The sequence below is a fragment of the Streptomyces sp. NPDC020845 genome, from assembly GCF_044334165.1.
GTDB lineage: Bacteria > Actinomycetota > Actinomycetes > Streptomycetales > Streptomycetaceae > Streptomyces.
In genome coordinates this window covers 1-54,837 of sequence record NZ_JBIRSJ010000030.1, presented here as the reverse complement: position 1 = coordinate 54,837, position 54,837 = coordinate 1, and the positions used below count along the sequence as shown (strand labels likewise).

The 54,837-nt window shown below is 69.8% G+C and carries 53 protein-coding genes and 2 pseudogenes (1 of these 55 only partly in view); 34 read left to right on the top strand and 21 right to left on the bottom strand.

Features of this window, described 5'->3' with window-relative positions:
• The 6 genes and pseudogenes from ACH4U7_RS49515 to ACH4U7_RS49490 all read left to right on the top strand — a co-directional run.
• Positions 1 to 952, top strand: the 3' portion of a protein-coding gene (locus ACH4U7_RS49515; RefSeq protein WP_398534333.1) for a glucose-1-phosphate thymidylyltransferase. It extends 116 nt beyond the left edge of the window; only the last 952 of its 1,068 coding nucleotides appear in the window; its start codon lies beyond the left edge, outside the window; the stop codon is at positions 950 to 952.
• The gene (rfbB, locus tag ACH4U7_RS49510) at positions 949 to 1,896 is read left to right on the top strand and encodes a dTDP-glucose 4,6-dehydratase (protein WP_398534332.1); all 948 of its coding nucleotides are present in this window, start codon (positions 949 to 951) and stop codon (positions 1,894 to 1,896) included. Before ACH4U7_RS49515 ends, rfbB begins: the two co-directional genes overlap by 4 nt.
• A 147-nt stretch (positions 1,897 to 2,043) precedes the next feature.
• Positions 2,044 to 2,208 (top strand): annotated as a pseudogene (locus ACH4U7_RS49505) (NDP-hexose 2,3-dehydratase family protein); the annotation flags it as partial.
• 75 nt (positions 2,209 to 2,283) lie between these two features.
• Positions 2,284 to 2,952: pseudogene (locus ACH4U7_RS49500) on the top strand (ISAzo13 family transposase); the annotation flags it as partial.
• A gap of 86 nt (positions 2,953 to 3,038) precedes the next feature.
• Positions 3,039 to 4,067, top strand: a complete 1,029-nt coding sequence (locus ACH4U7_RS49495) for an SDR family oxidoreductase (protein WP_398534331.1) — start codon at positions 3,039 to 3,041, stop codon at positions 4,065 to 4,067.
• Between the two features lie 10 nt (positions 4,068 to 4,077).
• Positions 4,078 to 4,893: a helix-turn-helix domain-containing protein gene (locus ACH4U7_RS49490; protein ID WP_398534330.1), complete on the top strand. Its 816-nt coding sequence runs from the start codon at positions 4,078 to 4,080 to the stop codon at positions 4,891 to 4,893.
• A 37-nt stretch (positions 4,894 to 4,930) separates the two neighbouring features.
• Here ACH4U7_RS49490 and ACH4U7_RS49485 read toward each other — a convergent pair whose 3' ends face one another.
• Positions 4,931 to 5,479 (bottom strand): hypothetical protein, encoded by a 549-nt coding sequence (locus ACH4U7_RS49485; protein WP_398534329.1) that lies wholly within the window; start codon positions 5,477 to 5,479, stop codon positions 4,931 to 4,933.
• 404 nt (positions 5,480 to 5,883) lie between these two features.
• On the opposite strand from ACH4U7_RS49485, the gene ACH4U7_RS49480 reads away from it, so the two are divergent.
• A complete protein-coding gene (locus ACH4U7_RS49480; protein ID WP_398534328.1) occupies positions 5,884 to 7,059 on the top strand; it encodes a macrolide family glycosyltransferase in 1,176 nt (391 codons plus the stop codon).
• A gap of 5 nt (positions 7,060 to 7,064) precedes the next feature.
• Here ACH4U7_RS49480 and ACH4U7_RS49475 read toward each other — a convergent pair whose 3' ends face one another.
• Entirely contained in the window at positions 7,065 to 7,700 is a 636-nt protein-coding gene (locus ACH4U7_RS49475; protein WP_398534370.1) for an ArsR/SmtB family transcription factor, read from the bottom strand.
• A gap of 66 nt (positions 7,701 to 7,766) precedes the next feature.
• Between ACH4U7_RS49475 and def the strand changes: the two genes are divergently transcribed.
• From def to ACH4U7_RS49460, 3 genes are all read left to right on the top strand, one after another.
• The gene (def, locus tag ACH4U7_RS49470; RefSeq protein WP_398534327.1) at positions 7,767 to 8,426 is read left to right on the top strand and encodes a peptide deformylase; all 660 of its coding nucleotides are present in this window, start codon (positions 7,767 to 7,769) and stop codon (positions 8,424 to 8,426) included.
• A 240-nt stretch (positions 8,427 to 8,666) separates the two neighbouring features.
• On the top strand, positions 8,667 to 10,079 hold the full coding sequence (locus tag ACH4U7_RS49465) for an aspartate aminotransferase family protein (protein ID WP_398534326.1): 1,413 nt from the start codon (positions 8,667 to 8,669) through the stop codon (positions 10,077 to 10,079).
• Positions 10,079 to 11,071, top strand: coding sequence for a 3-hydroxyacyl-CoA dehydrogenase NAD-binding domain-containing protein (locus ACH4U7_RS49460; protein WP_398534325.1), 993 nt, complete (start codon positions 10,079 to 10,081; stop codon positions 11,069 to 11,071). Before ACH4U7_RS49465 ends, ACH4U7_RS49460 begins: the two co-directional genes overlap by 1 nt.
• Before the next feature lie 29 nt (positions 11,072 to 11,100).
• Here the strand turns inward: ACH4U7_RS49460 and ACH4U7_RS49455 are convergent, their stop codons facing one another.
• The 7 genes from ACH4U7_RS49455 to ACH4U7_RS49425 all read right to left on the bottom strand — a co-directional run bounded on the left by ACH4U7_RS49455 (position 11,101) and on the right by ACH4U7_RS49425 (position 20,733).
• Positions 11,101 to 12,090 (bottom strand): dihydrodipicolinate reductase, encoded by a 990-nt coding sequence (locus ACH4U7_RS49455; protein ID WP_398534324.1) that lies wholly within the window; start codon positions 12,088 to 12,090, stop codon positions 11,101 to 11,103.
• Between the two features lie 166 nt (positions 12,091 to 12,256).
• The gene (locus ACH4U7_RS49450; protein WP_398534323.1) at positions 12,257 to 14,269 is read right to left on the bottom strand and encodes an FAD-dependent oxidoreductase; all 2,013 of its coding nucleotides are present in this window, start codon (positions 14,267 to 14,269) and stop codon (positions 12,257 to 12,259) included.
• A 53-nt stretch (positions 14,270 to 14,322) separates the two neighbouring features.
• Positions 14,323 to 15,834, bottom strand: coding sequence for an aminobutyraldehyde dehydrogenase (locus ACH4U7_RS49445; RefSeq protein WP_398534322.1), 1,512 nt, complete (start codon positions 15,832 to 15,834; stop codon positions 14,323 to 14,325).
• Positions 15,835 to 15,836: 2 nt separating this feature from the next.
• Entirely contained in the window at positions 15,837 to 16,913 is a 1,077-nt protein-coding gene (locus tag ACH4U7_RS49440) for an ornithine cyclodeaminase family protein (protein WP_398534321.1), read from the bottom strand.
• A gap of 3 nt (positions 16,914 to 16,916) precedes the next feature.
• Positions 16,917 to 17,816 (bottom strand): 4-hydroxy-tetrahydrodipicolinate synthase, encoded by a 900-nt coding sequence (dapA, locus tag ACH4U7_RS49435; protein WP_398534320.1) that lies wholly within the window; start codon positions 17,814 to 17,816, stop codon positions 16,917 to 16,919.
• 130 nt (positions 17,817 to 17,946) lie between these two features.
• Complete coding sequence (locus ACH4U7_RS49430) at positions 17,947 to 19,335, bottom strand: NAD(P)/FAD-dependent oxidoreductase (RefSeq protein WP_398534319.1); 1,389 nt, start codon at positions 19,333 to 19,335, stop codon at positions 17,947 to 17,949.
• 57 nt (positions 19,336 to 19,392) lie between these two features.
• On the bottom strand, positions 19,393 to 20,733 hold the full coding sequence (locus tag ACH4U7_RS49425) for an MFS transporter (protein ID WP_398534318.1): 1,341 nt from the start codon (positions 20,731 to 20,733) through the stop codon (positions 19,393 to 19,395).
• Between the two features lie 365 nt (positions 20,734 to 21,098).
• Here ACH4U7_RS49425 and ACH4U7_RS49420 point away from each other — a divergent pair, with 365 nt between their 5' ends.
• Positions 21,099 to 22,952: a helix-turn-helix domain-containing protein gene (locus ACH4U7_RS49420; RefSeq protein ID WP_398534317.1), complete on the top strand. Its 1,854-nt coding sequence runs from the start codon at positions 21,099 to 21,101 to the stop codon at positions 22,950 to 22,952.
• A gap of 88 nt (positions 22,953 to 23,040) precedes the next feature.
• Here ACH4U7_RS49420 and ACH4U7_RS49415 read toward each other — a convergent pair whose 3' ends face one another.
• Positions 23,041 to 23,706 carry a GntR family transcriptional regulator gene (locus ACH4U7_RS49415; protein ID WP_398534316.1) on the bottom strand — a complete coding sequence of 222 codons (666 nt, stop codon included), beginning with the start codon at positions 23,704 to 23,706 and terminating at the stop codon, positions 23,041 to 23,043.
• A 107-nt stretch (positions 23,707 to 23,813) separates the two neighbouring features.
• Between ACH4U7_RS49415 and glyA the strand changes: the two genes are divergently transcribed.
• Genes glyA through ACH4U7_RS49390 form a run of 5 tightly spaced genes read left to right on the top strand, consistent with a single transcriptional unit; the run spans position 23,814 to position 30,298 of the window.
• The gene (gene glyA / locus ACH4U7_RS49410) at positions 23,814 to 25,127 is read left to right on the top strand and encodes a serine hydroxymethyltransferase (RefSeq protein ID WP_398534315.1); all 1,314 of its coding nucleotides are present in this window, start codon (positions 23,814 to 23,816) and stop codon (positions 25,125 to 25,127) included.
• 55 nt (positions 25,128 to 25,182) lie between these two features.
• Positions 25,183 to 26,403, top strand: a complete 1,221-nt coding sequence (locus ACH4U7_RS49405) for a sarcosine oxidase subunit beta family protein (RefSeq protein ID WP_398534314.1) — start codon at positions 25,183 to 25,185, stop codon at positions 26,401 to 26,403.
• 55 nt (positions 26,404 to 26,458) lie between these two features.
• Entirely contained in the window at positions 26,459 to 26,755 is a 297-nt protein-coding gene (locus ACH4U7_RS49400; RefSeq protein ID WP_398534313.1) for a sarcosine oxidase subunit delta, read from the top strand.
• Positions 26,752 to 29,676, top strand: a complete 2,925-nt coding sequence (locus ACH4U7_RS49395) for a sarcosine oxidase subunit alpha family protein (RefSeq protein ID WP_398534312.1) — start codon at positions 26,752 to 26,754, stop codon at positions 29,674 to 29,676. The genes ACH4U7_RS49400 and ACH4U7_RS49395 overlap by 4 nt, the downstream gene beginning before the upstream one ends.
• A complete protein-coding gene (locus ACH4U7_RS49390; RefSeq protein WP_398534311.1) occupies positions 29,669 to 30,298 on the top strand; it encodes a sarcosine oxidase subunit gamma in 630 nt (209 codons plus the stop codon). The genes ACH4U7_RS49395 and ACH4U7_RS49390 overlap by 8 nt, the downstream gene beginning before the upstream one ends.
• Before the next feature lie 123 nt (positions 30,299 to 30,421).
• Here ACH4U7_RS49390 and ACH4U7_RS49385 read toward each other — a convergent pair whose 3' ends face one another.
• Entirely contained in the window at positions 30,422 to 30,787 is a 366-nt protein-coding gene (locus ACH4U7_RS49385) for a hypothetical protein (RefSeq protein WP_398534310.1), read from the bottom strand.
• A gap of 407 nt (positions 30,788 to 31,194) precedes the next feature.
• On the opposite strand from ACH4U7_RS49385, the gene ACH4U7_RS49380 reads away from it, so the two are divergent.
• Positions 31,195 to 32,220, top strand: a complete 1,026-nt coding sequence (locus ACH4U7_RS49380) for an alcohol dehydrogenase (protein ID WP_398534309.1) — start codon at positions 31,195 to 31,197, stop codon at positions 32,218 to 32,220.
• Between the two features lie 30 nt (positions 32,221 to 32,250).
• Here the strand turns inward: ACH4U7_RS49380 and ACH4U7_RS49375 are convergent, their stop codons facing one another.
• A complete protein-coding gene (locus tag ACH4U7_RS49375; protein WP_398534308.1) occupies positions 32,251 to 33,105 on the bottom strand; it encodes an arginase family protein in 855 nt (284 codons plus the stop codon).
• A 168-nt stretch (positions 33,106 to 33,273) separates the two neighbouring features.
• Here ACH4U7_RS49375 and ACH4U7_RS49370 point away from each other — a divergent pair, with 168 nt between their 5' ends.
• Positions 33,274 to 34,131, top strand: coding sequence for an aminoglycoside adenylyltransferase domain-containing protein (locus ACH4U7_RS49370; RefSeq protein WP_398534307.1), 858 nt, complete (start codon positions 33,274 to 33,276; stop codon positions 34,129 to 34,131).
• Between the two features lie 42 nt (positions 34,132 to 34,173).
• On the opposite strand, the gene ACH4U7_RS49365 is transcribed toward ACH4U7_RS49370, so the two are convergent.
• Entirely contained in the window at positions 34,174 to 35,319 is a 1,146-nt protein-coding gene (locus tag ACH4U7_RS49365) for an RNA polymerase sigma factor (RefSeq protein ID WP_398534306.1), read from the bottom strand.
• Positions 35,316 to 35,735, bottom strand: a complete 420-nt coding sequence (locus ACH4U7_RS49360; protein ID WP_089505971.1) for a YciI family protein — start codon at positions 35,733 to 35,735, stop codon at positions 35,316 to 35,318. Before ACH4U7_RS49360 ends, ACH4U7_RS49365 begins: the two co-directional genes overlap by 4 nt.
• A gap of 463 nt (positions 35,736 to 36,198) precedes the next feature.
• On the opposite strand from ACH4U7_RS49360, the gene ACH4U7_RS49355 reads away from it, so the two are divergent.
• The 5 genes from ACH4U7_RS49355 (at position 36,199) to ACH4U7_RS49335 (ending at position 39,856) form a co-directional block, all read left to right on the top strand.
• Complete coding sequence (locus ACH4U7_RS49355) at positions 36,199 to 36,486, top strand: hypothetical protein (protein WP_398534305.1); 288 nt, start codon at positions 36,199 to 36,201, stop codon at positions 36,484 to 36,486.
• Between the two features lie 172 nt (positions 36,487 to 36,658).
• Positions 36,659 to 37,885, top strand: coding sequence for an MFS transporter (locus tag ACH4U7_RS49350; protein ID WP_398534304.1), 1,227 nt, complete (start codon positions 36,659 to 36,661; stop codon positions 37,883 to 37,885).
• 112 nt (positions 37,886 to 37,997) lie between these two features.
• Positions 37,998 to 38,567 carry a PadR family transcriptional regulator gene (locus tag ACH4U7_RS49345; protein ID WP_398534303.1) on the top strand — a complete coding sequence of 190 codons (570 nt, stop codon included), beginning with the start codon at positions 37,998 to 38,000 and terminating at the stop codon, positions 38,565 to 38,567.
• Positions 38,554 to 39,384, top strand: coding sequence for an SGNH/GDSL hydrolase family protein (locus ACH4U7_RS49340; RefSeq protein WP_398534302.1), 831 nt, complete (start codon positions 38,554 to 38,556; stop codon positions 39,382 to 39,384). The genes ACH4U7_RS49345 and ACH4U7_RS49340 overlap by 14 nt, the downstream gene beginning before the upstream one ends.
• Positions 39,374 to 39,856 (top strand): hypothetical protein, encoded by a 483-nt coding sequence (locus ACH4U7_RS49335; protein WP_398534301.1) that lies wholly within the window; start codon positions 39,374 to 39,376, stop codon positions 39,854 to 39,856. The genes ACH4U7_RS49340 and ACH4U7_RS49335 overlap by 11 nt, the downstream gene beginning before the upstream one ends.
• A gap of 22 nt (positions 39,857 to 39,878) precedes the next feature.
• On the opposite strand, the gene ACH4U7_RS49330 is transcribed toward ACH4U7_RS49335, so the two are convergent.
• Both ACH4U7_RS49330 and ACH4U7_RS49325 read right to left on the bottom strand, forming a co-directional pair.
• Entirely contained in the window at positions 39,879 to 40,340 is a 462-nt protein-coding gene (locus ACH4U7_RS49330; RefSeq protein ID WP_398534300.1) for a VOC family protein, read from the bottom strand.
• The gene (locus ACH4U7_RS49325) at positions 40,337 to 40,471 is read right to left on the bottom strand and encodes a hypothetical protein (RefSeq protein WP_398534299.1); all 135 of its coding nucleotides are present in this window, start codon (positions 40,469 to 40,471) and stop codon (positions 40,337 to 40,339) included. Before ACH4U7_RS49325 ends, ACH4U7_RS49330 begins: the two co-directional genes overlap by 4 nt.
• Positions 40,472 to 40,531: 60 nt before the next feature.
• On the opposite strand from ACH4U7_RS49325, the gene ACH4U7_RS49320 reads away from it, so the two are divergent.
• Both ACH4U7_RS49320 and ACH4U7_RS49315 read left to right on the top strand, forming a co-directional pair.
• Positions 40,532 to 41,533, top strand: coding sequence for a helix-turn-helix transcriptional regulator (locus tag ACH4U7_RS49320; RefSeq protein ID WP_398534298.1), 1,002 nt, complete (start codon positions 40,532 to 40,534; stop codon positions 41,531 to 41,533).
• Between the two features lie 52 nt (positions 41,534 to 41,585).
• Positions 41,586 to 42,110 (top strand): GNAT family N-acetyltransferase, encoded by a 525-nt coding sequence (locus tag ACH4U7_RS49315; protein WP_398534297.1) that lies wholly within the window; start codon positions 41,586 to 41,588, stop codon positions 42,108 to 42,110.
• Positions 42,111 to 42,196: 86 nt separating this feature from the next.
• Here ACH4U7_RS49315 and ACH4U7_RS49310 read toward each other — a convergent pair whose 3' ends face one another.
• Entirely contained in the window at positions 42,197 to 42,601 is a 405-nt protein-coding gene (locus ACH4U7_RS49310) for an Imm7 family immunity protein (protein ID WP_398534296.1), read from the bottom strand.
• 107 nt (positions 42,602 to 42,708) lie between these two features.
• Here ACH4U7_RS49310 and ACH4U7_RS49305 point away from each other — a divergent pair, with 107 nt between their 5' ends.
• On the top strand, positions 42,709 to 43,353 hold the full coding sequence (locus ACH4U7_RS49305) for a dihydrofolate reductase family protein (protein ID WP_398534295.1): 645 nt from the start codon (positions 42,709 to 42,711) through the stop codon (positions 43,351 to 43,353).
• A 13-nt stretch (positions 43,354 to 43,366) separates the two neighbouring features.
• On the opposite strand, the gene ACH4U7_RS49300 is transcribed toward ACH4U7_RS49305, so the two are convergent.
• A complete protein-coding gene (locus ACH4U7_RS49300; protein ID WP_398534294.1) occupies positions 43,367 to 44,011 on the bottom strand; it encodes a TetR/AcrR family transcriptional regulator in 645 nt (214 codons plus the stop codon).
• Positions 44,012 to 44,097: 86 nt separating this feature from the next.
• On the opposite strand from ACH4U7_RS49300, the gene ACH4U7_RS49295 reads away from it, so the two are divergent.
• From ACH4U7_RS49295 to ACH4U7_RS49280, 4 genes are all read left to right on the top strand, one after another.
• Positions 44,098 to 44,763 carry an O-methyltransferase gene (locus tag ACH4U7_RS49295; RefSeq protein ID WP_398534293.1) on the top strand — a complete coding sequence of 222 codons (666 nt, stop codon included), beginning with the start codon at positions 44,098 to 44,100 and terminating at the stop codon, positions 44,761 to 44,763.
• A gap of 90 nt (positions 44,764 to 44,853) precedes the next feature.
• Positions 44,854 to 47,163, top strand: a complete 2,310-nt coding sequence (locus tag ACH4U7_RS49290; RefSeq protein WP_398534292.1) for a xanthine dehydrogenase family protein molybdopterin-binding subunit — start codon at positions 44,854 to 44,856, stop codon at positions 47,161 to 47,163.
• A complete protein-coding gene (locus tag ACH4U7_RS49285) occupies positions 47,160 to 48,062 on the top strand; it encodes an FAD binding domain-containing protein (RefSeq protein ID WP_398534291.1) in 903 nt (300 codons plus the stop codon). Before ACH4U7_RS49290 ends, ACH4U7_RS49285 begins: the two co-directional genes overlap by 4 nt.
• Positions 48,059 to 48,520: a (2Fe-2S)-binding protein gene (locus ACH4U7_RS49280; RefSeq protein ID WP_398534290.1), complete on the top strand. Its 462-nt coding sequence runs from the start codon at positions 48,059 to 48,061 to the stop codon at positions 48,518 to 48,520. Before ACH4U7_RS49285 ends, ACH4U7_RS49280 begins: the two co-directional genes overlap by 4 nt.
• Here the strand turns inward: ACH4U7_RS49280 and ACH4U7_RS49275 are convergent.
• From ACH4U7_RS49275 to ACH4U7_RS49265, 3 genes are read right to left on the bottom strand one after another with little or no spacing between them, the layout of a single operon-like run.
• The gene (locus tag ACH4U7_RS49275) at positions 48,501 to 49,676 is read right to left on the bottom strand and encodes an FAD-dependent monooxygenase (RefSeq protein WP_398534289.1); all 1,176 of its coding nucleotides are present in this window, start codon (positions 49,674 to 49,676) and stop codon (positions 48,501 to 48,503) included. The two genes, ACH4U7_RS49280 and ACH4U7_RS49275, sit on opposite strands and share 20 nt — an antisense overlap.
• A 12-nt stretch (positions 49,677 to 49,688) precedes the next feature.
• Positions 49,689 to 49,907 carry a hypothetical protein gene (locus tag ACH4U7_RS49270; RefSeq protein WP_398534288.1) on the bottom strand — a complete coding sequence of 73 codons (219 nt, stop codon included), beginning with the start codon at positions 49,905 to 49,907 and terminating at the stop codon, positions 49,689 to 49,691.
• A 19-nt stretch (positions 49,908 to 49,926) separates the two neighbouring features.
• Positions 49,927 to 50,457, bottom strand: a complete 531-nt coding sequence (locus ACH4U7_RS49265) for a hypothetical protein (protein WP_398534287.1) — start codon at positions 50,455 to 50,457, stop codon at positions 49,927 to 49,929.
• A gap of 255 nt (positions 50,458 to 50,712) precedes the next feature.
• Here ACH4U7_RS49265 and ACH4U7_RS49260 point away from each other — a divergent pair, with 255 nt between their 5' ends.
• The 4 genes from ACH4U7_RS49260 to ACH4U7_RS49245 all read left to right on the top strand — a co-directional run.
• Positions 50,713 to 51,618: a DMT family transporter gene (locus ACH4U7_RS49260; protein ID WP_398534286.1), complete on the top strand. Its 906-nt coding sequence runs from the start codon at positions 50,713 to 50,715 to the stop codon at positions 51,616 to 51,618.
• A gap of 211 nt (positions 51,619 to 51,829) precedes the next feature.
• Positions 51,830 to 52,156, top strand: a complete 327-nt coding sequence (locus tag ACH4U7_RS49255) for a DUF485 domain-containing protein (protein WP_398534285.1) — start codon at positions 51,830 to 51,832, stop codon at positions 52,154 to 52,156.
• Positions 52,153 to 53,733 carry a cation acetate symporter gene (locus ACH4U7_RS49250; RefSeq protein ID WP_398534284.1) on the top strand — a complete coding sequence of 527 codons (1,581 nt, stop codon included), beginning with the start codon at positions 52,153 to 52,155 and terminating at the stop codon, positions 53,731 to 53,733. The genes ACH4U7_RS49255 and ACH4U7_RS49250 overlap by 4 nt, the downstream gene beginning before the upstream one ends.
• 107 nt (positions 53,734 to 53,840) lie before the next feature.
• Positions 53,841 to 54,837, top strand: a 997-nt coding sequence (locus ACH4U7_RS49245) for a GAF domain-containing protein (protein WP_398534283.1), incomplete at its 3' end; no start/stop codon positions are given.

Sequence of the window (54,837 nt, the reverse complement as noted above, 5' to 3'; positions counted from 1 at the left end):
AGGAATAGCGGAGACCGGCATCGAGGACGTCGGCATCATCGTAGGAGAGACCGCCGACGAGATCCGCGACGCGGTCGGTGACGGCTCCCGGTTCGGTGTCGACGTCACCTACATTCCGCAGGAAAAGCCGCTCGGTCTCGCGCATGCCGTTTTGACGGCGCGCGACTGGCTCGGTGACGACGACTTCGTCATGTATCTCGGCGACAACTTCCTGCTCAGTGGGATCACCGAGCAGACCGAGTTGTTCCGCGCGACCCGACCGGATGCCCAGATCATGCTCACGCACGTATCCGACCCGACCGCGTTCGGTGTCGCCGATACGGACGCGGCCGGCCGGGTCATCGGCCTCGAGGAGAAACCGGAGTTTCCCAAGAGCGACCTGGCGCTCGTCGGCGTCTACTTCTTCACCCCCGCCGTGCATGAGGCAGTCGACAGCGTCCGGCCCTCCGCCCGTGGCGAGTTGGAGATCACCGACACCCTCCAGTGGCTCATCGACCAAGGGCGTCGAGTGGAATCGTCGATCGTCACCGACTACTGGAAGGACACCGGAAACGCCACCGACATGCTGGAGGTGAACCGTTCCGTTCTCGACCGCCTCGAACACCGCGTCGAGGGCGCGGTGGACGAGGAGAGTGAGCTGGTCGGCCGGGTGGTCGTGGAACCCGGCGCCTCCGTCGTACGGTCGCGGATCGTCGGCCCCGTGATCATCGGCAACGGTGCTCGCGTCGAGGGCTCGTATGTGGGGCCCTACACCTCGGTGGCCGACGACTGCTCGGTCGTCGACAGTGAAATCGAGTACTCCATCGTCCTCCCCAACGCGACCATCGCCGGAGTGGGACGCATCGAGGCCTCGGTCATCGGGCGCTCCGTGGAGGTGACCCCGGCGCCGCGCACCCCGCAAGCCCACCGCCTGATACTCGGCGATCACAGCAAGGTCCAGATACGCGCATGAAGATCCTCATCACCGGCGCCGCCGGGTTCATCGGCTCCCATCTGACCCGTGTGATCCTCGGACCCGAGCGGCCGCTGGGCGACGATGTCCAGGTCACCGTCCTGGACAAGCTCACCTACGCGGGCAGCCTCGACAACCTCGCCCCGGTGCGCGACGCCCCCGGCTTTGTCTTCGTCCAGGGCGACATCGCCGACCCGGCGCTCGTGGACAGGGTCGTGCCCGGGCACGACGCCATCGTCCACCTCGCCGCCGAGTCCCACGTGGACCGTTCGATCGACTCCGCGCAAGCCTTCGTGCACACCAATGTGGTGGGCACCGGCGTGTTGCTGGACGCCGCGCTGCGACACGAGATCTCTCGGTTCGTCCATGTGTCGACCGATGAGGTGTACGGGTCGGTCGAGTTCGGCTCCGCCACCGAGGAAGACCGCCTGCAACCCAGCTCGCCATACTCGGCCACCAAGGCCTCAAGTGACCTGCTGGCGCTCTCGTACCACCGGACACACGGGCTCGACGTCCGGGTGACGCGCTGCTCCAACAACTACGGCCCGTACCAGTTTCCCGAAAAGCTGATTCCGATCTTCGTCACCACCCTGCTCCGGGGCGGCAGCGTCCCCCTGTACGGGGACGGCGAGAACGTGCGGGACTGGCTGCACGTCGACGACCACTGCCGCGGTCTGCTCGCGGTGCTCACCGGAGGCAGGGCGGGCGAGGTCTACAACATCGGCGGTGGCACCGAGCTGTCCAACAAGGAACTCACCGCGCTCCTGCTGGACGCATGCGGCGTGGGCTGGGAGCGGGTCGACTGGGTCGAGGACCGCAAGGGACACGACCGGCGGTACTCGGTCGACTGGAACAAGATCCGACGCGAGCTCGGCTACCGGCCGGCGCGCGACTTCACGGCCGGCATCGCCGACACGGTGGCGTGGTACCGCGCGCGGCTGTGAGCCACGCGCGGTACGCCGGTCCCGTCGGCTGGTTCCACCAGCCGGTTCCGCCGATCGGGTTCCGCCCACCAGTTCCGCCGATCGGGTTCCCCCGACTGACCGCCGGTCCGCCGTATCAAGCGGTGCCTGAGGCGGTCCGCTCCCCCGATGCCTTGCCGTTCACGTACCCCTCGATCAGCTCGCAGGTGGTCTCGACACCCCGGTCGTCGTATCCGCTACGGTGCGATGCGCTCGGAGGAGGGCGGTCGGTTCCGCAACGCAGTGAGTCGCCATCTGCTCGTCGATGCCACCGAGGCCGAGGCTCCCCAGGATCCGCCGCCTGGCTACGCCTGGGTCACCTCCACCCAGCTGAGCGGACTCGTCCGCCACGGCCCGAAGTTCCAGGCGTTGTTGCCGCACCTGGACGAGCGTCAGCGCCGGCTGGCCATAGGGGCGGAAGCGCGGTCATTGGGGCATGGCGGGATCAGGCTCGTCGCCGCTGCGGCCGGGGCCCGGGAGGGCACGGTCTCGCGCGGCGTGGCTGAACTGGAGTCCGGCCAGAAACCGTTGGGGCGGGTCCGTCGTCCTGGCGGAGTCCGGAAGAAGGCGAGTGAGCTCGCCCCGGGGCTGCTGCCCGCACTGCTGGCGTTGGTCGAGCCCGACGAGCGGGGCGATCCGATGTCGCCGCTGCGGTGGACGACGAAGTCGACCCGGAAGCTGGCAGCGGAGCTGGCCCGGCAGGGCCACCGGGTCTCCGCCGACACGGTCGCTGGCCTGCTGCGGGAGGAAGGCTTCAGTCTGCAGGCCAACGCCAAGACCGTCGAAGGCGCTCAGCACCCGGACCGCGACGCCCAGTTCCGCTACCTCAACGAGCAGGCGCGAGATCACAGCGACGCTGGTGACCCGGTGATCAGCGTGGACACCAAGAAGAAGGAGCTGATCGGCGACTACAAGAACGCCGGGCACGAGTGGCGACCCGCCCAGCAGCCCGTGAAGGTCAACACGCACGACTTCCCCGGCCAGGCCCGGAAGGCGATTCCGTATAGGATCTACGACATGGCCGCGAACATCGGCTGGTCACCATCGGCACCTGAGCCTGTCCCTCGGAGTACTGGTATCGGGGAGATCTGGAACGCGACGATCCGGCTGTCGACCATGAAGGCATGGCACATGTACTCGTCACTGGTGGAACCGGGTTTCTGGGTTCCCATACGATCGCGCAGCTCCTGACCGCCGGGCACACCGTCACAACCACGGTGCGCTCCGCGGCACGGCGGCCCGACGTCGAGCGGATGCTCGCCGTGGCCGGAGCCCCGCACGCGGACGGCGTCTCCTACGTGGAGGCGGATTTGACGTCCGACCATGGTTGGGCCCGGGCCGTGGAGGGGGCCGACTACGTCTTGCACATGGCCTCGCCGTTTCCCGGAGCGCGGCCGAAGAACGAGGACGAGGTGATCGTCCCGGCCCGTGACGGTGCCCTGCGGGTCCTGCGCGCCGCTCGGGGCGCGGGCGTCCGGCGCACCGTGCTGACCTCTTCCTTCGCGGCGGTGGGCTACGGCCATGGCCACACCGGTCGGACCTTCACCGAGGACGACTGGACGGACACCGAGGGCCCGGGGGTGTCCGCGTACATCAAGTCCAAGGCGGTTGCCGAACGGGCCGCCTGGGACTTCGTCGAGACCGAGGGCGGCGGCCTGGAGCTGACCGTGATCAACCCCGTGGGAATCTTCGGGCCGGTCCTCGGACCGGACTACTCTGCATCGATCCGCATCATCCACGCGATGCTGACCGGCGGAATGCGCGCCGCGCCGCCGATCTGGACCAACACGGTCGACGTACGCGACGCGGCCGACCTGCATCTGCGCGCCATGACGGCGCCCCAGGCAGCGGGAGAGCGGTATCTGGCGCTCGCGGGCGAGCCGGTTTCCTTCCACCACATCGCCCTCGCGTTGCGCACGCGGCTCGGCGAGGCCGCCGCCAAGGCCCCCACCGGCTCGGCTCCGACCTGGCTGCTGCGCCTGCTGGCGACGGTCAACCCGGCGCTGCGCGAGACGGTGCCGCAGCTGGGCGTGGTGCGTCGCGCTTCCCATGCGAAGGCCCACAAGGAGTTGGGCTGGTCCCCGCGTTCCAACGAGGACGCCGTCACGGCCACCGCCGAGAGCCTGATGCGCCTCGGGCTGCTGAGCGGCTAGCGTCGAGAACATGGCGCACGAGACGGCCGACACCCTGGGCGAGTTCCTGCGGGCCCGGCGCGGGCAGATCAGCCCCGAACAGGCGGGGCTGCCCGCGGGCGAGCGGCGCCGGGTCCCCGGACTGCGGCGGGAGGAAGTCGCCCAGCTCGCCGGCATCAGCCCCGAGTACTACCTGCGCTTGGAACAGGGCCGCAACCTCAACCCCTCCGACCAGATCCTGGCCGCCCTGGCGAGCGCCTTGCAGCTCGACGAGGACGCGGTTGCCTACCTGCACCGCCTCGCGCACCCCACCCCGCCCGCCCGCAGGCCGCGCACCCCCGCCCGTACGAACCAAGGCGATCTCCAGCCGCTCCTGGACAGCTGGCCGCAGACTCCCGCCTACGCCCAGGGCCCCAGCGGACGCGTCGTCGCGGCGAACCGGCTGGCCGTGTTGCTGTGCCCCTTCTTCGCCGTGGGCCACAACCCGCTGCGGGCCGCCTTCCTCGAACCCGAGATGCACAGCCTCTATCCGCAATGGGACGACATGACCGCCAAGGCCGTCTCCGGGCTGCGCGCCATGCTGAACATCGACGACGCCGACCCGGAGTTGCTGGAGACCATCGGTGAACTCACCGTCGCCAGTGAGCGGTTCAGCACCCTGTGGACCCGCCGCGAGATCCGTCGCCGCGACACCGGCTGCACCCGGCTCAACCACCCGCTCGTCGGCGAGCTCGACCTGCACTACGAGAAGATGGTGCGCCCGCAAGCCCGCCAGCTGATCGTCATCTACTACGCCGACCAGGGCTCCACCAGCGCCGAGCGCCTGACACTCCTCAGCACCCTCTGACCACGCCCCAGGACGGCGAACTCCAACACTCATTGTGTCAGCCGTTCTCAGAGGCCACCGGAGAGCCGCGGCAGGCCTTGAGGGCCGACGCGGCGGCGTCCTCCGATTCGGCGAAGCGCATGCCCAGCCAGGACCCATCCGCGAACCGGATCCGGAAGAAGGGGATGTCCGGGCCGGAGAGTTCCGGAACTTCCAAGCGCGCCGTGCCCGGGGGGATCTCGGTCACCACCCGCAGTTTGCGGGCCGGCCCCGGGTTCCAGAGCAGCCAGGGAGCGGCCAGCAGCAGGATCCGGGAGCGGCCGGCGTGCACGACAAGCAATCGTTCCGCGTCCGGTGCCTGCCCGTACCAGTCGAGGAGCAGTCGGCCGGCCGCGCCCTGCCAGTCGCCGTCAAAGACGCGGTCCAGCCCCTGCTGCGGGGCCAACTCCCGGCGCCGGCGCCGCTCGGTCCAGCGGGGCTTGTCGTTGCGGTACGCCTTGGGAGAGCCGGGCAAGCCCTCCAGCAAGGCCAACAGCAGCAGGGGCGAGAACAGGACGAAGCCGCAGGCCCGCACGAAGGCGATCCAGGGCTTACGGCGCGGTCTCATCCGCGTCCGCCCGGCAGCGTGTGCCCCCGCCGGCGGGGTGGGGAGCGGACCGGCCAGCCGACACCAGCCCACCGCCTCGGCACCAAAGCCCACTATCGAACTGGCATTCCCCAGGACCCGTTCCGTCGCCACCTTGGTCAGAATATGCGCTACCCCACATGCCACCCGCCCGGGTGGCCCCGGATGGCGGCCGACCGTAATTGACGTGCCCAGAAGCCTTGGGCGGGCTAAGGTCTCGGGCATGTACTTCCTCCTTCAGATCTACGGCTGACACGGGCCGGGCAGTGCCCCGGCTCCTCTCCCGCATGCCCATATGCGCCGCCGTGACCGAGTTCGTCTCGGAGCCGTCGGGGCGCTGGCCTGCCGTGTCCTTTTCGCCGTAGAACTGAAATGAGTGATCTTCCATGTCCCGTCGCCGTGCCCACATCGCGATGGTCGGCATCCCCGCCGTCAGCCATGTCCTGCCGAGCCTTGAGATCATCCGTGAGTTGGTGACCCGCGGCCATCGGGTCACCTACGCCAACGACCCCGCGGTGGCCGACCTGATCGCGGCCACCGGCGCCGAACTCGTGCCCTGCGCCTCCCGACTGCCGGTCGCCGACAACAACTGGCCCGACGACCCCATCGCCGCGGCGGGCCTCTTCCTCGACGACGCCATCCAGGCACTTCCCCAGTTGCGCGCCGCCTACGACCAAGACCCGGCGGACCTGTATCTGTACGACATCGGCGCCTACGCCGCGCGCGCCCTGGCCGAATCGCAAGACCGGCCCGTGTTGCAGTTGTCCCCGACGTTCGTGGCCTGGGAGGGCTACGACCAGGACGTCGCGGCACATCTGCGGCAGCTGCCGGGCGCCGACGCATATCAGGCGAAGTTCGCACAGTGGCTCGCCGACTGCGGGGCGTCCACCACCGACGTGGACGCCTTCTCCGGTCGTCCCGCGCGGGCCCTGGCGCTGATCACCCGGGCGATGCAACCGCACGCCGACCAGGTCGACACCGATACGGTGACCTTTGTCGGGCCCTGCTTCGACACACGTGTGGGTGGGGACGGTTGGACCCGCCCGAGGGATGCGGAGAACGTGCTGCTGATCTCGCTGGGCTCGGCGTGCACCCGTCAGCCGGAGTTCTACCGCCAGTGCCTGGCGGCCTACGGCAACCTGCCCGGTTGGCACGTCGTACTCCAGATCGGCAAGTACACCGACTTGGCCGAACTCGGCGACATCCCGTCCAACGTCGAGGTGCACTCCTGGGTCCCGCAGCGGGCGATTCTGGAGCAGGCTGATGCCTTCGTGACCCACGCCGGTATGGGTGGCTGCGGCGAAGGACTGCTGGCAGGCGTCCCGATGATCGCCGTGCCGCAGGCCGCCGATCAGTTCATGAACGCCGATCAGCTCGTGGAACTGGGTGTGGCACGCCGTATCGACACTCCGGAAGCCACCGCCGAAACCCTACGGACGGCCCTGAACGACCTGGTCACCGACGCGGAGGTCGGCCGCCGCTCGGCACTGCTGCGCGCCGGCGCACGGGCCGAGGGCGGCACCCCGCGCGCCGCCGACCTCATCGAGAACATGCTGGCCTGAGCCTTTCAGGAGTCAGTCGATTCATCGACACTTCGACGCGGCGCGGGCTGCGGTTGACCGGAATGTTCAGCGAGAAGCGGGAACAGTCGGGCAACCGCGGCTACGGCCACGGCATCCCGGGGGCGCGAGCTGGGGTGGTGCTCCCGGTGGCCGTAGCCGGCGAACAGACGGCGGATGGATGCGGCGAGTTCAGCCAGCTCCGTCGGGGTGAGGTGGAGGACGGCGCTGAAGGACTCGTCCGGCTGCCACGCGGCCGGTGCCTGGTCTCGGTGAGCCAGCCAGTGTTGGTAACTCTCGTCCTCCAGCCCGCGGGCGAGGGTGCCGAACTCTTCAGCCTTTCCCTGATCGGTCTTTCCCTGCTCGATCGGGTGGAGGGAGCCCCACCGCAGCCGCCACGGCCGCGCTCGGCCGCCTTGGTGCGGCGCTTCCTCGATGAGGCCGTACCGGGCCAGCTGACGCAGGTGGAAGGAGCAGAGTCCGGAGCTGTGGCCGAGGCGGGCGGCGGCTTCGGTGGAGGTGAGGGTGCCGGTTTCGGCGAGCAGGTCCAGCAAGGCGATGCGCACGGGATGGTCGGGGAGGGACTGGCGGGCACGGTCCGGCAGGGGGCTCGCGGCTTCGCTTTGACGGATTTCATCGCTCACTTTGCAAAGAGTGCTACTTTGCAAAGGACTTGGCAAGCCGTTGGGCATGGAAGGCGTGGATGGTTCATGGCTATGGGGTTCGGTGACTCGGCACGGGATCGTCGGGTGCGGGTACAGGGTGAGCCTGTCGAGTCCTATCCACGGCTCGCTCCGGAGGTGAATCGCGGTGCGGTGCGCCGGATCACCGTGGTCGGGGAAGAGATTCTGCGCCGCCGGTGCCGGGAGGTGACCGAGTTCGGCACACCGGAGCTGGCGAAGCTGATCGACGACATGTTCGCCACCAACCAGGTTGCGGAGGGGGCCGGGCTCGCCGCCAACCAGGTCGACGTGGACCTGCAACTGTTCGTTTGGGACATCACGGACGAGTGGGGCGTCCGTCATGTCGGACACATCGCCAACCCGGCCCTGGACGAGGTGGCCGCCGAGCACCGCCGCCTGGTGGAGGAACCTGAAGGCTGTCTGTCCGTCCCCGGCCCCTACCGCGTGGTTCCCCGCCTCGACCATGCCATAGTCCGGGGCCGTGACAAGGACGGCAATCCGCTGGTGATCGAGGGCAGGGGCTACTTCGCCCGGTGCCTGCAGCACGAGACCGACCACCTTCACGGCCGCCTGTATCTGGACCGCCTCGCACAGCGGGAGCGCAAAGCGGCCCTCCGTGAGATGAAGGACTCCCAGGACAAGGTCTTCGCCCGGCGTGCCTCTGTGGCGGAAAGACTCGGCAAATGACCGGCGTTCTGGTGACCACCGGATCCCTTGCGTTATGCAACAGTGAACAGAGACCCTGGTGTTACGCATGGCAGCGAGCGCGGCCTCGCTGGGCACCCGGTGCGACGCGTGAGTAGAGGTTCGCCCGGGGTCTTGACCACATCGACCAGCGCGACCCGCACCTGAGCAACCAACCGACGATTGATCGTCCGAAGTGGCCTCCTCGGCGCCCGGGCGCTGTTGCTCCGTGAAAGGTGGATCGTGAGGAATACTCTGACCGCCCAAGCAGAAGAGCGCGATCTCGCACAGCTGGACAGACTCATCGCGGCCCACGAGAAGCTGCTCACCGACCGGATGCGGTGCTCGCTCGAGCTACGAGAAGCCGCCCGCGCCACCCTGGCCGGGGGCGTCGCCTCGGCCTGGCAGGATTCCCAGCCCGGGGCGATCTGGATCGAGCATGGCGAGGGCGGGCGTGTCCGGGACGCCGACGGGACCGAGTACGTCGATATGCACGGCGGTTTCGGAGCCGGCCTGGCCGGGCACGCCCATCCGGCCGTCGTCGAGGCGGTCGAGCGGCGGGTGCACCTTGGCACCCACTTCGGCCACCCCACCGAGGACCTGATCCCCGTCTCCCGGCTCTTACGGGACCGTTTCAGGCTGCCGTTATGGCGGTTCAGCAACTCCGGGACCGAGGCCACCATGGACGCCGTGCATCTGATGCGGGTGGCCACCGGCCGCAAGAGGATCATCAAGGTCGAGGGGGCTTACCACGGGCACCATGACTCGGTCCAGGTGTCGACGTTTCCCACCCCGGAGGGGATGGACATCGGCCCGGACCACCGGCCGCGGTCGGTGCCACACGGACCGGCGATTCCTGGGGAGTTCGTCGGTCTGACGGTGGCCGTGCCGTTCGGCGATATCGACGCGGTGCGCACCGTGCTGGAGGAGAGCCCGGACTCTGTCGCCGGGATGATCATCGAGCCGGTCATGTTGAACATCGGCGTCGTCGTACCGCCGGCGAGCTACCTCGCCGAGCTGGCGGATCTGCTGCACGCGCATGGCGCGTATCTGGCGTATGACGAGGTGAAAACGGGTCTGGCGGTGGCGCCCGGCGGGGCCACCGAGCTGTTCGGTGTCACTCCCGACATCGTATGCCTGGCCAAGGCGCTCGGTGGCGGGCTGCCATGTGGTGCCATCGGCGGCACCGCCGAGTTGATGGAGCTGATCGCCGACAACACCTATCAGCAGGTCGGCACATTCAACGGCAACCCCCTGACCATGGCGGTGGCCCGCGCGATGTTGACCGAGGTCCTCACCCCGGAGGCGTACAGCCGTCTGGAGGCCCTGCGCGTGGCCATCGTGACCGGCGTCGAGGAGCTGATGGCGCGGTACGGCATCCCCGGCCACGTCGCCTCGGTCGGGGCCAAGGGCTCGGTCATCTTCGCCGACCGACTGCGTGACTACCGAGATTTCCTCCGCTCCCCCGCCCCGTGGCGGCGGGCTCATTGGCTCTACCAGGTGGGCGGCGGGATCCTGTTGCCGTCGTGGGGCAAGTCCGAGCAGTTCACGCTGTCGGTTCAGCACACCATGGAGGACGCGCGGTTGTACGTGGCCAACTTTGAGCGGCTGTGCCGGGATGTGCGCCCGGCGCGGCGTACCGAGGTGGCCTCGTGATGGCGTTTGAGGAGCGGAGGGATCCGGAGTCGGTCCGCACCGTCGCGGTCGTCGGAACCGGCCTCATCGGAGGCGGCTGGGCCGCGCACTTTCTGCGGATGGGCTACGACGTCATCGCCTACGACACCGGACCGGGGGCGCAGGACAGGCTGAACGCGCTGGTCGACCGCGCCTGGCCCACCCTGAGGCGGCTCGGCCTCGCCGACGGCGCACGGCGCGACCGGCTCGGCTTCTCCGACTCCCTCACCGAGGCGGTGTCCGCGGCCGACTTCGTCCAGGAGTGCGTCCCCGAGCGGCTGGATGTGAAGATCGGTGTCCTGGCCGATATCGACGCTGCGGCGCCCGACGGCGTCGTCGTCGCGTCGAGCACGTCGGGTTACACCATGACCGACATGCAGAGCGCATGCCGCACCCCCGGGCGTTTCGTCGTCGGCCACCCGTTCAACCCGCCCTACCTCATACCGCTGGTGGAGGTGGTCGGCGGCCGTGCCACCGACCCGGCCGCTGTCACCTGGGCCGACCGTTTTTACCGCCATGCGGGGAAGACTCCCCTGGTGTTGGACCGGGAGCTGCCCGGCTTCATCGCCAACCGGCTCCAAGAGGCCCAGTGGCGCGAGGCGCTTCACATGGTCGCCGCCCGTGAGGCGACCGTCGGCCAGATCGACACCGCGATAGCCCACGGACCCGGGCTGCGCTGGGCGCTGTTGGGGCCGGCCCTGACGTTCCATCTGGCGGGCGGCCACGGCGGCATGGCCCATATGCTCGACCAATTCGGCCCGTCGCTGCACGACCCCTTGACCAGACTCGACCCACCCGAGTTCACCGACGAGCTGCGCGAGCGGGTAGTCGCCGGATGCGAGGCGGCGGCCGGCGGCCGGTCCGTCGCCGAGCTGGAGGAGGAGCGGGACGCCTTCCTGGTCGACCTGCTGCTGCTTCTGGAACGGCACTTCGGGCGATGGGGCCGCCGTCCGGCTCCTCCTCACCGCGATTGAGCCTCGCGATGCGTCGTTCCCCCGGCGCTCTACCGCGGGGACGCGCTTCCCAAGGTGGCGTGATAGCGGAGTTGTGGCAGCCGGTCGACGGTCACGATTCCCGGTTCCGCCCTGATGACATCCGGGATCCTGTTGACGAGCGTGGTGCAGGTGGTGTCCGGGGTGATCACACGGTCATTACGGAGGTGCAGCGCCGGCCGCCCCGAGGTGCGCCACTCGTTGAAGTCCGACTCGCCGGCGTCGTACACCTTGCCCGTCGAGCTGATGATCAGGTCGATGTCTTCCTCGGTGTGCAGGGTGTCGGTGTCGGTGTAGCCCAGCACCCTGCCCGCGGCGATGTCCTCGCCCAGCGCCTGGCAGGGGGTGGTCTTCGTGGCGATGACGGGCGTGGTCCGTGTCTCGGGTTGCCTTGGTGTCAGCCCGATGGCGGCTGCCAGGGCATAGAGCGAGGTACGGCCGAACGTGGGTTTCCGGGTTGCGTTGGCGAGCCGGCTGTTGAATTCCCCCACCGTCTGGCCGACCTGCTGCTGTTTCGCCACGGCTGGTCCGAAGTCGTCAACATTCCAGGAGAGTTCGCCTTCGACCGTGTGCAGTGTCTGGGCCGAACCCACCAGTAGGGAGACGAGATTGACCCAGTAGGCGTCCTGGTGTCCGGTACCTGTGACGGTGACCCCATGCCGCCTGGCGAGTTCGTCGAGCTGTGCTGCGCGTGGCCCGGCGGTCGGAAAGGGGTACAGCATCTCTTCCGCCAGCGTGATCACATTGGCCCCCGCCCGGACGACGGTCGCGTAGATGTCGCACATGACCTGGTCGAGGTATGTACTGACGGCGACGGCCACGATGTCCGGTTCCGTCTCTTCAAGCGTCTTCTTGGCGTCGCTGCGGACAGGGACCCCGAGCGGGGCAAGGCCCGCGAGCGTGCCTAAATCCTCGCCCACCTTCTCGGAGCCGGGCCGGGTGATCGCGGCGACGATCCGCACCCCGCGCTCGCGGAGCAGCCTGGTGATGTGCAGACCCATGGCCCTGGGCCGTAGATGGCAACCTTGATGGCGCTGTCGCTGTCGCTGTCGTTCATGCTCACCTCCGGTTTTGTCGACCTCGACGGCCGCCCGGCGGAGGACGGCCGCCGGCGAGCATGATGACAGCGTCGGGCAGGACCTGGATACGGTGTACGCGGGCGACTGCTCAGATCGTTCGGCAGAGGCGGGCCGCATCCAGCATCGCGGCATGGACATTTCTGCTGGCCACCGCGTCCCCTATGCGGAACAGCTGGAACGCACCGCTCTCATTGCGCACCACCGACTGAGGCTTACGAGCCAGCAGTTCGGCCAGGTCAACAGCCCCGAGGTTGGTCGAGGCAGCAAGCAGCTCGTCATAGAGCTCATGGACCGGATCGGTGCCCATCTCCGCCACGACGGCATCGAACGTACGACGCTCACGGAACCCGAAGCCGTCCACGCCGAGCTCCACCTCCAACCCCTCCGCGGTCTTGGCGACCCCGTGCAGCCGCCGAAGCACCGTGACGGTGACTCCGCTCTCCGCCAGTGAGTTGACGTATCCGGATGCCGTGAGCGAGCCGACATCGGGTGAGAGTGTTCGCTCAGGCGTGACGATCTCGACGGTGGCGCCTCCTCGGACCAGGGCCTCCACCGCGTCGAGTGCCTGGTTGCCGCCGTGGTCGTCGTAGACCATCACCCGCCCCCGCGGCCGTTTCACCCCGGCGAGTACGTCCCAGGTGTCGCTGACCAGACCGGCCCCGGGAATGCGGGGTGCCGCGGGAGTGCCTCCGGTCGCAATGATCACGACGTCCCATGGCTGCTCGAGAAGGGTCCGGCCGGTGACGTAGGTGTTCAACGAGATCGGAACGCCCAAGCGGGCGAGCTCGTCGTTTCTCCAGTCGATGATGCCACGGAGATCGCGACGGCGCGGGGCCAGCGAGGCCAGCAGCAGCTGCCCGCCCACCTTGTCGCCGGCCTCGAAGAGATACACGTCGTGGCCGCGCTCCGCGAGAACACGGGAGGCTTCCAGGCCGGCAGGTCCGGCCCCGACCACCGCCACGCGCTTTACCGTGCTCGCGGGGTCGATGCGCTGGGGTACCTCGAGCTCGCGGCCGGTGGACGGGTTGTGCATGCAGAACGCCGCGCCTGAGCTGTAGATGCCGTCGATGCACATATTGGCCCCGACGCACGGACGGATCCGGTCCGTACGACCGTCGCGGACCTTGTTGGGCAGTTCGGGGTCGGCCATCAGCGCCCTGGTCATGCCGACCAGATCGAGCAGGCCCTCCGCGATGGCGTACCGGGCGGTGGCGACATCGCTGATCCGGGTGGCGTGCATGACCGGGACGGAGAGCTTCTGCCTGATCCGCCCGGCGAACTCCAGGTGCGGAGAGGCCGGCGTGGACATCGGCGGAATGGTGCGGGCCAGGTCGGCGTCGGTGCCGATCGAGCCCTTGATGAGGCTGATGAAGTCGATGCCGGCCGCGGTGATGTCCTCGGCGATGCGCAGGGCCTCGGGCGTCTCCAGGCCGCCTTCGCGCTCCTCGTCGAAGGTCATGCGCGCGCCGATGATGAAGTCCGGCCCGACCGCTTCGCGTACGGCGCGGATGACCTGCAGCGGGTAGCGCATCCGGTTCTCGTAGGAGCCGCCGTACTCGTCGTCGCGGTGGTTCCAGAACGGCGTCCAGAACGAGTCCAGGAAGTGGCCCCAGGCCATGAGCTCGATACCGTCGAGGCCCGCGGACTGACAGCGCTGTGCGGCGGCCACGAAATCCCGCAGCACCCGGTCGAGGTCCCACTGCTCGGCCGCCTTGGTGAACGCACGGTGCGCGGGCTCGCGTACGTTGCTCGCCGAGATCGCCGGCAGCCAGTTGTCCGTGTAGTTGCTGGTGCGGTGACCGAGGTGGGTGAGCTGGGTCAGCACCGCCGCGCCCTGCTCGTGGACCTCGTCGGCGAGGCGGCGCAGCCAGGGCTCCGCCTCGTCCTTCCAGAGCTGGAGATTGCCGAAGGCCGGTGCGCTGTCCCGGCTGGCCAGAGCGCTGCCACCGATCATGGTCAGCCCGACCCCACCACGGGCCTTCTCCACGTGATAGGCGCGGTAGCGGTCCTTGGGCAGACCGTCCTCGCTGTAGGCCGGCTCGTGGGACGTGCTGACGATGCGGTTGCGCAGCGTCAGATTCTTCAGGACGAACGGACTCATCAAGGGGTCATTGACAGTCACACCGGACCTCCGGGACTTACGGGCCTACGGGATCAGCGTCGGTGGTTGTGCATGACGTGTTTGGTACGCGCATAGTCGTCCAGCGCGTAGATCGACAGGTCCCGGCCGTAGCCGGATCCCTTGAAGCCGCCCCAGGGGACTTCGCTGGCCAGCACCAGATGTGAGTTGACCCAGACGGTGCCGAAGTCGAGGCGCGCGGCGATGTCGTGGCTACGGCGGGCGTTCTCGGTCCACACCGATGCCGACAGGCCGAGCGGGACGTCGTTGGCTCGCCGTACCGCTTCGTCCTCGTCGGTGAAGGTCTCGACCGTGATCACAGGGCCGAAGATCTCCTCGTGGGCGGCTTCGGCTCCTTCGGGGACGTCGGCCAGTACGGTCGGGGCGACGAAATAGCCGGGCCCGTCGAGGGCCCCGCCTCCCGTCGCCACCCGGACGCCGTCCTTCTTCGCGCGCTCCAGGTACCCCGTGACACGGTCGAAGTGCGCCTTCGAGACCATCGGGCCGACCTCGACGTCCTCGCCGGCCAGCGGCTCACCGACGACCAACTCACGGACCTCGCTGACGAGTTGCTCGACGAACTCCGCGGCAACCGATTCGTGGACGAGGACGCGGCAGGCGGCCCCGCACTCCTGGCCCGAGTTCCAGAAGCCGGCGACGCGCAGGGACGATGCGGCTGCCGCGAGGTCGGCGTCAGGGAAGATCACCACCGGTGCCTTGCCGCCGAGTTCGAGGTGCACCCGCTTGAGGCTGTCGGCGGCGGCCCGGGCGACGGCCCGACCGCTGGCGACCGAGCCGGTCAGGGCGATCATGTTCACGTCCGGGTGCTCGGCGAGCCGGGCGCCGACGACCGCGCCGTACCCGTTCACCACGTTCAGCACGCCGGGCGGCAGAAGATCCGCGACGAGTTCGGCAAACTTCAGGGTGGTCAGCGGCGTCTGCTCGGACGGTTTGATGACCAGGGTGTTGCCTGCGGCGAGGATGGGCGCGATCTTCCAGGCCGCCATGAGCAGGGGGTAGTTCCATGGGGTGACCACACCGATCACGCCGAGCGGTTCCCGCAGGATGACCGACAGGTGATTCTCGGCGTAGTCACCGGCGGCCATGGAGGTGGTCGCGCGCAGCGCACCGGCCATGAAGCGGAAGGTGTCGACGGCCTGGCCGACGTCGTCCGTCGACACCGCGAGCGGCTTACCGGTGTTCGCCGACTCCAGCTTGCTCAGGAGCCCGGCGTTCGCGGCCAGCCGGTCCGCGATGGCGTGCAGCAGCTCGGAGCGCTCCTTGGGCAGCAGCCGGGCCCACTGGCCCTTGGCCGCCACCGCGGCGGCGACCGCCCGGTCGATGTCCTCGGCGGTGCCCTCGGGGATCCGGGCGATGACGCTCTCCGTACACGGGTCGACCACGTCGATGACGCGGTCGGCCGATCCCTCGACGAACGTCCCGTCGACGAAATGCCGGGCCGGAGGGAGGTCGGCTGCGGCGATCAGAGCTGATGCGTCGGCTGCGCGTCGAATGGTGACCGTCGTGAGGCCGGCGGCAGTGGTCATGATCAGTGACTCCTTGAGTGAGGTCGCGGGAGAATGCCGGATGAGGGCGGGCCGAGGCGGGGCGTGCACGGGACTTCCACGTCCGGCGACATCGCAGGCGTGGCCGGCCAATCGACGCTCCGGCCGACTCCGCGTGCCTCGGCCTGCCGGTAGACGCTCCAGGCCGCTGCCGCGTCCTGGACGCCCAGGCCGGCGCTCATATACGTCACCGTGTCGTCGTCGCCGACGCGACCGGCCACGTCTCCGATGAGGACACGGCCGAGTTCGACGACCCCCAGCTCCGCTGCGCCGGACTGCGCCGCGGCGCTGACGATCGGACCGCAGTTCTGCCGCGCCGTCTGTTCATGGTCGACAACGACGTGGCGGCTCGCCCGGAGGATGTCGGGCCCGATCTCACAGCGGTGCCGTTCGAAGGACCCGACCGTGACGACGGTGACACCGGAGGAAAGCTCGGCCGCGGAGAACAGTGGCTCGGTCGCCAAGGTGGCGCAGACGACGACGTCCGCGCCCGCGATCGCGTCGTCCAGGGACTCCACCGGTTCGACGTCGAACCCCTGCTCACGCAGAAGGCCGACGGAAGCGTGGGCCGTGGAGGGGCGCGGCGACCACATTCCCGTCCAGGCGTAGGCCCTGTTCCGCTGTAGTGCCGCGATGTGCGCCCGCCCCTGAGCGCCGGCCCCCAGGACGAGGAGACGGGCGGCATCCTTCCTCGCCAGCGCCCCGACCGCGACCGCGCTCGCGGCGGCCGTACGCAACGTCGTGAGCGCCGTACCGTCCATGAAGGTCAGGGGGACACCGGTGTGGGGGTCGAGCACGGCGACCACGGCGTTGATGGTCGGCCGACTCGTCCCCGCATTTCCGGGGTTGACGCTCCCGAACTTGCAGACAGGGCCGGTCGTGCGGTCGAGGCGAGCGGCGTAGCAGAAGACGGTGTCGGGATCATCAGGGTGGCCGCCCAGGATCTTCTCGGGCTGCCACGCCTCGCCCCGCGCGAGAGCGACGAACGCCGCCCGCTGCGAGGCGATCGCGGTGTCGAGGTCGAACACGGCACGGACGTCGTGTTCATCGAGGAATCGCATGGCTCAGCGCGCGGCCGACAGCTGCGGCAGTTCCTCGACCAGGGTGGAGATCCTGGCGGCCTGGGCGGCGTCGAGTGCGAGGAGCGGTTCGCGGGGCGCTCCGGCGGGGAACCCGGTGGCGTTCAGGGCGGCCTTGACCGCCGGGATGAACGGAGCGGACATGATCGCGTCCATCAGCGGATAGATCTGCGCCCATTCGGCTCGCGCGCGGTCGAGGTCGCCGTCGCGCAACGCGCGGTGGATCGAGACGAGTTCGGCCGGCATGACGTTCGCGGTGCCGGCCATGACGCCGGCGGCGCCCTCGGAGACCGCCTGAAGCAGCAGGCTGTCCCAGCCGACGAAGGTGGAGATGACGTCGCCGTAGTTGTGGATCAGCTGTCCGGCCTGGGCCATGTCGGCGCTGGTGTCCTTGATGTACTGGATGTTCTCGACCTCACGGGCGAGCTGTCCTACGGTCTCCGGCGAGAGGTTGACACCGGTGGCCCCCGGCAGGTTGTAGAGCATGATCGGCACGTCCACGGCGTCGGCGACGGTGCGCAGGTAGTGGAGCGTCTCGTCGAGGGTGAGCGGCTCGTAGTACGGGGCGACCACCATCAGCACCGAGGCACCGGCCGCCTGCGCGTGGCGGGACAGCTCGACCGCTTCCCTGGTGCTCAGCGCGCCGGTCTGCGCGACGACCGGCACGCGTCCGGCGGCCTGGTCGACAACGGTCTCGACGACCTGGCGCCGCTCCGCCGCGCTCATCGCCGCGAACTCACCGGTGGAGCCACAGGCGACGACGCCGTCGACCCCGCCGTCGATGCTGCGGTCGACCAGGCGGCGCAGTGTCTTCTCATCGAGCTGTCCGTCCGCCGCGAAGGGGGAGGCGAGTGCGGTCAGGACGCCGCTCAGCTGTGCCGACATTCTGAAGTCTCCTCAGGTGAAGCTGCGGGGCATCGGCCGGCGGAGGCGGATGCGGGGTTCATCGGTTTGCCGTGCCCAAAGCTGTTGGAGCTCCGGACGTGGTGGGGGGACTTACGACGCGGTGGCGGACTTACGACGCGGTGTGCGCCGGGGACCGGTCACGCGCGGCGGACTGCCGCTCCGTGGCCAGCAGGCTCCGTGCCTCCTGCGCCGCGGACAGACCGGACGAGATCGCGGTCTCGGTGTAGAGGGTGCCGAGGTAGTCACCGGCCAGGAACACCCGGCCGCTGCGGCGGGTCAGCGTCTGCTGGAGCTTGCCGCGGCCGGGGAAGCAGTAGGGCGCGCCGGTGGGCCACCGCTGGACCTCGGCCTCGACGACCTTGTCGGCGAAGCCGGGCAGCACCTGGTCCAGGTCGTCGAGGTAGATACGGCGGATCTTGTCGTCGTCGTGCTCCAGCAACTCGCGCGCCAGGCTGCCCGGCGAGAAGGTCATGATGCTGCTGCCGGGCCGGCGTTCCGCCGCGTAACCGTGCACGACGTTGGACATGTTGAGCGCGACGTTGAAGGACCGCTTCGGCGTGGCGATGCCGTAGGCGTCGTCCCAGACCTGGCGTCCGGTCTCGTTGCTGAGGAACGCCGCGCTCACATAGGGGCCGTAGACGATCTTCGACAGGGCTTCGCGGAGGTCGCGGTCGAGATCGACGGCGATCCGGTGGCTGACGGTCGCGGGGGTGGCCAGGACGACGTAGCGCGCCTCGGCCTCTTTCTCGACGCCGTCCTGCCGGTAGCGGACCACGACCGAGTTGTTCTTCTGGACGATCTCGTCGACGGGCGAGTTGAGCCGCACCCGGTCCGACAGGGCCGCCGCGATGCTCTCGGTGAGGGTGGACGGGCCGCCGAGGATGCTCTGCGAGAGCCCGGCCCCGATGTTCCACACCAGGCTGAAGTAGCCGACGCCGGCGCCCGCGGAGAGCTGGTCGATGTCGGCGGCGGAACGGGTCACCGTGGGCTTGAACAGCGCCTCGGCGTCCTCGGGCAGGTCGCCGATGAAGTCCTTGAAGGAGCGGTCGTTCATGAAGCCGTAGATCCGCTGCTGTCGCTGGGCCTCGGTCTCGCCCCGCCGCAGCCTCACGATCCGGGCGTAACGAGCCACCTGCAGCGCGACCTTGGCACCCGCCTTGACCATGCCGACCCGCGACTCCATCGACATCGGGATGCGGAACGGGTAGCTCTCCACCCGGCCCTTGAGCAGCAGCTTGCCGTTCATCGACAGCCCCGCCAGCGAGCCGGGCACCGGTACCGAGTCGACGCCGGTGCTGTTCAGCAGCCACGAGGTCGCCGAGTTCCCACCGGCGTAGACGTGCCCGCCCCAGTTGAGCCAGTACGGTCCGCGTCGCTCCGAACGGATGCGCCCGCCGACCCGTCCCCCGGATTCGAGCAGAAGCGTGTCCCAGTGCCGCAGTCGCCAGCCGGCGGCCAGTCCCGCGATCCCGCCTCCGACAATCACTACGTCTTTCACGGATAGCCTCCTGCGAATTCATGGGGGACGGGCGGGGGCCCGTCGTGACAGCGACGGTCAGACCGCGGCGGGGCGGCCGGCGGGTTCCGTCTTGGGTGACAGTGCGGCGGCCTCGTGCAGGGCCATGCCGCGGGTCTCGGGCGCCCACAGGACGGAGACGACGGCGCCGACGACGTTGATGGCGGCGGCCGCGAGCATGGTGCCGCCGATGCCCCAGTCGGTCAGGGCCATGGGCACGAGGTAGGTGCCGACGGCGGCGCCGATGCGGCTGGCGGAGGAGGCCAGGCCGACCGCGGAGCCGCGTACCTCGGTCGGGAACAGCTCGTTCGGGTAGACCCACTGCAGGATCTGGGTGCCGCCGATGATGACCGCGTACGCGGCGAAGAGGACCATGATCACGGCTGCGGGGGCGTCGGGGAAGATACCGAGCAGCAGCAGGGCCAGACCCGACCAGACGAAGCTGTGGATGACCAGGGGGCGCCGGCCCATACGGTTCACTCCGAGCAACGCGATCACACAGCCGATGAGGAACATGACGGTGATCAGGGCCGACCCGACGTTGGCCAGCGAACCCTCGAGCTTGAGGGCGCCGAGGATCTTCGGGCCGAAGGCGTAGATGGCGAACAGCGGCACGATGGAACAGGTCCAGAAGACGGAGATGTAGAGCATCCGTCCGCCGTAACCGGACCGAATGATCGCTTTGAGGTCGACGTTCTCGCGCTCTTCCTCCTCCGGCAGGTCGCCGATCGTCGCCTCCGGACCGTAGACCTGCTTGAGGACCTTCTCGGCCTCCTCGATACGCCCCTTGTTCGCCAGCCAGCGCGGGGACTCGGGCGTGCCCAGTCGCAGTAGCACGATGATCGTGGCGGGCAGCGCGGCACTGGCAAGCATCCAGCGCCAGCCGTCGTCACCGACGTTCAGCAGCGCCTCGCCGACGACGTACGCCACCGCGGCGCCCACGAACCACATGACGACCAACCCGCCCAGCAGCGGCCCCCGGTAGCGGCGGGGCGTGAACTCGGCCAGCAGCGAGGTGGCGATGGGGTAGTCCGCGCCGACCGCCATGCCGATCAGCAGACGCAGGACGAACAGCCACACCGGATCGGTGGCCCAGAACTGTGCGACAGAGCAGCCGATGATGGCGACAAGGTCGATGGTGTAGAGGACCTGCCTGCCGAACTTGTCAGTGAGGTAACCGCCCACGAAGGCACCGAGGAAGATCCCGATCAGCGCGGACGCGCCGATCAGGCCCTCGGCGGAGGACGACAGATGCAGCTGCGGCGTGATCTGCACCATGGCCACGCCGATGATGCTCAGGACATAGCCGTCGAGGAACGGACCTCCGGAGGAGTACAGGGCGAGCTTCTTGTGGAAGCGCGACAGGGGCGCGTCATCCACTCTGTTTCCAGCGTTTACGGTCATCACGGCCTCCGGGAGCGGTTCCCGGACGTACCCAGGGCGAGGGTATGTCCGTTCCAGGGTCGGGGTTGATGTCTTGTCGTCGGTGCCGGAAACCCGGTCGGCGTCTTGGTGTCGCGGGCCGGGCCAGGAACACTGTGGTTCCGGTGTCGCGAGTGCTGCCCGGAGAGCGTTGTCGGCTCGGGCTCGCGGGGAAGCGAACTCACGGTTTCTTGGGGACGCCGGCGGCGTGGCCACCGGATGGCAACGAAGTATGTGAAGGCCTCGGCCCGCCAACAATGCCCCCGGTGCCGCGCCGACCGCCGGGGTACGTCTGAACCAAAAGTTCGGCTACGGTTGCCGGCATGGTCGGACGCCCCCGCGACACCGTGGTCCTCAGCGAGGACGAACGGACCGCACTGCTGCAGTGGTCTCGCAGTCGCACCTGTTCACAGGCGCGCGCCCTGCGTGCGCGGATCGTGCTGGCGTGCGCGGAGCAGCCCACCAACAGCGACGTGGCCAGGCGCCTTGGGGTCTCCCGCGACATGGTCGGCAAGTGGCGTGCCCGCTTCCTCGCCGAACGGCTGGCCGGCCTGGACGAGCAGCCCCGCCCCGGGCGGCCTCCCACTGCCGACGACGACACCGTCGCGCACGTCCTCGTCCGTACCCTGACACCGCCCTCGCCCGATGCCAGGCAGACCTGGTCGACTCGTTCCATGGCGGCTGAGACCGGTCTGAGCCAGAGCACGGTGAGCCGGATCTGGCGGACCTACGGCATCCAGCGGGGAGAACGCGTCTCAGCCGGGCCACGCCGGGCGTACTCCCTGCCGGACCGTGCCGAAGAGGTGGTGGGCCTGTTCATCGCCCCACCGGTGTGCGTACTGGCGGTGACGGCCCGGGCGGGACGAGCCGGGGCCGCCCGCACTTCTGCGGCGACCGTCACGAGCCGGCTGTTCGGCAAGGACCGGGAACCGCTCCATGTGCTGGCCGTGGCCTGCGCCTTCGCGGACCTGCGGGGCAGGCAGCACAGCGAGAACACGTCCGGGACGGACCACTCCACGATGGACGCGTTTCTGGAGCGGATGAGGTCGGCCGCGGGGGCCGGTACGAGCGTGCACCTGCTGGCGTACGGCATACCCGCACAGGCATGCGGGACCCTGGACGGGTCGGACCCGGCCGCGGCTGTGCGCCTGCGTTGGCACCGCGCGCCCAGCCGTGAGGCGTGGACCGGCGAGGCCCGTCGTCTGCTCGCCGCCGATGGCCAAGTCCCTCCTGAAGCCGCACCCGACCTTCCCCGCCTCCGAGACGCGCTGCTGACCTGGTCGAGCACATGGACCCCCTCCGCGGCCCCCTTCACCCGAATCGCGGCTCCCCGCCCGTCGTACGACAGCCCGGCCATCTGCGGGCCTGACAGTGACTCGAACGTCGAGGATGTGCACGCCCTCGACCACCGCGCCCTGTCCAGGGCGGCACGGCTCACATCGCCCGAGGTGTCGCCCGGCGCCCCCATCACCACCAACCCCGTCGTCGGCACGCTGCGCGAAACCCTCCTCACCGGCGACTACCGGCCAGGTGACCGCGTCCTGGAAGCCCCGCTCGCGCTCCGCCTCGGCCTCTCGCGCCGGGGTGTACGCGCGGGCCTGCACGCGCTGGCCAAGGAGGGCATGCTCGACCTGCTCCCCGGCGGCGCGACCGCGATCCCCACCATCACGGCGAAGGACGTGCTCGACCTCTACGCCCTGCGGGCCAGCCTCGGAGCGCTGCTCATACGCCGTATCGCCATGCTCGGCCGCGACAACCTCGCCCCGGCCTCAGCGGCCCTGGCGGAGGTCCGCGCCGCCGCCCGGGACAACGACCACGCCCGCATACGTGAAGTAGACCTGCGGTTCCAGGACGCCCTCGCCCGTATCGCGGACCTCCCGCAGGCCGCCGGTACCTTCGAACGCCTCACGGCCCGTCTGCGCATGTTCGTCAACGTCCTGGACATGGACTACAGCCAGGCCTGCGACACCATCGCCGACGAGGACACCGTCGTCCACGACGCGCTGCGCGACGCCGACGGGAACGAGGCGGCGCGCCTGTGGCGGGTGAAGATCGAACGCTGCGTCCGCTACATGATCGCCCAGCTCCCCGAGGACGATGTCGCCCCGCATCTGTGGACCACCTTGGCGGGCAGGCCCCGTCTGCGCCCGGGAGATCCGCGGGGCGCCACACACTGACGCGGGGCAATCGTCGGCTTCATCGGCTCCATCGCCAACTCGCCGGTTCGGAGGCGAGTTGCCGGCCTCAGCGCATCACGGCGCCCTGTCAGATGGCGCCGCGAATGGCCCGCTCGAAGCCCTCGACATGGCTGCGGGCTAGCTGTGCCGCCTGGTCGGGGTCACCGGTGACGATCGCGTCGATCAACGGTCCGTGTTCTGCGACGTGGCCGGCCATGTCGGACAGGCGGTCGATGAACAGGCACCAGATGCGGGTGGCCAGGTTGTCGTGGCGGACGAGGGTGTCCTCCAGATACGGGTTGTGCGTGGCGGCGTAGACGGCGCGGTGGACCGAGAGATCCAGGTGCATGAGCTCGGCGGCGTCCTGCCGACGCGGATCCACGCTCTCCAGCTCCCGCCGTACGGCCGTCAGGGCCGCGCGGTCCGTGGCCGTGGCGCGCCGCGCGGCTTGGGAGGCGGCCAGGGGTTCGAGTTCCTGACGCACCTCGGAGATATGGGCCAGGTCGGTGATGTTGACGTCGGTGGCGAAGGTGCCGCGTCGGGGGTAGGTGGCGATCAGGCGCTCGTACTGGAGCCGCTTGAGCGCTTCGCGCACCGGCGTGCGTCCGACGCCGAGGGACTGGGCCAGCTGGTCCTCGTTGATCGGTGCGCCCGGGCGGATCTCGAGCATGACGAGCCGGTCGCGGATGGCGCGGTAGGCGCGCTCGGCGAGGGACAGTTCCTCGCCCCTGGGCTCGGTCGCCACGTTCTTCATGATGCCCCCTTGACCTGCTCCGGCGAGCTCCCATACCTTACCGCAGAGGCTGATATATCAGTTGCCTATCAGTTGTCCGGTAGTTTGGCTCTCAGGATGGTGCACAGATGGCAACGAACCCGTCGACCACCAAGGTCACCTCCTCCCTCTCCCTCCCGCTCACCGAGCTCGATCCGGATGTCGCCACGGCGGTGGACGCCGAGCTGCGCCGTCAGCAGTCGACCCTGGAGATGATCGCCTCGGAGAACTTCGCCCCGGCCGCCGTCATGGAGGCCCAGGGGTCGGTACTGACGAACAAATACGCCGAGGGCTACCCCGGCCGCCGCTACTACGGTGGCTGCGAACACGTCGACGTCGTCGAGCGGTTGGCCATCGCCCGGGTGAAGGAACTGTTCGGCGCCGAAGCGGCGAACGTACAGCCGCACTCGGGCGCCCAGGCGAACGCGGCCGCGATGTTCGCGCTGCTCGAGCCCGGCGACACGATCCTCGGCCTCGACCTGGCACACGGTGGGCACCTGACCCACGGCATGCGCATCAACTACTCCGGCCGGCTGTACAAGGTCGTTCCGTACCACGTGCGCGAGTCCGATCTGCGCATCGACATGGACGAGGTCGAACAGCTCGCTCTCGCCCACCGGCCCAAGCTGATCGTCGCCGGCTGGTCGGCCTACCCCCGCCGACTGGACTTCGCCGCGTTCCGACGGATCGCCGACGAGGTGGGCGCGTATCTGATGGTGGACATGGCCCACTTCGCCGGGCTGGTGGCCGCGGGCCTCCACCCGAGCCCGGTGCCGTACGCCGATGTTGTCACGACCACCACGCACAAGACCCTCGGCGGTCCGCGCGGCGGTGTGATCCTCAGCCGTGCCGAGCTGGCCAAGAAGATCAACTCCGCGGTCTTCCCGGGTCAGCAGGGCGGCCCGTTGGAGCATGTCATCGCGGCGAAAGCGGTGGCCTTCAAGGTGGCGGCGAGTGAGGAGTTCAGGGAGCGCCAGCAGCGCACCCTGGACGGCGCCCGCATCCTCGCCGGACGGCTGCTGGCCGACGATGTGGCCGAGGCCGGGATCACGGTGCTCACCGGCGGCACCGAGGTCCACCTGGTCCTCGTCGACCTGCGCAACTCCACGCTCGACGGGCAGCAGGCCGAGGACCGGCTGCACCGCATCGGCATCACCGTCAACCGCAACGCGGTCCCGTTCGACCCCCGCCCGCCGATGATCTCCTCCGGGCTGCGGATCGGCACCCCGGCCCTGGCCACCCGGGGCTTCGGCGAGACGGAGTTCCGGGAGGTCGCCGACATCATCGCCCAGGCCCTCAAGGAGGAGCAGCTGAGCGACGAGCGCGCGGGCCTGCTGCGTGACCGGGTCGACAAGCTCGCCGGCGCGTTCCCGCTCTATCGCCATCTGGACATCCCCGCCTGAACATCCCCAGCTGAACATCTCCAGCTGAACATCCCGATCTGAACGGAGATGCGGCATGCCCACCGAGCCGCTGCCCGAGCATCCGGACTTCCTCTGGCGCAACCCCGAGCCGCGCTCCTCGTACGACGTCGTCATCGTCGGCGCCGGAGGCCACGGTCTGGCCACCGCCTACTACCTCGCCAAGAACCACGGCATCACCAATGCCGCCGTCCTCGAGAAGGGCTGGCTGGCCGGCGGCAACATGGCCCGCAACACCACGATCATCCGCTCGAACTACCTGTGGGACGAGAGCGCGGCGATCTACGAACACGCGCTCAAGCTGTGGGAACGGCTCCCGGATGAGCTGGACTACGACTTCCTGTTCAGCCAGCGCGGCGTCCTCAACCTCGCACATACCCTGCAGGACGTCCGCGAGGGCGTGCGCCGTGTCAACGCCAACCGCCTCAACGGTGTCGACGCCCAGTGGCTGGAGCCGGACGAGGTCGCCGAGGTCTGCCCCATCCTCAACGTCTCGCCCCGCACCCGGTATCCGGTCCTCGGCGGCACCTTCCAGCCGCGGGCCGGTATCGCCAAGCACGACCACGTCGCCTGGGCGCTGGCCCGCCGGGCCGACGAGATGGGCGTGGATCTGATCCAGGGGTGCGAGGTCACCGGCTTCCTCAAGGACGGCGACCGGGTCGTGGGCGTCGAGACCAGCCGCGGTCGCATCCTCGCCGGCCGGGTCGGCCTCGCCGCCGCCGGACACAGCAGCGTGCTGGCCCAGCAGGCCGGCTTCCGGTTGCCGGTCCAGTCCCATCCGCTCCAAGCGCTGGTCTCCGAGCTGCACGAGCCGGTGCACCCCACCGTGGTGATGTCCAACCATGTGCACGTCTACGTCTCCCAGGCGCACAAGGGCGAACTGGTGATGGGCGCGGGCGTCGACGCCTACAACGGCTACGGGCAGCGCGGCTCCTTCCATGTGATCGAGCAGCAGATGGCCGCCGCCGTCGAGCTGTTCCCCGTCTTCGCCCGCGCCCATGTGCTGCGGACCTGGGGCGGCATCGTCGACGTCACGCCGGACGCCTCCCCCATCATCGGCACCACCCCCATCGACAACCTCTACGTCAACTGCGGCTGGGGCACCGGGGGTTTCAAGGCCACGCCGGCCGCCGGCTGGACCTTCGCGCACACCATCGCCACGGGCGAACCGCATCCGCTGAACGCCCCCTTCGCCCTCGAACGTTTCACGACGGGCGCGCTGATCGACGAACACGGCGCCGCGGCCGTGGCCCACTGAGGCCCGCCCAGGGCCCGCCGAGCGCCTGCCGAGCTCCTGCTGAGAGAAGGACACCGTGCTGCTGATCACCTGCCCATGGTGCGGTCCCCGTGACGAGACCGAGTACCACTACGGGGGACAGGCCCATCTCCCCTACCCCCAAGCCCCCGCGGACCTCGACGACCAGCAGTGGGCCGAGTACGTCTTCTACCGCGACAACACCAAGGGCCCCTTCGCCGAGCGGTGGATGCACAGCACCGGCTGCCGCCGCTGGTTCAACGTCCTGCGCGACACCGTCACCAACGACGTGCTCGCCGTCTACCGGCTCGACGAGCCACGCCCCGAACTGCCCCAGGCCGGAGGGAACCGATGACCGACCAGCACTTCCGGCTCCGGCACGGGGGCCGTATCGACCGCGGCACCGTGCTGCGCTTCACCGTCGACGGCCGGGAACTGACCGGACACCCCGGAGACACCGTCGCCTCGGCGATGCTGGCGAACGGGCTCGTCGAGGTCGCTCCGTCGATCTACCGCGGCCGCCCGCGCGGCATCGTCTCCGCGGGCGTCGAGGAGCCCAACGCCCTGCTGCAGATCGACGGCCCGCACTCGGAGGGCATGCTGCCGGCGACGACGGCAGAACTGTACGACGGCCTGTCCGCCACGACGCTGTCCGGAATGGGCCGGCTCGACCCGACCCCCGACCCCGCCGGCTACGACAAGAAGTACGTCCACACCGACGTCCTGGTCATCGGCGCCGGACCGGCCGGGCTCGCGGCCGCCGCCGCTGCGGCCGGTTCCGGCGCCCGTGTGATCCTCGTCGACGACCAGCCCGAACCCGGCGGTGCGCTGCTCTCCGGGCGCTCCGAGACCGTCGGCGCGCAGACCGCCCTCGAGTGGGTCGCCGAAGTGCGCGCGGCACTCGACGCCGCACCCGAGGTCGTCGTGGTGCGGCGCACCACGGCGTTCGGCAGTTACGACGACAACTATGTGCTGGCCCTGCAGCGGCGCACCGACCACCTCGGAGCCGACGCCCCCGCTCCGGCGGGTGCGTCGGCGGGTGTCTCGCGCCAGCGGCTGTGGCACATCCGGGCCCGCCAGGTGGTCCTGGCGACCGGCGCCCACGAGCGTCCGCTGGTCTTCGCCGGCAACGACCGCCCCGGGGTGATGCTCGCCGCGGCCGTGCGCTCGTACCTCAACCGATACGCCGTGGCCCCGGGCTCGCGGGCCGTGGTGAGCACGACCAACGACAGCGCCTATGACGCGGTCGCCGATCTCCACGCCGCCGGGATCGACATCGCCGCCGTCGTGGACGCGCGCTCCGAGCTGTCCCACCGGGCCGCCGAGGTCGCCGTGGCAACCGGGGTACGGGTGCTGAGGGGCAGCGCGGTGGTCGACACCACGGGCGACGGCCGGCTCACCGGCGTCACCGTCCAAGCCCTCGACGAGGGCGGGCAACTCACCGGTGACCCGGAGTCGTTCGACTGCGACCTGCTCGCCGTCTCGGGCGGCTGGAGCCCGGTAGTGCATCTGCACAGCCAGCGCCAGGGCCGGCTGCGCTGGGACGAGGACCTGGCCGCCTTCGTCCCCGACGGCACCGTACGGGACCAGCAGGTCGTCGGTGCGGCCCGCGGGACGTACAGCCTCGACGGCTGTCTGGCCGAAGGGGCCCGGGCCGGCGCGCGCGCGGCCACGGACGCCGGGTTCCCGGTTCCCGTGCCCGCACCGCCGTACGACGACGCGCGGCCCGGGGCCGGAGCGGGCCCGGTGCGCGCACTGTGGCTGGTGCCCGCTCCCGGCGGCCGGGACAGCGACCCCAGTACCTGGGACACCCACTTCGTCGACCTGCAGCGCGACGTCACCGTCGCCGACGTCCGGCGGTCCACCGGAGCCGGTATGCGCAGTGTCGAACACGTCAAGCGCTACACCTCGCTCGGTACGGCGAACGACCAGGGCAAGACCTCCGGCGTCAACGCGATCGGTGTGATCGCCGAGGCCCTTGGCACAGGCGCCTCACCCGGAGAGGTCGGCACCACGGCCTACCGGGCTCCGTACACCCCGGTGGCCTTCGCCGCCCTGGCCGGACGTGAGCGAGGCGACCTGTTCGATCCGGAGCGCACGACCTCCGTCCACAGCTGGCATCTCGCGCACGGGGCGGTGTTCGAGGACGTCGGGCAGTGGAAGCGCCCCTGGTACTACCCCCGGCCCGGTGAGGACATGGACGAGGCAGTGGCCCGCGAGTGCCGGGCGGCCCGTGAGGGCGTGGCCTTCATGGACGCCTCCACCCTCGGCAAGATCGAGATCTGGGGCGCGGACGCGGGTGAATTCCTCAACCGCATCTACACCAACGCCTTCAAGAAGCTGGCGCCCGGCCTCGCCCGCTACGGCGTGATGTGCAAGCCCGACGGGATGATCTTCGACGACGGTGTGACGCTGCGCCTCGAGGACAAGCGCTACTTCATGACCACCACGACCGGCGGCGCCGCCGCGGTCCTGGACTGGCTGGAGGAGTGGCTGCAGACCGAGTGGCCCGAACTCGACGTCCGCTGCACCTCGGTGACCGAACAGTGGGCGACCATCGCCGTGGTCGGCCCCCAGTCGCGCCAGGTCGTCGCCCGGCTCGCCCCCGACGTCGACCTGTCCGCCGAGGCATTCCCCTTCATGGCCTTCCGCGAGACCACCCTGGCCTCCGGTGTCCCGGCCCGTATCTGCCGGATCTCCTTCTCCGGCGAACTCGCCTACGAGATCAACGTCTCCGCGTGGTACGGCCTGGCCGTCTGGGAGCAGGTGTACGAGGCCGGGCAGCCGTACGGCATCACCCCGTACGGCACCGAGACCATGCATGTCCTACGGGCCGAGAAGGGCTACATCATCGTCGGCCAGGACACCGACGGCACCGTCACCCCGCAGGACGCGGGCATGTCCTGGGTGGTCTCGAAGCAGAAGGACTTCGTCGGAAAGCGGTCCTACTCCCGCGCCGACACCTCCCGTACCGACCGCAAACAGCTCGTCGGCCTGCTGCCGAGCGATGGCAGGACCCGACTGCCGGAGGGCACGCAGCTCGTGGCGCCGGACGTGCCCATCACCCCCGAGGCCGGGCCGGTGCCGATGCTCGGCCATGTCACGTCCAGCTACCACAGCCCGGCCCTCGGCCGCCCCTTCGCCCTCGCCCTCGTCGCCGACGGGCGGGCGAGGATCGGCGAGACCCTGCTCGCCCCGGTGGGCCAGGACCTGGTGCCCGTCCTGGTGGCCGACCCCGTCCTCTACGACCCCGAAGGGACCAAGCGAGATGGCTGACCTGACGACCGGCGCAGGCGCCGGGACCGCGGCACTGCGCCGGAGCCCCCTGGCACATCTGGAGGAGCGGATGCGCGCCGCCGCCGTCAGCGGCAGCCGTGGCGTCACGCTGACCGAGTGGCCGTTCATCACGATGGTGAACCTGCGCGTCGCCCCCGCCTCCGAGGCGGCCGACCGCGTCGAGAAGGCCCTGGGTGCGCCGCTCCCACGGCAGTGCGGGCAGACCTCCGTGTCCGGCCCCCATACGGTCGTCTGGCTCGGCCCCGACGAATGGCTCGTCCTGTCCCAGACCGAAAGCACCGCCGTGGCCGCCGAGTTGCGGGACGCCCTCGCGGGGGCCCCGGGCTCGGTCGTTGACGTCTCGGCGAACCGCACCACGCTGGAGCTGAGCGGCCCGGCCGCCCGGCAGGTGCTGGACAAGGGCTGCCCGCTGGACCTGCACCCCCGCGTCTTCGGGCCCGGCCAGGCGGTGTCGACCACCGTGGGACCCGTCGCGGTGCTGCTCTGGCAGGTCGACGACGCGCCGACGTACCGGCTCTTCCCGCGGTCGTCGTTCGCGGACTACCTGGCGCGCTGGCTCATCGACGCGATGAGCGAGTACCGCGGCCCGGAGGTGCCCTGAGGCGGGTCGTGTGTTCACTCATGGAGCGAGTGCGCCCGGTGCCCGGCCGGGCGCGTGCCTCCCACCCGCAGCAGGGAGAGCAGGCCGGCGGCGACACCGGCCTCGGTCAGCGCGGGCGCGTACCTACGTCGACGAAGTGTGCAACCAGTCCACCGCGGCTACCTGGTCGATGAACACGCTCCATGCGGTGGCGTTGAGGTTGTCGGTGAGGAAAATGTCGGTCCCTCCGAGGCGCTTCTCCCAGGACGGCATCAGCTCTGCCGCGCGAGCGACGACCGCGTCCATCCAGACCTTGAGCTCCGCCTGCCGATTGTTCCCCGGCACATTGGCCGCGGCCTCTTTCAGGTCGACCGTCCGCACCGCCTCGGCAGCGGAGGTTCGCAGATCGCGTATGTACTCGCGGTTCGTCTGCACGTCCTCCGGAGTGCCGTACAGGGACATATGACCGGTCACGATGGTCTCGAAGTCGTACTCCAGCAATTGATCCATGGCCTCTGAGTGAACCTCACTCCGTCGATCGTCAGCTCTTTCCGCCTCCCGTTGAAGGTCTCGTTGGGCAAGGGCCGCCTGTCGTCGTGCCCCTCCTTGATGAACCTGGCGGTCATCTCGTGGGCCACGATCTTCAACCTGCCACGGGCCGCCAGGCCCGTTCCCGCCACTCTCCGCTCGGCTCGGGCTGTCAAAAGTTACGGCCGTAGCGTCGGAGCCATTCACCGCCCGTATCCACCACGCCCACCGCCTACCGGCGGACAACCACGGCCTGAGGCCGGACGGACGCGCAGCGAGGGTGGCCTTCTGATGGAACACTGGGACGTGATCGAGGAAGGAGCTTCCCGGAATCAATCCCTGAGCGACCTGCCGATGTACGGCGACGACTTTCCCGAGGAGCGCCGAGAATGAGTACCTATCGAGTCATGCAGGTGACTGCCCCGAACGGCACCTTCGAGCTCGCCGAGCGGGAGGTGCCACAGCCGGGTTTCGGCCAGGTCAGGATCGCCGTGGAGGCATGCGGCATCTGCCACTCCGACGCACTTTTCGTGAGCGGCGGGCTACCGGGCGTATCGTTCCCCGAGGTGCCCGGACACGAGATCGCCGGACACATCGAGGAGCTGGGCGAAGGCACTCAGGACCGTGGATGGCAGGTCGGGGACCGGGTCACGGTCGGCTGGTTCGGGGGCAGCTGCGGTCATTGCACGCCCTGCCGGAAGGGCGACTTCATCGTCTGCCGGAACCTGAAGGTGCCGGGGTGGGCGTACGACGGAGGATTCGCCGAGAAGGTGATCGCGCCCGTCGACGCCCTGGCCCGCGTCCCCGACGGACTGGCGCCGAGCGACGCGGGGCCGATGGCCTGCGCGGGCGTGACCACCTTCAACGGGCTGCGGCGCAGCTCCGGCCGCCCCGGGGACATGGTCGCGGTGCTCGGCCTCGGCGGCCTCGGGCATCTCGGAGTGCAGTACGCGGTCGCGATGGGCTTCGAGACCGTGGGGATCGCCCGTGGCTCCGAGAAGGCCGACTTCGCCAGGCAGCTCGGCGCCCATCACTACATCGACAGCACCTCGGGCACTCCGGTCGCCGATGCGCTGCAGTCCCTGGGCGGCGCCAAGGTCGTCCTGGCCACCGCGGGGAGCTCCGAGGCGATCACAGCCACCGTGGACGGCCTGACCCCCCGCGGGGAGCTGGTGGTCATCGGCGCGGACACCACACCGATGGGCATCAGCCCGGCCCAGATCCTCATGGACGCTCACGTCGTCCGGGGCCATCCGTCCGGCACCTCGCAGGACGTGGAGGACACGATGGCGTTCAGCGCCCTGCACGACATCCGCCCGATGACCGAGCCCGTGCCGCTGGACCGTGCGGACGAGGCGTACCAGAAGATGCTTGCCGGCAAGGCGCGCTTCCGGATGGTGCTCACGGTCGGCTGACATCCGTCAGCCGTACGGCTCGATCGCGTACTACCTCTCCGCGGCAGCCACGCCCGCCTTGTCGAGCAGTGGCTGGAGGGCGTCGATGAGGGGGCCGGGGTCGACAAGGTCCCCCGTGGGACTCTCTCCGGCCTCGAACTCACCGACCTCAACGCCGACGACCTCGTGCTGGGCGATCATGTCGGCGATGGACTCGAGGTCATTGAGCGTGAGGCCTCCGGGCACGATGTAGTCGGTCGGCACGATGCCGGGGTCGAGAACGTCGCAGTCGAGGTGCACGTACACCGGGCGGCCGGCGATCGCGGTTTGCAGCCTGGTCGTGATGTCGGGGCCCACTCCGACGAGCGTGATCACACCGTCGTCGATCAACGACTGCTCGGGCGGGTCTATGTCGCGGGCGCCGCAGAGGATCACGTTTTCGGTCCTGAGTCCGTCACCGATACCGGTGTGCCACATCCCCAGCGGCCCGCTCAGCGCGAGGCCGCCCAGGTAGCCGGTCGTGGTGTTCTGCGGGGTGTTCAAGTCGGCATGCGCGTCGAACCAGATGACGACCGCATCAGGGCGATGTCCGGCGACGACCGGAAGGGTCGCCAGGGCTACCGCGCACCGGCTCAGCGCGGTGATCGGCGTACCGCCGTCACGGAAGATCCGCTCGTACTGCTCGGCCATCGCCAGAAGTGCGGGTTGCGCCGCCGCGAGTTCGTCGTCCCAGTTCGTGCGCAGCGCGGGCTCAGGCGATCCGACCACGACCGGGGCAACCTTCAGTCGGGACGCCAGTTCGGCGGCGATCATCCCTGAGCCCTGCATCGCGCGATCGTTGTGATCACCGGCGCGGGCGGCGAAGTGCGTAATCACCGGCGGCTTTGTGGTGGTCGAGATGGCCATCAAGACTCGCTCTCCAGACGCGGGGACTGACACGCCGACCGTATGGCCGGTCGATGTGGTGAGACAAACGACAAAGAAATTGCTCTGAGCGTCGACAGCCGGTCTCCAGTCACAGGACGTCATCTGCTGCCGCTCGTGCCGTGGTAGCCGGGCGATAAGGTGTCCGCCATGGTGACTGACGATCTTCCCGCCGATGTTCGTCGCACAGTGGACATGTTCCTGGCCACCGTCGACGAGCTGGCGCCGGGGTTGATCACCGGCTTCTACCTGGTCGGCTCGGTGGCCTTGGGCGACTTCCATCCCGGTGGCACTGGTCGCGGCCGGCTCAGCACGGCGAGCGACATCGACTTCATCGCGGTGACCGACCGTCGATACACCGGGGAGTCCCGGGAGGTGGACGCGGTTGCGGAGGCGCACGCCCGTACGGTCGCCCGATTTCCCCGGCCGCACTTCGACGGTGCCGTCCTCACCTGGAGCGACCTCACGGCAGGGCCCGACGGCTGCTCAGACGTCCCCTGCGCACAAGAGAGCCGGTTCGTGCCGACTGGACGGTTCGGCATCAACCCGGTGACATTCTGCGAGCTGGCCTGGCACGGCATCGCGGTGCGCGGGCCGCAGCCGGCCGAGGTGGATGTGTGGGCCGAGCAGGAAGCGTTGCGGGCCTTCACAGCCGACAACCTCCGCTCCTACTGGCGGCCGTGGTGGCAGCGGAAGCGACAGCCCCACCCCCTGGCCCTTGCCATCGGACTCAGCGGGTGGTTCCCCGTGTGGGCGGTGCTCGGCGTAAGCCGGCTGCACTACACGCTCGCCACCGGTGCCATGACCTCCAAGTGCGGCGCAGGCCAGTACGCGCAGAAGACGTTCGACCCGCGTTGGCACCGCATCGTCGAGGAGAGCCTGGCCTTGCGTACGGGCGGTGCGCAAGGCCGTCGCCGCTACCGCAACCCCCTGGCCCGCCGCCGCGACACCCTCGCCTTCCTGGACGCCGTTATCGACTCCGCACTCGCGCTGGACACCGCACCCTGACCACCACGCGCATCCGCCTGCACATCGACGGCAACGACGCCGTCAGCGGCACCGACGGGCGTTGAGCCGGGCGGCCTGGCGCGTCAGGTAATCGCGCTCGGCGAGGTTGGGTGCCTTCTGGGCCGCCTCGACGTACAGCCGTGCCGCCGTCGCCAGGTCCCCGTCGCGCTCGTGGAGGTACGCCGCCACCGCGGCGTGGCGGGGCAGTGAGGCGTCCAGCGCCTCGAGCGCCGCCAAGCCGGCGCGGGGCCCGTCGGCCTCGCCGACGGCGACCGCGCGGTTGAGCCGGACGACCGGGCTGTCGGTCAGGGCCGCGAGCTCGTCGTACCACTCGACGATCTGCACCCAGTCGGTCTCCTCGGCGGTGAGCGCGTCGGCGTGGAGTGCCGCGATGGCGGCCTGGGCCTGGAACTCGCCCAGCCGGTCGCGGGCGAGGGCCGCCTGAAGCATCCCGATGCCCTCGGCGATCGACTTGGTGTCCCACCGGCCGCGGTCCTGCTCGGCGAGCGGCACCAGGCTGCCGTCGGGCGCGGTCCGGGTGGCGCGCCGGGCGTGGTGGAGCAGCATGAGGGCGAGCAGCCCCGCCACCTCGGGGTGGTCGATCGCGGCCGCGAGCTGCCGGGTGAGCCGGATGGCTTCGGCGGCGAGGTCGACGTCGCCGGAGTAGCCCTCGTTGAAGACCAGGTAAAGGACACGCAGCACGGTGGCGACGTCGCCGGGCTGATCGAACCGCACGCCGGAAACGGTGCGCTTGGCCCGGCTGATGCGCTGCGCCATGGTGGCCTCGGGCACCAGGTAGGCCTGGGCGATCTGGCGGGTGGTCAGCCCGCCGACGGCGCGCAGCGTGAGCGCGACCGCGGACGACGGCGTCAGCGACGGGTGGGCGCACAGGAAGTACAGCTGGAGCGTGTCGTCCACGGCGGGCGCAGGCCCGGGCTCCGGCTCCTCGTCGACAAGGTCCTCACGCCGACGGCGGGCGGCGTCCGCCCGCCTCGCGTCGAGGAACCGACGCCAGGCCACGGTGACCAGCCAGCCCTTCGGGTCCCGCGGCAGGCCGGCCGGCCAGACGCGGACCGCCTCGACCAGCGCGTCCTGCACGGCGTCCTCGGCCGCCGCGAAGTCGGCTCCGCGGCGGACGAGGATCCCGAGCACGCTCGGCGTGAGGCTCCGAAGCAGGGCCTCATTCATTGATGAAAGCACTCCGTGATGGTGGGCTGCGCGGCCAGGAACGGGCGCACCTCGAGCCACTCGTGGATCGGCTTCCCGCCCGCCCCAGGGGCGGCCGACAGCTCCCCGGCCAGCTCGACGGCGCGCTCGTAGCTGTCGACGTCGATGATCATCCAGCCGGCGATGAGGTCCTTGGTCTCCGCGAACGGTCCGTCGGTGACCGGCGGGCGCCCCTCACCGTCGTAGCGGACCCACGCCCCCTCGGGCGCGAGCGCCTGACCGCCGACGAACTCGCCGGTCTTCTCCAGCCGGGCCGCGAAGTCGTTCATGTACTGCACATGCGCCGAGATCTCCTCCGGCGTCCACTGGTCCATCGGCACGTCGTTGACCGAAGCCGGGGCGCCGCGGTAGTGCTTCAGCAACAGGTACTTGGCCATCGTGGTTCTCCTCGGTGCTGATGCGACCCATTGTGGTCGCGTTCATTGCGGGGACGGAGCCAGTCACAGGTTCTCGACATCGCCGTCCGATTTTTTTTGGGGCTCTCGTGGATGAGCCCAGGTAAGCCGTCTCGCGGTGTCCGGGTCAATCAGCCGAGCTGGACGACCACGATGGTCGCACGGCGGGCGGCGGCGTCGCGGATCCGTAGCAGCAGCTGGTCCCACACCGCGGGGAGGTTGTTGGCGATGGTGCCCGCTGTGGCGCGTACGGTGGCGGTGGTCCAGCCGCGTGCCTTGATGTCCAGGGCCTGCCATCCGAAGCCTTCGTCGGCCCCCGCGGCTGCGGGGCGTCGGGCGCGTTCCGAAGGAGCCGTCGCCCGGCCCCGGCAGACGCTGGAACCCGGTCTCCGGCCGCCAGCGGTAGTACGACGCGGCGACGCGCGGGTGTCCTCCGGGCCGGTCGATGAACTGGTGGGACGCCGTCACCAGCAACCTGCCGTCCTCGCCCAGCCGGGCCATTGCGGCCAGGGTCTCGCCCGGCGGCAGGCCCACGGTGGCCACGGTGCCGTCCGCGTTCCACAGCACCACACCCTGGCCGGACTGCACGCCCACGACGTGGCCGTCGTCGGCGATGTCGGTCGCCCGCCGGTTGGCGCTGGGCGTGGAGGTGGTCCGGACCGGCCGGCCGTCGTCCGACGAGGACGCCGACAGACTGATCAAAAATCGAGAAGCGCCGCTCCCCCGGCCGTAGTTAGCGTGACTGCCATGGACATCACCATTCACACGCGAGTCCTCCCGCACCATCGCCCGGACGACCCTGGGGTCACCCAATCCAGGAGCGGCGCTGAGACATCCGCGACCGCAGCAATGGCGGACAGCTGAGACGAGACCGATCCCAGGTGCACCTTCACAAAGTTCCCTCGATGTTCGGACGCCTCATTCCCTCCGCATACCGGCCAGTGCTCGCCAACCGGGTGTTCCGGCGGCTGATCCTCGGCTTCGCGGTCTCGTACCTCGGGGACGGGATGAGCTTCGTCGCGGTTGCGTGGCTCGCCATCGAGCTCGCACCGCAAGCCGCCACCGGGCTGTGGGTCGGCGGCGCGGTGGCCGCCTACACGTTGCCGGGCGTGGTCGGCGCGCTGGTGTTCGGTCGCCGCCTGCGTCGGGTGCCGGCCGGACGGCTGCTGCTCGCCGACAACACGGTGCGCGCCGTGTTCCTCGGCGCCGTACCGCTCGCCTGGCTCGCAGGGCTGCTCACCCCGCCGCTGTACGTCGTGTTGCTCGCGGTGTCCTCCCTGCTGCATGCGTGGGGCAGCGCGGGCAAGTACACCCTGCTGGCCGAGCTGCTGCCCGACGAGCAGCGGCTCGCCGCGAACACCCTCGTCAGCTCGCTCAACTTCGCTGCCACGATCGCCGGGCCCGCGATCGCCGGTGTTCTGGTGACGTACGTCAGCTCCGCCTTCGTGCTCGGCCTGGACGCTCTCACCTACCTCTTCCTCGCCGTGGTCATCGCGCGCACCCGGCTGCCGGAGTCGGGGGAAGTCTCCGCCGTCGACCAGGCGGCCGCCCGCGGCGGGCTCGCGTTGCTGCGATCCCATCCCGAACTGCTCGGGCTGCTGACGCTCACCTGGTTCTTCAACCTGCTCTACGGCCCGGTCGAGGTCGCCCTACCGCTCCATGTGACGAACGACCTGCACGCACCGGGCACGCTGCTCGGCCTCTACTGGATGCTGTTCGGCATCGGTGCGCTGCTCGGCGGGCTCGCGGCCGGCGCGCTGCGGCAGCTGCCCCTGTGGCCTGTGACGGTGGGCATCGTGATCGGCTGGGGGCTGTCGCTGCTGCCGTTCGGGTTCGACGTGCCGACGGCCGTGACCGTCGTGTGCTTCGCGCTCGGCGGTGCGATCTACGGGCCGTTCGTCGCGCTCTCGGTGACACTCATGCAGGCGAAGTCGCCACCGCAACACCTGGCCGCGATGCTCGCAGCCCGCAGCGCGGCGCTGCTCACCGCCTCACCGCTCGGCACCGCGATCGGCGGACCGCTCACCGCGGCGCTGGGCCCGCGGGCGACACTCGGCGGCTCAGGACTCGCCACCGTGGCAGTCGGCGCCGTTGCCTGCTTGCTGCTGGTGACCCGGCGCAGAAACCAGTGATGGTGCACGGAAGCGTGCGGGCAACTACCCAGGGCACCTACTCATGGATATGACTAATCATGTTCTTGAGTATGATGCGGTGCCGGACGAGGAGAGGGAAGGAGCTGCTTCGATGGCCCTGCGACACGCCGTCCTGGCGGCGCTGCTGGACGGCGAATACAGCGGATACCAGCTGTCGAAGGCGTTCGACGTCGGCGTCGCGAACTTCTGGCACGCCCTGCCCCAGCAGCTGTACGCCGAGCTGACCAAGCTGGAGAAAGAAGGGCTGGTCGCAGGCCGGCAGGTGGTCCAGGAGACTCGGCCCAACAAGCGCCTGTTCCGTGTCACCGACGCCGGCCGCGCCGAGCTGGAACAGTTCGCCGCGGCCGTGTCGAAGCCCTCGTTCATCCGCGACGACCTGCTGGTCAAGGTCCAGGTCGCGGACCGGATCGGCACCGCGTCAGTGATCGAGCAGCTCGAAGAGCGGGCAGCCGCGGCCGAGGCCAAGATCGAGCTTCTCGGGAATCTGCTGCGGCAGCTGCGCGGTGACACGGACGAAGAGGAGTTCCTACGCCGAGGTGCGCGAATCGGACCGTACCTGACATGTCTGCGCGGCCTGGCCTTTGAGCAGGGCCACCGGGACTGGTGCCTACGGATCACAGCTGTACTGCGGGAAAGGCAGACGACTGATGCCAAGCGGTGAATACCTTCGCTACGTCGCCTTGGGCGACAGCCAGACCGAAGGGCTGGGCGACGGGGACGACACCGTCGGCCTACGCGGCTTCGCCGACCGGTTCGCCGAGCACCTCACAGCCGTCAGCCCCGGGCTTCATTACGCCAACCTGGCCGTACGGGGACGTGTCGCCGGCCAGGTCCGCGCCGAGCAGCTGGGCCCCGCCCTGGCCCTGCGCCCCGACCTGGCCACCGTCGTCGCCGGGGTCAACGACCTGCTCCGGCCCCGGTTCGACGCCGCAGAGGTGGCCGGCCACCTGGAGGAGATGTTCGCCGCGCTCACCGCCGCCGGGGCCCAGGTGGTGACGCTGACCTTCCCCGACGTGGGGAAGATCGCGCCCCTTGCCCGGCCCATCAGGTCCCGGGTGTTCGACCTCAACACCCACATCCGCGCTGCGGCCGCCCGCCACGGGGTCACGGTCGCCGAGACCGGACGGCATGCCGTAGCCACCGACCCACGGCTGTGGAGCGCGGACCGACTCCATGCCAGTCCCCTGGGCCACGAGCGGATCGCCGCAGCTCTCGCCGAAGCCATCCATCTCCCCGGGAGCGACGACGCGTGGACTCGCCCCCTGCCGCCACACGCGGTGCCCAGGGGCTGGCAAGCCGCAGCGGCCGAACTGCGCTGGGCGGCCGGGTTCCTCGGTCCCTGGCTCGGACGCCGTCTGCGCGGTCAATCCTCCGGCGACGGCCGGACCGCAAAACGCCCCCAGCTCCTGCCCCTTGACGGGCCCGGTGTGAGTGCGCGAGCACGTCGGAGTCCGAAGGGGGCAGCGGATGGCGGGTGAGGACGACGTCGGCCGGGCGTCGGCCGGGTTCGAGGTGGCGACCGGCTCGGGGCCGCTGCCCGCGGGGAGCGGCCGGGGACGGGAAGCCGCGGTGCAGGCGGCGTTCGAGGGATTGCTGCAGATCCGGCGGCTGATGAACACCTCTGATCGTGTGCCCGCCGAATGGGAACGGCGCCAGCCGATGCGCGCCGTGGCCCTCGCTCTGGAGGCCGCCGGCATTTCACCGTCTGCCACCGACTCGCAGGGCTGCCGCGTCGCTACCGGATATTGCGTCAGCGCGACCGAGCAGGCGGGCATCGTGCGGGTCGAGTGGCTGGGTCCGCCAGGAAGCGGCGCCGCGTACTCGGCTCAGGACGAGTTGAGGGGCTGCGTGGCCGTGCTGGGCCGGCTGGGCTGGGAGGCCCTGGAGTACCGGGGGCCGCGCGGCCGCCGGTACCTCGAGGTCGAGCCTGCCTCCCCGCCACTTGGGTGAACCGGCAGCCCCCCCTCGCGCGTCAGTCCAGGCAGAACTCGTTGCCCTCAGGGTCGGTCATCACGATGAAGCCGGCGCTCATCGGAGGCGCGGGGTCGTGGCGACGCACCCGTGTCGCTCCCAGCGCGACGAGCCGGTCGCACTCGGCCTCCAGCGCCGCCATCCGCTCTTCCCCCTGCAGACCGGGAGCCGCACGGACATCGAGATGCACGCGGTTCTTGGCGGTCTTGCCCTCCGGCACCCGCTGGAAGAACAGCCGCGGGCCGTGTCCGTCCGGGTCCTCGATGGCCGATCGTGTGTTGCGCTCCTCCTCCGGTACGCCGACCCGTGCGAGGAAGTCGTCCCACGCGGCCAGCGGGTCGGCGTCCTCGGGCAGGTCGACTCCGGGCGGGCCGGGGTGGACGTAGCCCAGTACGTCGCGCCAGAAGGCCGACAGCGCCCGCGGGTCGTGGGCGTCGAAGGTGATCTGAAGGTGGCGGCTCATCGGGTTGCTCCGTTCGTAGCGGCTTTTGTGTGCGGGTAGAGGTCGCGCAGCAGGCAGACCTCGGACAGGTGGTGGATCAGCTCACGGTGGATGTGCAGCACCAGATCGGAGTCGAGTGCGTCTGCGTCCATGGAGCCACCCTGACACCCCTAGCGGACGGAATCGGTCCGCTATCTGGCAGGGTGGGCCACATGGACGTGGCAAGCCGAGACGAACGCGGTACGACGGAGCGGGTGCTCACCCTGCTCGGGCTGTTGCAGCAGCGCCGGGTCTGGACAGGACCCGAGCTCGCCGAACGGCTCGGGGTCACATCGCGCACGGTGCGGCGCGACGTCGAGCGGCTGCGCGCGCTCGGCTATCCGGTGCAGGCCACTCAGGGTGTCGGCGGCGGCTACCAACTCGGCCCGGGGCAGGACCTGCCACCGCTGCTGTTCGACGACGAGGAGGCGATCGCCACCGCGGTCTCGCTGCTCGCCGGCGCGGGTGGCGCGGTCATCGGCGCCGGGGATGCCGCACTCCGGGCGCTGACCAAACTCGACCGGGTGCTGCCCACCCGGCTGCGGCACGAGGTGCGCGCACTCGCCGGCTCGGTGGAGTCCTTCGGCGGCGGAGGCACGACGCCGGTCGACCCCGTGGTGCTCATGACGCTGGCCAGAGCCTGCCGTGACGAGGTCGAGGCCGACTTCGGCTATCCGTCCGGGGGCGAGGTACGCCAGCGGCGGGTCGAGCCCTACCGCCTGGTCGCTTCCGACCGGCGCTGGTACCTCCTCGCGTACGACCTCGAACGCGACGACTGGCGCAGTTTCCGCGTCGACCGGATGACCGCCGTATCCGCACGGACCTGGCGCTTCCGCCCGCGCGCTGCGCCCGACGCGGCGACGTATGTGCAGGAGGGCGTGGCGAGTCGGGTCTACCCGCATCAGGCGCGCTTCCTCGTGCATGCTTCGGCCGATACGGTGCGCGCGCAGATTCCGGCGTCGGCGGCCGTCGTACGGTCGCGCGGGAGCGGGCGCTGCGAAGTGCTCAGTGGCGCCGCCAGCCTCGACTTCGTGCTGATGCATGTGCTCCTGCTGGGGCACGAATTCGAAGTACTCGACCCTCCGGAGCTCGGGAAGCGCTGTCGCGCGCTGGCGGAGAGGCTGTTGTCGGCCGGTGCGACGTTCTCACCGGTGCCGGACCCGGCGGAGTCATGATGTGCCTGTTCAGGGCAGGTGGCCTGAGATACTTCCGGTCATGGATGCGGGGATGACGGGAAACGGAACGCGATCGGGCATAGCGGCGCCCGCGCGGATCACTTCGACGCACCCCACGAGCTGGATGCTGCGTTCCGGGGTGGCGGCGGACATCGAGGCCATCGCGGAGTTGCGGGCCACGGTCATGCGCGCGGATTTGGAACGCCTCGGACGCTACGACGAGCACCGGGTGCGGCAGCGGCTGCGGGATTCCTTCTCCGCGCGGCACACGTCGATCATCATGGTCGACGGTGAACTTGCGGGGTGCGTCACGGTCCGGCCCGCCGAAGGCAGCCGGACCACCGAAGGAATGCAGTGGCTGGAGCACTTCTACCTTGCTCCGCACCAGCAGGGCCGAGGGCTCGGCTCCGCTGTCCTGCGTACGGTGCTGGAGCGGACCGACGCACAGGGGGTGAGCGTGGGTTTGAACGTCTTGCAGGGCAGTGCTGCGCGTCGGCTCTATGAGCGCCACGGTTTCGTCGTGGAGGCCGAGGACCCGATCGACGTCTTCATGGTGCGCACCACACCGGGGGCCTGACTGCCTGTCTGCCGACTGGACGGGGGCGAGAACGGCTGGTCCGGGCGCTCGTGATGACGGCTCTCACGACGGCTCCCAGAGTTGCTCTATACGATGAACGGATCTTCGAGCGTGGGGATGCACGGTGAGAGCAGCGGCTCGGTGTGCTCTGAAACCACGCCGCGGACAAGCCTGAGCACCCGCACGTCGTTCTCCTGCCCTCGCGCTTCGTCGTCGCGGATATGGAGAAGCCCATAAGACCCCGGAGCCGCAGCGCCCACGTGCGCGAACAGCTCGATGACATCCTCCGCACCGGACCGGTGATTGGCGTTTCCGCCGAGGTGGACGAACGGCTCCCCGTTCATCCACCTCAGATCGAGCAGGTACGGGTCGACAGCTTGCTCGATGCGCCGTCGAAGGCCGTCGACGATGTCGGTCAGCCCGCCCTCTTCCTCCTCGTCGTCGGCGGTGGCGCTCGCTCTCACCGTGATCCACCCGTGGTACTCGAACATGACTCGATGCTAGTGGTAGCCCGATTTCCGGCCGGTCGCGGACGCAGCGATGAGTTTTCCCTGCCCGGGGAGTCTCACCACCGTTATCGACACCACAGGAGGAACACGTGGCTCAGTTGCTGAGAGTCCAGAACTTCAATGTCTCGAGTGATGGAATCGGCGCCGGTGAGGACCAGAGCCTCGAGAATCCGTTCGGCCACATCGATCCCGGGAGACTGTTCGCCTGGGCCGGTGCCACGGCGAGCTGGCCCATGCGCACCGACCCCGGTGGGAGCCGGGGCCTCGACGACTACTTCACACGGGATTACGCACGCAATATCGGCGCCGAGATCATGGGCCGCAACAAGTTCGGGCCCCAGCGTGGGCCGTGGCACGACCACGAGTGGCGCGGCTGGTGGGGTGAGGAGCCCCCGTTCCGCACCCCGGTGTTCGTCATGACCCACCACGAGCGTCCTTCGTTCACGCTGTCCGACACCACCTTCCACTTCGTCGACGGCGACCCGGCCACTGTCCTCGAGCAGGCGCGGGAGGCGGCGCAGGGCAAGGACGTCCGGCTCGGCGGCGGGGTTACCACCGTCCGGCAATTCCTTGACGCCGACCTCGTCGACACCATGCATGTGGTGGTCTCGCCCGTACAGCTCGGATCCGGGATACGGCTCTGGGAGTCACCCGATGAACTGCTCGACCGATTCCACCTCGAGGTCGTGCCCAGCCCGAGCGGCGTGACGCACCACCTGTTCTGGCGGAGGTGACAAGGCCGGGGGGTCAGTTCTCCGCCGTCAGCCCGTGGCGGCGGAGGAAGGCGTCGACGAGCCGGTCGGTGAACTCCTCGCCGACGGGCTCGCCGGTCACCAGCACCCGGTAGTAGACGGGGCCCATGAGCTGGTCGGTCTCGGCCGCCAGATCCAGATCGGACGGCAACTCCCCCCGCTCCAGAGCGCGTTCCAGCGGGAGACGGTCACGGCGGCGCTGCTCGTCGAGGTATCTGGACCGGAAGTCCTGGGCGAAGGCCTGATCGTGCTGCGCCTGCGCGATCAGGGCCTTGAAGACGGCGCCGGGGTCGGACTCGCTGAGGAACCAGGCCAGTCGGCGCAGATAGCCGCGCAGGTCGAGGGCGATGTCACCGGAGTCGTGCACGGTGAGGTCTTCGGCCACGTCCTGGAGGAAGGCGTCCATGAGGACGTCGGTCTTGGTGCTCCACCAGCGGTAGATGGTCTGCTTGGCGACACCTGCCCGCGTGGCGATGCCCTCCATCGTGACGCCCGCGAAGCCCTTCTCCACGAGCAGGTCGTCGGCCGCGTTCAGCACCGCCTGCCGGGCCTGCTCACTGCGTCCGTGCCGATTGCCATGGTGACGCGGCGCCGGTCGGCCGGTGTCGCTCGCCTCAGCGGTGTGTGTCGCGCGTGCCATCTCGCCTCCCGCGATCAGCATATCCAGTGCTGTTGTCGCGCCACCCTTTCTAGACAAGACTCACCGTTGCGTCTACTCTAGCGTCCATGACATTCACTCACACCCTTGCCGAGCCTCGCGTCGAGGCCGCCATCAGCCGGATGTTCGAGCTGGCCGAGCAGGACGAGGCCACCGCCGCGCGCCTCGGGGCGGAGCTGGCGCTGTCGAGGCACCCGCAGGAACTCGCCGACGCCGCGGCCGGGATCTACATGCCGATATCCGCCGAGGGCGGGAAGCTGCTCTACAACCTGGTCCGTGCCGTCCGCCCGGCCACGGTCGTGGAGTTCGGCATGTCCTTCGGCATCTCCACGCTCCATCTGGCCGCCGCCGTACGGGACAACGGCACCGGGCGCGTCATCACCACGGAAATGAGCAAGGAGAAGATCGCCACGGCCCGCCGGACCTTCGCCGAGACCGGGCTGGACGACCTGATCACCGTGCTCGAGGGCGACGCCCGGGAGACCCTGGCCGCTCTCGAAGGCCCCGTGGACCTCGTCCTGCTCGATGGCTGGAAGGACCTGTGCCTGCCCGTGCTGCAACTGCTCGAACCACGTCTGCGGCCCGGCACCCTCGTCGTGGCCGACGACATCGACCAGGGCGAGGGCGACGGGCCGCTGCGGCCGTATCTCGACTACGTACGCGACCCCGCGCACGGCTACCAGAACGTGACCTTCCCCGTCGAGGACGGCATGGAGATCAGCTGCCGCCTCTGAGACCGCCCGCACACCGCCGTTCGAGGTCGACACGACGAACGGCAGCCGCAGCCTTAGCCTGAAGCGACGAGCCGGTCTCCGGAGGTCTCCATGGGTCACTGGACAAGGCGTGAGGACGAGCGGCTGCTCACCGGACGGGGCCGGTACGTCGCCGACATGGCGGTGCCAGGGTGTTTGGACGCCGTGTTCGTACGGAGCGACGTGGCCCACGGTGTGCTGCGTACGGTGGACTGTTCCGCCGCCCGTCAGGTGGCGGGCGTGGCGGGAGTCTGGTCCGCTGCCGATCTTTCGGAGTTGCCGGCCTGCCGGCAGGCGGCGGCCGACCTACAGGATCTGCCCCCGGTGCCGCACACCCTGCTCGCCAGGCTGTCGACGGAGGAGGCGGTGGCGGGCCGGGAGTGGCCGGTGCTGGTCAAGGACCGGGTGCGGTATCCCGGCGAGGCCGTCGCGGTGGTCGTCGGAGAGGACCGGTACCGCGCCGAGGACGGGGCGGCCGAGGTCACCTTCGAGATCGACGCCCTGCCCGCGGTGGTGACGCCGGCCGCCGCCGCGGACGACTCGGTGCGCCTGTTCGAGGGTCTGAGCAATGTGGCGTTCCAGGGGGAGGCCGGGGAGCCGATCGAGGAGTCCGTGTGGCAGGGCGCGGCGGCGGTGGTGGAGGCCCGGTACCGCCAGCAGTTGCTGATGCCCACGCCGATGGAGTGCCGGACCATCCTCGCCGTGCCCGAGGGGGACCGGCTGACGGTGTGGTGCGGACACCAGATGCCCCATCGGCTGCGCCGTGAACTGGCCGCCCTGCTGGGCTGGCCCCTCGAGCGGATCCGTGTCGTGGTGCCGGACACGGGGGGTGCGTTCGGTTCCAAGAGCGCGGCGTTCCCCGAGTTCGTGGCGGTGGTCTTCCTCGCGTTGACGTTGCGGCGCCCGGTGCGCTGGATCGAGGACCGGCTGGAGTCCATGCTGACCGCCACCCGGGGACGGGGCCAGGAGCAGCGGGTCAGGCTCGCCGCCGATGCGGACGGACACCTGCTCGCGTACGAGCTCACCATCGACGCCGACGTGGGCGCCTACCCCCACCTCGGGGTGGGCCTGCCCATGCAGACCGCCTGGATGGCGCCCGGGCCGTACCGTACGCCCCGCGTGCATGCCACCGTGCGCTCGGTGCTCACCAACACGATGGTGACCTATCCGTATCGTGGCGCGGGCCGGCCGGAGGCGACGATCGCGCTGGAGCGGTCGATGGACACCCTGGCCCGTCGGCTGCGTATCGACCCGGTGGAACTGCGGCGGCGCAACTTCATCCCGCCCGAGAGCTTCCCGTACCGGACCCCCACCGGGCGGGAGTACGACAGCGGCGACTACGCGGCCGCACTCGACCTGGCTCTGGAGACGCTGGGCTACGCGGACTGGCGGGCGGAGCAGGCCCGGCGGTGTGGCGACTCGGACGCGCTGCCGCTGGGCATCGGCCTGTCCTGCTACGTCGAGCGGTCCGGCGGCGAGCCGGGCGGGTTGCACGAGTTCGCCGCCGTCGAAGCACACGAGGACGGCACCGTCGTCGCCCGGTGCGGCGCGGCCCCCAGCGGGCAGGGCCACGAGACGACCTTTCCGGCGCTCGTCGCCAAGACCCTCGGCGTCGACGAGGCGACGGTGCGGCTCGTCGAAGGCGACACGGACGAGCTGCCCGAAGGTCTCGGCTCCTTCGCCAGCCGTTCGGCACAGGTGGCCGGGGCAGCCCTGCAACACGCCTGCGGACTGCTCATCGATGAGGCCCGCGACCGCGCCGCCGGGCTGTGGGGGGTGCCGGTGACGGAGGTGGCGTGGTCCGACGGGGCAGTGTCGCCCGCGTCGGGCGGGTCGGCCATGGGCCTGGCCGAACTGGTGAAGGCCACCGGGCCGCTGCGGGTGGACGACCGGTTCGAGTCGGGCATGGGTTTCCCCTTCGGCGCGCATGCCGCGGTCGTCGAGGTCGACCCCGAGCTGGGCGTGGTTCAGGTGTTGCGCGTGGTCGCCGTGGACGACTGCGGCATCGTCCTCAATCCCGGGGTGGTGGCGGGGCAGGCGTTCGGGTCGGCGGTGCAGGGCATCGGGCAGGCCCTCTACGAAGGCGTCCCCTTCGACGAGAACGGGGTCCCACAGCTCGCCAACGGACTGCTCGACTATCTGGTCCCCACGGCCACCGAGATCCCCCCGATCACGGTCAAGGACACCTGCACGCCCAGCCCCAGCACACCGCTGGGCGCCAAGGGGGCGGGCGAGTCGGGGTGCATCGGCACTCCGGCGGCGATCGTCAACGCCGTGGCCGACGCACTGCGGCTCGCCGACGCCGATCTGCTACAGATGCCGCTCACCCCGGACGTCGTCTGGCGGGCGGCCCGCGCCCCCAAGCTCCGGGAGTCCGCATGAAGCCCGCCGGTTTCGACTACGCGGTGCCCCGGACCGTACCGGAGGCGCTGGACGCCCTCGCCGACACCGCGCGAGACATCAAGGTGCTGGCGGGCGGGCAGAGCCTGATTCTGGAGATGCATCTGCAGCGCATCCAGCCCGACCTGGTGGTCGACATCAACCGGGTCGCCGAACTGGACCGGCTCAGCGTGAACGACGGCACGGTCGAGGTGGGCGCGCTGATCCGGCATGGCGCCTTCGAGTCCCCGCAGGCCGTGCACGGGCCGCTGGGCACCCTGTTCTCGCGCGCCGTCGTCAATATCGCCCATCCGCCGATCCGCGCCCGCGGCACGATGGTGGGCAGCCTGGCCTGGGCACACCCGGCCTCGGAGTGGTGTGCCATCGCCACCGCCCTCGACGCCGACATCCTGCTGCAGGGCCCCGACGGCACACGCCAGGTCCCGGCGTCCGACTGGTTCCGCGGCCCGCTCCTGACCGCGCGCCGGCCCGGCGAGCTCATCACCTCCGTACGGTTCCCGCTGCTCGGTGCCGACACCGGCGTGGGCTTCATCGAACACCGGCGGACCCACTTCTGCTTCGCCCAGGTGGCCGTGGCCGCCGCGCTGACCGTACGCGACGGGGTGATCGACGAGGCCCGGATCGGGCTGGTCAACTGCGCCGACCGGCCGGTGCGGGCGCACGCCGCCGAGCAGGCGCTGACCGGCGCCGATGTCGGTTCCCCCGGTACGGGCCACCGGTTGCCCGACGGCCACCCGTTCCTCCGCGCGGGCCGTATCGCCGCGGAGCAGGACGCCGCGCCCCTGGCCGAGCCGTACGCCGACCTCGAGTACCGACGACATGCCATCGCGGTGCTGGTCGGCCGGACCCTGCGCCAAGCGGCGGAAGGAGTGCCCCAGTGAAGATCACACTCACGGTCAACGGCCGGGATCACCCGCTCGATGTGGAGCCGCGGCGCATTCTGGCCGACGTACTGCGCGAGGACTGCCGGCTGACCGGCACCCACCTCGGCTGCGAGCACGGCGTCTGTGGGGCCTGCACGGTGCTGGTGGACGGCGAGGCCGTCCGGTCCTGCCTCATGCTGGCCGTCCAGTGCGACGGCAGCTCGGTACGCACCGTGGAAGGCCTGGCCGGACCCGATGGCGAGCCCCATCCCCTCCAGCGGGCCTTCTCCGCCGAACACGCCCTGCAGTGCGGCTTCTGCACACCCGGTTTTCTCATGGTGGCGGCAGGCGCCCTGGAGGCCGACCCGACGATCGGCGACGACCCGGAGCGCGTACACGGTCTGGTCGAATCCAACATCTGCCGGTGCACCGGCTACGAACCCATCCGGCGGGCCATCATGCGGGCCGCGCGCTGACGAAGAAGCGGCGGCCGTTCGCCGTCCCCAGTGCTGACCGGTTGGCCAAATCGATCCCGGCACGCGACAGAGCGACCAGGTGGGAGAGCCGTTCCCGTTCCCAGTCCGCAAGCCGTCCGGCTGGAAGGTCCTGGCCAGGTGTCCATCCGCGCAGGGCCGCCGCGAGCCCGGCCGCGTCGGCGAACGCCTTCGAGGTCCCCGAGGCGGTGTGGGGACGGACTGTTCCAGCGGCATCGCCGATCAACGCCACATGGTCGGCGATCATCCGGTACGGCGACAGGTCGAAGACGGGCTGCATAAAGACCTCGGAGCGCCGTACGAGCTCGGCGAACCGCTCCGGAAGCGAGGTGTCCGCCGTGGTGGCGAGCTGTGCGACGGTCTCCGGCAGCGTCTCCCCGGGCGGTACGAAGGTCGTGAACGCCTTTCCGGACCGGCCCGCCAGCAGCCTCGGCAGATCGCGCTCGGCCACATTCATGTACCACACCCAGTTGACGCGCCGGGAGCCCTCCGTCAGCTCGCCGTCGGGGCCCGGGACGAGATAGCACAGCATCTGCAGACCGTCCGCGCCGAAAAACGTGAACCGGCCCGCCAGCAGCTCCAGCAGATCGGCGGGCAGGGCCGACTCCGGCTCCAAGCCTCGCCAGGCCACATAGCCGGCGTACACGGGGCGGCGCCCCGGATCGAGCAGCCCACGCGTCGCCGAGCCGATCCCGTCGGCGCCCACCAGGAAGTTGCCCTGAGCCGTATACCCATCCGCGAATTCGCCGGTGACCTCGGAACCGTCGACTCGTACCCGCCTCAGCGCACTGTCCAGCCGGTAGCACACCCCGGAAAGGGGTTCGCGCAGCGCCCGGTAGAGGGTGTCCCACGCAGTCATCAGCTGGGGCGCCTCGTACCGGGTGGCCCTGCCGCGCCGATGGAGTTGCTGGCGCTCCCGCAGCTCCACGCTCACCGATCGTGCGGACATGCCCAGGCGGACCAGAAGCGCCTCCACCTCGGGCTGCATGACGACCCCGGCGCCGCGGGCCTCCATCTTCCCCGCAGAACGCTCGTACACAGCGACTTCGCCGCCCGCGGCCCGTATCTCGTGGGCGGCTGCGAGGCCTCCGACAGATCCGCCGACGATCAGGGCCTTGAACGCTTTCCTCGACTGCATCGACTGCCTTCCTCACGCTTCCTCACGTCGGCCTCGGGCTTGGTGTGCGGCTATGTGCTTCCCCTCGGCCCATCCACGGCCTGCAATCCCCAGAAACCTGCGGCCGTTCGCCTCGAGAGCCGCGGCGTCCATTCCGTTGTCCAGCAGAAAGCCGACCGGGTCGGGCTGTGCCATGTCGAAGGGGTAGTCGCTGCCGCAGAGGATCCGGTCGGACTCCGCGGGCGGCCGCATGCTGCCCCGGTGAACGTCGTCACGGGACCGCCACCCATGGCTCCATCTCTCGATCAGGGACGGTGCGCAGCCTCCGCCGGGTACGAAGCAGATCCGCAGATCGGGCAGGTCCTCCAGAACGCCGCCCAGGAGGACCGAGGCCACGGCGGTCGTCGTCTCCATCCGGATTGCCGATCAGGTTGCCCAGGTAGTGGTGGTCCCATTCCGGGCGCGGCAGCTGCATGGGGTGCATCAGCACGGACAGGCCGGGCTCGGCGGCGACGCCGAGCACCTCCCGCAGGACGCCCCCGTCATAGGACCGGCCACGGGCCACGGGCGGGACGGCGATGCCGGCGACGCCTTCCGCCCCGGCGAGCCGCGTCAGCTCCCGTCGGGCCGCCTCATCCAGCCGGACCAGGCCGAGCCCGACCAGCGTTCCGTCGGTGTTGGACACGGCGTCATCCGCCTCGGACGGCGCATGGACGGGAAAGGCGAAGGGCGGTGCCGAGACGACGCGCACGCCGAGCCCCGCTTTGCGCGTGTAGGCGACGATCGTGTCGATGTCGGTCATCGCCACGGTCGGAAACGACAGGGATAGCACCGTGTACCGCCATGTCGTTCTCCTTGACCGGCCCCCGGAGCAGCGCTGCGCCTCCGTTGCCTCAACGTACACACCAGGGCCGCCCCGCGCGCGGTCAGGACAGTACGACGAGCACGCGCGTCCCGTACCCAGCGTTGGAAACTCCTGCCGAGGAGGGGCATGGTGGAAAACACCCAAGGCCCATCGGCGGGCAACGCAGAACCTGGAAGAAGTGGTCCGAGCCGGATGATTGTGGCGGTCATGTTTGCCGTGCTGGCTGCCGGCAGCAACGCGGTGGGAACCGTGCTGCAGCGAAGTGCGGCGTTGCAGGTGCCCAGCTCCCCGGCGCGGCTCGGTCTCATCCGGCAGCTGCTGCGCAGCCCGGTCTGGCTCGGGGGCATTCTGGGGGTCGTCTTCGCCGCGCTCTTCCAGGCTCTGGCCTTGAACGCGGGGACGCTGGCGGCGGTCCAGCCCGTCTTCGTCCTCGAGCTTCCGCTGGCTCTCCTGGTCGGCAGCGCGGTCTTCCGGGTGCGGGTGTCGCGCAAGGCGTGGTTCTGCGTGGTGTGCATTTTTATGGGCCTGGCCATCACTCTGTTCTCCGTCTTCCCCTCCGGAGGGCGCACCCAGGTGCCGGGAATCTGGTGGGTGCCGACGCTCGCCGGTGTCGGCGGGGCCGGGACCGTACTCGTTCTGGCCGGGCTGCGGCGCCCGCATGGTCTGGCGCGGGCGGCTTGTCTGGCGACCGCGGCCGCCATCGGCAACGCGCTCACCGCGGCATTGGTCAAGTCCGCCATGGGCATTCTCAGCGAAGAGGGAGTGGCAAAATTCTTCCTCGCCTGGCAGACCTACGGTTTCGCAGCCGTCGGATCGCTCGCCATCCTCCTGCTGGGGTACGCCATGCAAGGAGGCCCACTGATCGCGTCCCAGCCGGCCCTCACACTCGGGGACGCCACGGTCAGCTTCTGCCTCGGTGTCACGCTCTTCGCGGAGTCGCCGCGGCTGGGGCTGTGGCTCCTGCCCACGTTGTTCGGCGTCGCCCTGCTCTGCTACGGCGTCTTCGCCCTCTCCCGCACCCGGTGCCTTGCGAAGTGTGTCGACCCGGATGAGAAGGCACCACGGCAAGAAGAGCAGCCCGCCACCGCACGCATGTGACGGAACGACGCGGCTACCGAATGTGGTCACGCATGCCAGTGTCCGTCGGCCGGGCCCAAGATCCCCTGTGCGATGCCACAGTCTTCGTCGCTCACGCTGGGGGACACGACATGGCGTACGGACAACACGTCGCTCACCCTGAGGTGCCCAGGAGCCCGAGGCCGTCGGCCCGCTCCTGCGTCTTTGCACCACCTCGTGTCAGGAGAGCGTCATGTCGAGCCCCCCGAAGCCGATCGATTCCGCTGAGTCACAGCTCACCGAGCTGGAGCGGCGACACCGCCGTTTCGTCCGGCCGGCCGTCGTCGTGTTCGTCGGCGGCTATCTCACCACCATGACGGTGGTGGCGTACCGGCCACATGCGATGGCCGCCGCCGTGTTCGGCCGGCTCAACGTGGGCTATCTGCTGGTGCTGGGAAACTTCGCCTTGACCTTCCTGGTCGCGATCGCCTACCGCTGGTACGCCGAGCGCAGGCTGGATCCGCAGGCGCAACGGGTGCGTGAGGCGATGGCCGGACGGTCGTCGGAGGGTGTGCTGTGAGCCACCGCGCCCTGTCCATCGCCCTGTTCGCGGCGTTTGTCGTCGCGACCGTCGCCATCAGCTATGTGGCGGGTCGGCGCACCCGGTCCGCTTCCGACTTCTACGCCGCCGGCCGGCGGATCCGCGGCTGGCAGAACGGCATCGCCGTGGCCGGCGACTATCTGTCCGGGGCGACGTTGCTCGGAGTGACCGGCCTGATCGCGCTCTACGGATTCGACGGGGCCGTATATCTGGTCGGCTTCCTGGTGGCGTTCCTGGTGGTGCTGGTGCTGATCGCCGAGTTGCTACGCAACACCGGCACCTACACGATGGCCGACACCCTGGCGTTCCGGTTGCGCCCGCGGCCGGTGCGCGCCGTCTCTGCCGTGTCCACCATGGTCATCAACCTCTTCTATCTGACCTCGCAGATGGTCGGCGCCGGTGGTCTGATCGGCCTGTTGCTCGGCCTGCACGGCACCGCGGCGGGTGGCATCGCCATCGGCTCGGTCGGCGTCTTGATGATTCTCTATGTCACCGTCGGCGGCATGATCGGCACCACCTGGGTCCAGATCATCAAGGCGGTGCTGCTGTTGGTCGCCACCGCCCTGCTGACCCTGCTGGTCCTGGCCCGCTTCGACTTCTCGGTCGGCCATCTGCTGGAGAGCGCCGCCCAGGCGTCCGGCGATGCGGACCGGTATCTGAGCTCCGGCTCCTACTTCACCAACAAGCTCGACCTCGTGTCGCTGAGCCTGGCCCTGGTGCTCGGCACCGCGGGCCTCCCGCATGTGCTGATGCGTTTCTTCACGGTCCGCGACGCCAGGTCCGCGCGCGCGAGCTCCAACTGGACGATCGGCATCGTCGGCGTCTTCTACCTGGGGCTGATCGTCCTCGGGCTGGGCGCCGCGGCGCTGGTGGGTCCGGCCGCGATCAAGAAGGCGGACAGCAACATGGCCACCCCCTTGCTGGCGCGGTTCCTCGGCGGCGGGCAGCACAGCATGGGCGGTGCGCTGCTGATGGCGGTCATCGCGGCGGTCGCGTTCGCGACGATCCTGGCCGTGGTCGCCGGGCTCACCCTTACGGCTTCGGCGTCGTTCGCGCATGACTTCTATGCCGGTGTGCTGCGCCATGGAGCGCCGGACGAACGGCGCGAGGTCGCCGTCGCCCGGAGGACGGCCATCGTGCTCGGCGTGGTCGCCGTTGCGTTGGCGATCGGGTTGCAGAAGGTCAACCTCGCGTTCCTGGTGGGCGTGGTGTTCGCGCTGGCGGCGAGCGCCAATCTCCCGGTCCTCGTCCTGTCCTTGTACTGGAGGCGCTTCAACACCGCGGGCGCCGTCACCGGCACCCTGGTGGGGTTGGTGTCCAGCGTGGTGCTCGTCGCCGTCAGCCCGACCGTGCTCGGCCCCAGCGGACTGTTTCTGCACCACGTGACGCCGTACTTCCCACTGTCGAATCCCGGCATCGTGTCGATTCCGCTGGCATTCCTCTCCGCGATCGTGGCCACGTTGCTCACCGGGCGTGAAGAGCAGAGCCCTGACTTCGACGAGCTACGGCTACGTGCCCTGACCGGGTACGAGACCACTGAGCGCGGTCGGCCGTAACCCGCTCACCGTCGCGGATCATGCGTGCGGCGCTCGGCACCACTCCCCTGCACATGTCACAACCCCCAGGTATTGAGGGTTCACCTGTGAGGTGCCACAGTCACCGGGTGGGAAAGAGCGCCGCTGATCGCCATGCCGAACTCAGGACCTGGCTCGGTGGTGTCGCAGAACTCGCCGAGGCGGTGACCAGTGCCGGGAGTGTGCGCTCCCTGCTCGACCTGGTGGCCAAAACGGCCTGCCGCCTGATGGGGTACGACTTCTGCGCCGTGCTGCTGCCGGACTCCCGGCGCGAAGTCCTCGCCATCCAGGGGGCTTGCGGCCTCTCGCCCACCTATATCGCGGGGGTGAACGCCCAGCACCCCGTACGCATCGGGTCGGGACACCCCGGAGAGGCACCTTCCAGCCGGGCGTTCCGGACGGGCCGGGCGGTCGCGCTGAGCGACATCTCCGCCGAGACCGACTACGCGTGGGGCGGCGTCGCCGATGAACAGGGCTACCGCTCGATCATCGCCGTACCGTTGACGACCACCGGCTCCTGCCTCGGCACTCTCACCTGCTACCGGGCCGAGGTGCACCGCTTCTCCGAAGACGAGCAGGAACTGCTCACCACCCTGGCGAATCAGGCCGCCATCGCGATTGAGACGGCCCGGCTCCGGGAGAGGGAGCGGCGCACCATCGGTGAACTGCGGCAGCTCAACGACTCGCTGCGCGAGCAGCACGCGCTGCTGCAGCGGACGGGAGACATTCACCGCCAGCTGACCGAGGTGGCCCTGCGCGGCGAGGGTGTCGACGGGGTCGCTCGGGCCCTGGCCGCGCTGCTCGGCCGCCCGGTGCTCTTCGAGGACCCGTACGGGAGCGCGCTGGCCGCCGCTGGTCCCGACGGTGCCGTGCCCTGCGATCGGTTCGACGGGATCGAGCACATCGCGACACTGCGCCAGTCGATCACCCACGACCCGGCCGCCGGGACCGTCGAGGTGCGCGCGGGCGCTGCCGGAAGGCCGTGGGTGACGTCCCCGGTGGTGCTCGACAAGGATGTCGTCGCACGGATGTGGATCCCCGGTGAGTCGGCGGAGCTGGAGCCGCTCGGCCGCCGGGCCATCGAGC

Excerpts from the sequence above, each read along its gene's own strand:
- rfbB (WP_398534332.1), top strand. The coding sequence starts at position 949 with ATGAAGATCCTCATCACCGGCGCCGCCGGGTTCATCGGCTCCCATCTG.
- ACH4U7_RS49495 (WP_398534331.1), top strand. The coding sequence starts at position 3,039 with ATGGCACATGTACTCGTCACTGGTGGAACCGGGTTTCTGGGTTCCCAT.
- ACH4U7_RS49490 (WP_398534330.1), top strand. The coding sequence starts at position 4,078 with ATGGCGCACGAGACGGCCGACACCCTGGGCGAGTTCCTGCGGGCCCGG.
- ACH4U7_RS49485 (WP_398534329.1), bottom strand. The coding sequence starts at position 5,479 with ATGAGACCGCGCCGTAAGCCCTGGATCGCCTTCGTGCGGGCCTGCGGC.
- ACH4U7_RS49480 (WP_398534328.1), top strand. The coding sequence starts at position 5,884 with ATGTCCCGTCGCCGTGCCCACATCGCGATGGTCGGCATCCCCGCCGTC.
- def (WP_398534327.1), top strand. The coding sequence starts at position 7,767 with ATGGCTATGGGGTTCGGTGACTCGGCACGGGATCGTCGGGTGCGGGTA.
- ACH4U7_RS49460 (WP_398534325.1), top strand. The coding sequence starts at position 10,079 with ATGGCGTTTGAGGAGCGGAGGGATCCGGAGTCGGTCCGCACCGTCGCG.
- ACH4U7_RS49455 (WP_398534324.1), bottom strand. The coding sequence starts at position 12,090 with ATGGGTCTGCACATCACCAGGCTGCTCCGCGAGCGCGGGGTGCGGATC.
- ACH4U7_RS49450 (WP_398534323.1), bottom strand. The coding sequence starts at position 14,269 with ATGAGTCCGTTCGTCCTGAAGAATCTGACGCTGCGCAACCGCATCGTC.
- ACH4U7_RS49445 (WP_398534322.1), bottom strand. The coding sequence starts at position 15,834 with ATGACCACTGCCGCCGGCCTCACGACGGTCACCATTCGACGCGCAGCC.
- ACH4U7_RS49440 (WP_398534321.1), bottom strand. The coding sequence starts at position 16,913 with ATGCGATTCCTCGATGAACACGACGTCCGTGCCGTGTTCGACCTCGAC.
- dapA (WP_398534320.1), bottom strand. The coding sequence starts at position 17,816 with ATGTCGGCACAGCTGAGCGGCGTCCTGACCGCACTCGCCTCCCCCTTC.
- ACH4U7_RS49420 (WP_398534317.1), top strand. The coding sequence starts at position 21,099 with ATGGTCGGACGCCCCCGCGACACCGTGGTCCTCAGCGAGGACGAACGG.
- ACH4U7_RS49415 (WP_398534316.1), bottom strand. The coding sequence starts at position 23,706 with ATGAAGAACGTGGCGACCGAGCCCAGGGGCGAGGAACTGTCCCTCGCC.
- glyA (WP_398534315.1), top strand. The coding sequence starts at position 23,814 with ATGGCAACGAACCCGTCGACCACCAAGGTCACCTCCTCCCTCTCCCTC.
- ACH4U7_RS49405 (WP_398534314.1), top strand. The coding sequence starts at position 25,183 with ATGCCCACCGAGCCGCTGCCCGAGCATCCGGACTTCCTCTGGCGCAAC.
- ACH4U7_RS49395 (WP_398534312.1), top strand. The coding sequence starts at position 26,752 with ATGACCGACCAGCACTTCCGGCTCCGGCACGGGGGCCGTATCGACCGC.
- ACH4U7_RS49390 (WP_398534311.1), top strand. The coding sequence starts at position 29,669 with ATGGCTGACCTGACGACCGGCGCAGGCGCCGGGACCGCGGCACTGCGC.
- ACH4U7_RS49385 (WP_398534310.1), bottom strand. The coding sequence starts at position 30,787 with ATGGATCAATTGCTGGAGTACGACTTCGAGACCATCGTGACCGGTCAT.
- ACH4U7_RS49380 (WP_398534309.1), top strand. The coding sequence starts at position 31,195 with ATGAGTACCTATCGAGTCATGCAGGTGACTGCCCCGAACGGCACCTTC.
- ACH4U7_RS49375 (WP_398534308.1), bottom strand. The coding sequence starts at position 33,105 with ATGGCCATCTCGACCACCACAAAGCCGCCGGTGATTACGCACTTCGCC.
- ACH4U7_RS49370 (WP_398534307.1), top strand. The coding sequence starts at position 33,274 with ATGGTGACTGACGATCTTCCCGCCGATGTTCGTCGCACAGTGGACATG.
- ACH4U7_RS49365 (WP_398534306.1), bottom strand. The coding sequence starts at position 35,319 with ATGAATGAGGCCCTGCTTCGGAGCCTCACGCCGAGCGTGCTCGGGATC.
- ACH4U7_RS49360 (WP_089505971.1), bottom strand. The coding sequence starts at position 35,735 with ATGGCCAAGTACCTGTTGCTGAAGCACTACCGCGGCGCCCCGGCTTCG.
- ACH4U7_RS49355 (WP_398534305.1), top strand. The coding sequence starts at position 36,199 with ATGAACTGGTGGGACGCCGTCACCAGCAACCTGCCGTCCTCGCCCAGC.
- ACH4U7_RS49350 (WP_398534304.1), top strand. The coding sequence starts at position 36,659 with ATGTTCGGACGCCTCATTCCCTCCGCATACCGGCCAGTGCTCGCCAAC.
- ACH4U7_RS49345 (WP_398534303.1), top strand. The coding sequence starts at position 37,998 with ATGGCCCTGCGACACGCCGTCCTGGCGGCGCTGCTGGACGGCGAATAC.
- ACH4U7_RS49340 (WP_398534302.1), top strand. The coding sequence starts at position 38,554 with ATGCCAAGCGGTGAATACCTTCGCTACGTCGCCTTGGGCGACAGCCAG.
- ACH4U7_RS49335 (WP_398534301.1), top strand. The coding sequence starts at position 39,374 with ATGGCGGGTGAGGACGACGTCGGCCGGGCGTCGGCCGGGTTCGAGGTG.
- ACH4U7_RS49330 (WP_398534300.1), bottom strand. The coding sequence starts at position 40,340 with ATGAGCCGCCACCTTCAGATCACCTTCGACGCCCACGACCCGCGGGCG.
- ACH4U7_RS49325 (WP_398534299.1), bottom strand. The coding sequence starts at position 40,471 with ATGGACGCAGACGCACTCGACTCCGATCTGGTGCTGCACATCCACCGT.
- ACH4U7_RS49320 (WP_398534298.1), top strand. The coding sequence starts at position 40,532 with ATGGACGTGGCAAGCCGAGACGAACGCGGTACGACGGAGCGGGTGCTC.
- ACH4U7_RS49315 (WP_398534297.1), top strand. The coding sequence starts at position 41,586 with ATGACGGGAAACGGAACGCGATCGGGCATAGCGGCGCCCGCGCGGATC.
- ACH4U7_RS49310 (WP_398534296.1), bottom strand. The coding sequence starts at position 42,601 with ATGTTCGAGTACCACGGGTGGATCACGGTGAGAGCGAGCGCCACCGCC.
- ACH4U7_RS49300 (WP_398534294.1), bottom strand. The coding sequence starts at position 44,011 with ATGGCACGCGCGACACACACCGCTGAGGCGAGCGACACCGGCCGACCG.
- ACH4U7_RS49295 (WP_398534293.1), top strand. The coding sequence starts at position 44,098 with ATGACATTCACTCACACCCTTGCCGAGCCTCGCGTCGAGGCCGCCATC.
- ACH4U7_RS49290 (WP_398534292.1), top strand. The coding sequence starts at position 44,854 with ATGGGTCACTGGACAAGGCGTGAGGACGAGCGGCTGCTCACCGGACGG.
- ACH4U7_RS49285 (WP_398534291.1), top strand. The coding sequence starts at position 47,160 with ATGAAGCCCGCCGGTTTCGACTACGCGGTGCCCCGGACCGTACCGGAG.
- ACH4U7_RS49275 (WP_398534289.1), bottom strand. The coding sequence starts at position 49,676 with ATGCAGTCGAGGAAAGCGTTCAAGGCCCTGATCGTCGGCGGATCTGTC.
- ACH4U7_RS49270 (WP_398534288.1), bottom strand. The coding sequence starts at position 49,907 with ATGCGGCCGCCCGCGGAGTCCGACCGGATCCTCTGCGGCAGCGACTAC.
- ACH4U7_RS49265 (WP_398534287.1), bottom strand. The coding sequence starts at position 50,457 with ATGACCGACATCGACACGATCGTCGCCTACACGCGCAAAGCGGGGCTC.
- ACH4U7_RS49260 (WP_398534286.1), top strand. The coding sequence starts at position 50,713 with ATGATTGTGGCGGTCATGTTTGCCGTGCTGGCTGCCGGCAGCAACGCG.
- ACH4U7_RS49255 (WP_398534285.1), top strand. The coding sequence starts at position 51,830 with ATGTCGAGCCCCCCGAAGCCGATCGATTCCGCTGAGTCACAGCTCACC.